Below are 41,243 nucleotides of genomic sequence, written 5' to 3' on the forward strand. Positions count from 1 at the left end.
ACGAAAATATAGCTATTGGCTCATTTCAAATTTGGAAGTATACGGCATTCAACAAGCAACGGTATCCAATTATGCGTTGCCTTCGGGAACCGTAACGCTTCAGCCAAAGGGATATTCACCACCCTCGGTTTCCGCCACGCATGACGCTTCGATCACGGCGCATATGACCGATCCGATCTATGCGGACGTGACGTTGCCCGGACAAACTGTATCCGGAGGTTCCAGCCGTCCAGCCATTCCGACTGAAGATTGGCAGAGCCAGGCGGAGAAAGCCGTCGGCAAGATCAAAGTCAAGAACGATTCGCTTGTCTTTAACGGCAGCACCATTATGGACAATCGGGTTGTGGAAGAGACGGCTTCCACCCCGACTGCCATTCCGACGCCAGCCCCAATCGGGCAAAACGTGCTGTACGGATCGGGGTATATGATCGATGCGTCCAAAACGAACAAAGTGAGTCAGCCGAGCTCGGGGACGATTTCCTACGGCTTGATTGAAGGCATCGGCGGCGGGAGCGAGTCAAAAAGCTTTCCGATCAACGGCATCAATCCGGTGACCGTTCATACGCCAGTCGTCAATTACGCGTCCATTTCGGATGACCGGGCACACAATCAAAAGACGGAGCCGACTGAAGGAAGGTCCGCACTCATTTTGGATCGACCGTTTACGGTTACCGTACCGACAAGCGGCCAGCATCGGGACATCAAGGGCTACGGAAACAGGGATTATGCCAAGTATATCAAGGACAAACAGGTCCGGTTCCCTTTTGACGTGTACAGCGCTGACAAATCGACGTTTATTCCGAAAAACACATGGACGTCCATTCCGGTTACGCAGACGACCATGACGTATTACCTCCCGGTATGGGTGGATGAAGGCAATTACGATGTGCAGTTTCGTTCATTTGCCGAGAACAGCCCGGAGATTGATTTCACAGGCCAAGTGAATGCCAATTTGGATTTGAACAACCATGTGGCAACCCGAGTCGTTACCGTAGAAGTGATCGGCCGATTGTACGATTTTAGGATCACGGATATTTCCGATTACAACTGGGAGACCGTGTTCCGGACGCAAAAGGGGAGCGCAACGCCAACCGGAAACGCCTACTGGGTTGGAACGAAGGCGATTGATGGCGCGGCTCGCGGTAACAAGGCGCCATATGTGTTGCCAGTGCGGCAGGGAAGCCATCCGGATCCGGGAAAGAAAAATGTAGCGGTCAAGACGGGCTATTCGTTTAAATTTGAAGTGATGACAAAGGGAAATATGTTCGGTTCAGGGGACGGCATCCGCATCACACCGACCTTCTACTTTGTGGATCGTTATGGGAAGAACCGTCAGGAAGTGGATCTGTACTATCATACCGACACGGAAAAGTTTGTTCGGATCGGGTCGAGCGAGGATGCGGAACGACGGAATGTGACGTTGGATACCCGGCTTCGCAACGTACCACAGCAGGAGATCACCAATACAGCCAGTTCATTGTGGGAGTTAAATGGAAGCCCCGGAGACAAGCAGTCTTACATCAATCAGTATCTGAAAAATGCCAAGAAACCAACTTACGTCGGCGGTTACAATGTGATGTTGCTGCCGCCCCAGCTTCGGACGTTTGTAGGCAGCATGAACGTGCCATCCAGCGTCGAAGCAGCACGAGCGAACGCTTCGGTTCAGCACTGGTTCGGGGAGTACAGTCTTCCCGCAGCGGTGTATGTGTTGCCGAAGGGATTTAATCTAGCTGACTACGGGCGAACGCATCAGCTAGATGACAACGCGTCGGTATTTCTGCGAGACGGCTTTATCATTGTCAACTTCAACATCGAGACGATTCGGAATCGAGACTTAGACCATCCGCATCTGCAGTATATCCATGGGCCGCTCGACAACCAGTGGCAGTTGGAAGGTTATCAGCGCAGCTTCACCGATCCGTACGGCGTGACGTTTCAACTGAAGGACGGGGACGTCGTCTTTTATCATGCCAATTTGTCGTCCTACGATGATTTTGGTACAGGCGGAACGCATTAAGGAAATTTCGCTGCCTTTGAACGTAATCAAAATTCCATTAAACGAGAAGGACTCCGCATGTTGGGGTCCTTCTCGTCTTTTCGGAGGCATGTCATGTTATACGCTCAACCGTCCGGTGGTTGTTTCTGTCCCATACAGCCACCGGCCGACTACGGAAACGAATGGACGGAGGAGGAAAAAGCCGTGTCCTCACTTACGTTGATTTCCAAAGGGAAAAACAGTTTCGGCGATACGTACTATTACATTCGGGATCAAAACGGGATCACCAATCAAGTTTATGAAGAGGAGCTTCAGGACTTTATGAAAAGGAAGGGTGTAACCGAGCTTAGGGAAGGCAATTCGTTCGTTTATCGTCCCCAAAAGGACCGTTGATTGTGAGGCAAAGACGCTGATTCAGCCGCAACCAAAGCTCGAAAGGTGATGCGGGCAATTGTTCAGAAGGGGAGGGGATCGCAGTGCAGGAGTGGGAAGTTACGATTTATTGGAAGGATGGAACAATCTCATCTTATATCTACGAAGGATCGAAGCAAGAAGCACGTCTCCATGCGTATCATAATTCACCTCAAAGAATGGTTCAGAACATAATTATAAAACCCTATTGCCCCAATTCATAAGGACGATTGATGGGAAGTAACCAATCGTTAACACGTAAGGAGGATGACAATGTTTCGGAAACAGGGGGGCCTTTGGGCTGGGGAACGTTATGTCGGTGAAGTGGACGGCTATTATGTTGAAGTGCAAGTGTTCGACGAACCTTCGTCATACGGGATTGCCGAGGGACGAATTAGCCGGCTGTACATTTACCCGGAACGATCGGCCGGTTTTCATCGCAGACTTATTTCATATGAACGGGGATGGGACGGTGGGCCACCGCGGGATCCACAAATGCGCCGGGTTGTGGAGAAGACGGTTGCGTATTTTGACCGCAAGCAGGTGGATTGGGTGTTCGAAGAACGGAGGTAGACGAGCATTATCTTGACAGACGAACAAAGTGACGATAATCTTCCCCCCAAATGAACCGGGGGAGCGGAGGGTGTGAATGTTGCTCGAACAGTTCTATTTGTTTCATTCGCAATAGCAGTGATGTTCCTAAAGGGGGGGAATGTCAGCTTGATTTATTCGGAGTTTAAACGCAGGGTCGCTAAGGTGTATCCGGATGTTCCCGTTACTTTTTCCTCGAACAGTGCGCAGCATATGGCAAAGATCGGGGATTCGCTTGTGTTGTACATGAATGCCGGAAGCGAAGCCATTTACGGGATGATGAACGGAGAATTCATCGGTCGGGCTCTTGATTGAGAACAGCTGCGGAACAGGACCGGAAGGAGGGTGATGAAATTGGGCGCATGGGGAACCGGTGTCTTTGACAATGACGAATCGCTGGATGTTCGTTATATCTTCCAGAAGTATTTGCGAAAAGGATGGACGATCGAACAGTGACCAACATTTGAATGGATCATTTTCCAGGTGCTTTGAATCTGGTTAATTTCGTTCTTGCGCCAGTATCGCTGCAAATGGAGCAAATACAACTTATGCCTGAGATACTTTAGCGTGCGCTTCAGGTTATAACTGTTTCGCTATTAGCCAAGTATTTGCGGGATAAAAAGCCGGCCGGTAAAACAATGGAAAGTCCTTGCTCGCTCGTTTGTGCAGAGTTAAGATACGACACAAACATGGGAGGGGGTTACGGGTATGCTGGGCTTTCCCGCTTGGTTAACGGCCGCTTTCAGCAAGCGAATCGATTCGATCGGACACGAAATGCATACCGATCCTCAAAACCAGCAAAGTTGGAAGCAGGCATCGGCGCTTCTTGAGAAATTTCAATCCATGCTGTCATCGGATCAGTTCCGGGCATTTGGTGAATGGGAAGACACAGTCGGGCTACTTGAAGCTCATCAAAAGGAAGAGATATACATTCGCGGTTTTGTCGACGGTTTTCATGTCCATGCTTGTCTTCGTGAGCACATGCAGAAAATGGTGGGAAAGGACGATTCGGAACGGGGAAAGGAAGGCTAAACAGCCACATGATCGAATCTCGCTGATGGCGGACTTCTTCGTTTAATGACCATTTGGAAGAGGGTGCATATTGGCCTTCTTTTTTTGTATTGTCTGATAGTGATTGCCTCGCATCATCTTACACTTTAGCCCTGAAAACCTGCAGATGGGCTGCGGCAAAAGGCTTGATCGAACAAACGGCGGAACAAGATCGTCACTGTCACGAGTTGGGCTGATTGACGAAACGGGGGGACTGACCTTGGCAAGAGTTCTCTTCATTTGTCACCGGTGTGAAAAATGTATTCAGGTCGAACAGTCGATTTATAACAAAGTTTATAAAGGGCAAGATCTTTGTTTGTCCTGCCGCGGCAAGTGTGGATGAAGGAGGTTACCACGTGATGAAAGGTTATGAATGCCAGCTGGAGACAGAAGGTTATTCCCTTCAAATCAGCATTTGGTCCGACAATCCATCCGAGATTGAGTCTTTGGCCAGACAAAAGGCCGCGCTACGGCTGAAGAAAATTTATGGTGTGGTAAAGACACAAGACCAAATTAAGGTTGTGTTGGTTAAGGAAAAACCATCAGTCCCGTAATTACGGACTATAGCAGAAACAAGAATTGTGAAATTGCAGGAACAGGGAAGGTCCTCAACGGACCTTCCCTGTTTGTGTTCAATGGTCTCCCAAAACGAGTATAATAAGGAGGAAGAGCGATTGTTTACGAATCGCGAGATACTCGTGTATTTGGAACGAATCAACGAGCATCTGAAAAGCAGGCAACTGTCGGGTGAGATCAGTCTATTTGGCGGAGCAGCCATGTGTCTCGTTTATGGAAGTCGCTCGTCGACAAAGGACATAGACGCGCTATACGCTCCGACACCCGAGATGTACCAGATTATTGATGCCGTTGCAAAGGAATACGGATTACCGTCAGATTGGCTGAACAACGGGGTAAAAGGTTTCGTTTCCGGAAATCATGATGTACGGATGTACCGCCGGTTATCCCATCTGACCATCACAGCTGCTTCCCCGGAATATCTGTTTGCGATGAAATGTCTTGCTTCCCGTTTGGGAACGAGCCGGGATGTAGAGGATATTCAATTCCTCATCCGACAGTTGAACATTCGTTCTGTTACGGAAGCATTCAAAATTTTGGAGCGTTTCTATCCGCCGCGGCAGATTTTGCCCAAAACACAATATTTGTTGGAGACGTTGTTGAAGCCCTAAGGAAGGAATGGTGTCCGATGTCCATATGGGATGTGTCGCATCTTTCTGCTCTGGACAAGCGGAATTTCGATCTACACGTGGGAAACTTTCTTGATACGTTTTATCGAAGCGGCCCCCAAGAAAAGAAGGCGTTGTTTGCTCAAGAGCCGGGGCCTTCCGAACGATTGGACGCATACATGTTGCCTTTCCTGGCCGCAATGACACATAAATTGTGCAACGATTACGAAATTCCCTGTCCCAGTTGGGTATATAAGCCGAAGTACAAGCTGCAGGTGCCTTACTTTCCGTTGGATGCGGAAGGACGGCTGCGAGATCTGTTGATGGAGGAAAGCCCGCCCGAATTTCGGGAACGAAATTTGTTTCCGTCGGCGAATTGTTTGAGTCGAGTTTAGAAAATAATATCGTAATCAAAAGCCACCCATTCATTTGGGTGGCTTTTGGTTGTAAAAGTCTAAAATAGACGAGGGAAAAATAGAGGTTGTTCCGGAAAGGGTTGATAATGTGGATAGTCCTCGTTCAGTACCAGAGCAATTTATTGTTAATGAATATGGTGAAATTGAAGGAGTAAAAAAATATAATTCGGAATTCGATCTTTGGATATACCTCTATTTTTCAAAAGAAATAAATAATGAAGTGGAGAATGAAATCCTTCAATCCCTAACACAGGTATATACCGATAAAATTCAGCAACTACTTGAACAGATCGAGTTGACTCTTGATTAGGTTGAGAGTTATGGTGCTGAGTGACCTAAAATCGCTAGGGAGGAGGAGGAATCATGCAAGTATTATCTGATTTGAACAAAAAGAGAGTGGCTGCATTTTACAGGGTTTCTACGAAGGGACAGCTTGATGGTGACGATATCCCGATGCAACGAAGAGCCTGCCAGGAGTTTATCGAAAAACAAGGCTGGGTGCTTGTGAAAGAGTATATTGAAAAGGGGATTTCTGGTTTTAAGGTATCGGCTAATAAAAGAGATGAGATCCAACGAGCTAAAATAGATGCAGAAGCACATGTTTACGATGTATTGCTGGTTTTTATGTTTGATCGACTAGGGCGGAGAGATGATGAAACGCCGTTTGTAATGAAGTGGTTTGCCAAAAAAGGAATCGAGTTATGGTCAACAAAAGAAGGCCAACAAAAATTTGAAGATCACAGTGATGAATTGATTAATTATATCCGATTTTGGCAGTCAAGTGGCGAAAGCAAAAAGACCTCAATGCGTGTAAATGAGAAGCATAGCCAGATGGTTGAAGATGGTTATTATCGAGGAGGCACTGCTCCTTTTGGTTACAAGTTAGTCGAATCTGGGGTGAAAAATAAAAAAGGCAAGGAGCTCTATAAGCTTGAAATAGATGATCATCGGGCAAGCGTTGTTCGAAAGATTTATAACATGGTTTATGAATTGGGGTACGGAAGTAATCGAATTGCAAAGTCACTAAACGAACAAGGGATTTTGACAGGAACGGGAAGCGGGTGGGTCACAGGTGCAATAAATTACATTTTACGCAATCCTATCTACAAAGGTTATATGGTATATGGGAAACGAAAAAGTGATGCGGGAATTTTCACATCACAGTCACGTGAAAACTGGATTCTATCAAAAGAGGCGAAACCGGAGCTTATTATTATTGAAGAGGAGGTTTGGGATAAGGTTCAAGACATTCGCACCAATCGTTCACCAGAAAAAGTGAAAGATCTTGAAGCTATACGGTATAATGTTTCAAAAAGTCCCCTTTTATTTGTTGGACTGGCCCGATGCGGCCATTGCTACGCCCCCCTAACCACAACATACAACACCAAAACCTACAAGCTTAAAAATGGAACGGTCAAAAAATGCACATTTGCTAAGTATAGATGCAGCGGAAAGGCTCTTGGAAAATCCTGTGGTGGTCAAACAGTTTATGCTCAACAAAAAATCGAGTCCGTTGTACAACATGAAATCTACAACTATTTGGAACAATTTAAGCACACGGACGTTTCAAAGGAAGTTGATGAAATCGTAAAAAACTCAATGAAGCAGGATGAACAGGCCCGGAAATTGTTGCAAAGAGAGAAGGAAACCATCTTGACTGAAATTAACACATTAAATGGAGAAGTAGCTAATTCTTTGATGGGGAAAAGCGCTTTTAAACCAGAATTACTTGGTAAATTGATTTCCCAAAAAGATGAGGCATTAAGAGAAATAGAAACCAAATTAAAGACACTTGAAAGTAAAATAGAGAACAGGCGAAATAATATTCACGATCTTGAGTTGCTAAAAAAACATGCTCCGGTCTGGAAGGAAATTTTTGATTCATCTCCATTTGAGAAAAAGAAAATGATGGTGCATGCCATTATTAAACAGATTACGGTTTATCGAGATAAAATTGAAATTTTAATACGATTGCATGTAAAGCAATTTATAAGTGGATTGAGTAAGAACGAAGTTTATCAATTACCAGCAATACACGAAGGAGATCTAGGCTTCAACAGAACATTTGAAAAAGAAATCGCCATTAGGAAATAAACTAAATGCAAAAAGTCTGAGGAATAACCTCAGACTTTGACCGATGCTCTCGTAAATACAGATAAACATAAAGGTCGAAACAAAAAACAATCCTGCCCTGCCAAAAAGCTGAGTGGGTTAGACTCTATGCTCGGAGCAATATTTCGTTTGATTTCTCAGGATATTCATCCCATGTTCTGCCGTCCAGCTCTCTTCCAGTACGATGCTTTTGAACGCCACCCCACTGTTTAAAGAAAAATGCTACATTTTCATTTATACATTGATCACGAATTGTTCTGACCCACTCGGGATCCATGGGGCGTGCATGAGGTCCACTTTCTCCGCCAACGATAACCCAATGAATGCCTCTAAGATCCATGTCCCCAATTGGACCGATCAATGGCTCAACAGATAAGAAACGAATTTGGGCAGGCACATGACGCAAATCGTCAATACGATTTACAACACGCGAATCCTCAACGCTGACACCTTGCCAAACATTCTCAGGCCACCTTAGTTGGTTTGATAGTTCAAGCAATCGATCAGAACGTTTTGTGAGTATTTGGAATGTATGCCAGTGCGCATTTTCCATTGTAGCAAAAACGGTCTGAATAAACTCGAGCGGTACATCTTTGTGAAACAGATCCGACATTGAATTTACAAAAATCCGCCTAGGTGTTTTCCACTTTAATGGAAGGTTGAGTAGATCATGATGAAGTGTTACATTAAAACCATTTTTGTATCGAATGTTTCCCATAGCGTGAAGTCGTTTAGCCATTGTCGCAGCATAGCAGTTTTTACAGCCTGCTGATATTTTAGTGCAGCCAGTAACGGGATTCCAAGTGGCTTCAGTCCATTCAATGCTTGACATCGTAGCCATGTTTGATCCCTCCTTATGGCTTATTATAACATACTTAACAATAAGAACAAACGTTCCTATATAAAATTGATGTAAACATCTTTAAAGGTCCCAGGCCTGCGGTTTGATCCATCCTTCTTCTTAACATCCATAATTAGTCTCCCGTTTTCGAGTTTCTTTAATGCAGCTGTAACTAATTTTCCTGTCGGGAAATTAGTTGATACGACTACAAAGTGTTCGATCATCTCTTTTGTTACTTTATCCCTTCCTGAAAATTCGTTATATATTTCTGCTGTCAGCTTCTCAACATTTTCCGCATGTCTTAAGTCAGAAAAGAAATCAAATTCTATCTGGTTACCTTGCCTTCTATCATCGTATAAATAAGAACCAGTATCATCTATACCCCACATTGCTTTTTTCATAACATCTAATCCAACATCGCTCTTTGTGGCAAAGAAAAGAACTAATTTTGTTCTACCATTCTTCATTATCTCGAAGCTTTGAACATGCTTAGCTCCTGCTTCAACACGGAGTTGGCTAGCATAGAAACTAACAATAATTTGCTTTCGCACTACAGGAGACTTATCAGCCAAAAAAGATTGCAAATCAGCTAGGTCGTCAACACCAAAATGCCTACTAATATGTAATTGTACTTTAGGATCTTTTGCTCGAATGAAGCGATTTGTCTCCTCATAGATAAAATTAAGCAATATTTCCGCTCGCTCATTTTTCATGAAAGCTTTGATCAGTTCAAATGGAGTTTGGCTAAATCCGAAAGGGTCAATAAAACAAAAACTCGGAATTAGACTAGATACAGATCCCAAAAGGGTCTGCAAAACATATTGAATCTCTTCGTTGAGACATGCCACATTAATAGTAGGGTACTTTTCTGAGGCAAAGAAGAATTTTTCTTTTAGATCACTTTCTACATCAATGCCGATTACTTTATTTATATTTGATTTTAACGATCTATAGTTAGCGTAATTACCTTCAATAAATATTAAGAAGATATTTGGCTCCGGCCAGCCATGCTGGCGAGCCTGTTCATAGAAGTCAACTGCATTCTTTAATAGAATCATTGGAGATCCATCGGATCCGTCATCATAAATCCCAGCCCCAGCAAAACCATCAATTACTAGACATTTCCCTCCAAAGAATTGGGTACCTAATACTATTTTTCTCATCCAAGGTATTACATAGTTGTTTAGTATTCGGAGTTTTGCATCGCTATGTTTTTGAAGTTCCTCAAAAAATTCTCCTGTCAATGTTACTCAACTCCTATTTGGAAATATATGACCATATTACTACGGATAAGTTATTTGAGTAACGGAACTTATGTTCTCTATCTCTAAAGAAATTGTTTTTCCCAGATACGTTATTCGCCTCTATATGCGTTAAAATAACGGTGTCAAAAGTTACCCCGAACCCTCATTGATTCAAGAATGGCTTATTTTCCTTTTTTTAGGAGGGGAATTTTGGCTACAGAAATATGCTAATGTTTCAATTACAGTAAAGGAAAATGTAATATTTTGTAGAATAGTAGAATAATTGAATGAAGAAGTGGAGGAATCTTATGAAGATATTCGAAAATCCTGCTATGATTGCAGCGTCAATTTCAAGTTGCATTGCATTTATAGGTATTGTTGCCCAAACTATTTTATCTGTCTCTAAGAATAAAAATGAAGTTCGTTCCAATTTTGAAAAATTACTTACCGAAAAACTTAGGGAAATGTATTCTCCACTGCAAATGCATTTTCAAAAGAATATTAATAAAGATAACCTAATCGATCTTGATACGGAAATTCTTTTAAATAGCCACAATCATCTGCTTTCAAATGAACTGCTTGAGGATATTCTTCAATTAATCCAAATAGAGAAGGGAACACTGGAAACGACAGAGTACAACGAAGAAGAGCATAATAGTCTTAAAGAAAAAGTGATAGAAATATGTAAAAAAGAGTTTTCTGAATTACAGCGCATTCAAAATAGGCACTTTTACCTGTATAAGAAGCGGTTTAATACGAAGTGGTGGGTGCGCTTAGGTTTTATTAGTTTTGTTTTTTCAGCATCGGTCGCAATTTTGTACTGGCTAATAATCTTGGCAGTGCCATCTGGAAATCTAAAAAGTGATCCGCATTATTGGTGGAATATACTTGGATATATTCTTGGGATTATGGTGCTCGGTGGGACGCTAATGCTCTACATTATTGGTGTAGTGTTGATTATTACATTGTTTGAGTATATTAAGTACAAATTCAGGAAAATGAAGACTTCTTTCACATCAAACGATTATGTGCCTAAAACGGGGATGTATCAATGCACGATATGTCATCACAAGGTAAGAAAGATAAGAAATAAACCATTTGGTGAATGTTTTCAAAAGCATGGCTGGATTCGGAGTTTAATTGCCTTTCCGACAATTTATACATGGAAGCTTGTTAAACAAAAGTAAGACAATTCTTGAAATGGTTTAAAGCCGATTCGGTAAACAATGCATTTAATGAAATGCATTTACCAACACGGTGATCGAGCTGTCCAAAAAGACAGTGATGTAGTTATCTCAGAACGTCAATGACGTCCATTATCTCGTGGTAGCGATCGAAGTCGTTTGTTGAATTGTTGTTGAGCGCACCGCTCAAGTGAGGCACACGGCCGTTTATCACTCGCTATACATTTATTGAGTGAAGCCTTCGATTCCAGATCAACGAAACCACGATGAATGGTTCTGTCGCACCATTTGAATCAAGGGCTTGCAGGTAAATAAACTTGTCCGTGGCTTCAATGTTCGTTAGACTGTTCATGGGTATGAGGTGCTTACAAAGCTCCTTATTCATTCGTTCGATCGGGTTCGTTTTGTATAGCGCATTCTAGGTCAGCTGCGGATGCTTGTAAAAGTCAGCTGTATCGGTTTTTTGTACAATTGTTCGTAATTTAGTCGGAAGTCGGGCAGGATCCCATAAAAATGAAAAGCTTTTCGATTAGTGATTATCAAATTTGAGGGGGAAATATAAGAAGAATGTTGTGTTTTATCAGTAGGGTTCATGAACATTATTTACATTAAAGTCACTAGGAACGAATTCAACTTGCTAGGTAAGTTTCTGACTTTTATGTCTTATATTTTGAGGTGTTTTAATTGAAAATATGCACGCTTTATAATCCAAAGGGCGGAGTTGCTAAGACGACAACTATTTTTAACTTGGGATATGCTTTGGCTGAAAAGGGTAAAAGAGTTTTGTTTGTTGATGCTGATCCACAATGCAATTTGACCGAATTGTTTTTACATAGTCAAACAGTAGAAAGTGTTTATAAATCGGGCCAGCTTCCAGGAACTAGCGTGTGGGAAGCTCTTGCTCCACGTATAAATGCGAAACGAACAAATATTGATGTAGATTCGATAGAACTGATTAACTCACCTCATTCTGATGATATTTTTCTCTTTAAAGGTGATGTTAATTTATATTCTGCTGAGGGTGAACTTCTACAAGCTTTTACACAGTCTTTTATAAACAATATACATTATAAATTAACGTATGTTTCATTCTATGATATGTTGAAACGTCTCGGAACAAGAATGAACGCAGATTATATCCTGATTGATTTGAGTCCAAGTGCAGGAGCCTTGACCAGAACATCCTTTCTTGCTAGCGATTGTTTTTTTATTCCGATTAAACCGGATATTTTTAGTTTACAGACGCTCAAAGTACTCGCTTCAATTTTTGATGGTTGGATACTAGATCATAGGAAATTTTATAATGATTTTTATAGTTTAGGACTTCCAATTGCTGATGGAAGGCCGTTTTTCTTGGGAACAATCGTGCAAACCTTTGATAATAAGGAGCGAAGGAATTCTCAATACATAAATTTGAGTAACGAAATTATAGATAATTTAAAAACCAATCTGGTACCTGTTCTCGAAAAGTACAGTACTAATGAAAGAGACCTTCTAGCCGTTTGTAAGAAATATGGAAATTATGCAGCTGCCTATATCCCTGATTTTGGGTCATTACGTTCAGTTATGCTAGAAAAATCAAAGCCTATTTTTAACATTACCCAGCCGGATACTGAAATTCTGTTAGATGACGGTGTTGGTTTTCGCGGTATAGTTTGGGAAAATACAAAAAGTATAATATCTTCTACAAAAGGTATTTTTTACGATCTGGCTGAAAGGCTAATGAGCATGGAAGAAATGCTAGGTGAAGAAAAATGACTCTTGCTCAGAATGTTGTCTGTTATTTAGACATTCTAGGATTTAAAAATATGGTACTTAGTGATAGAGGGCAGGATGAGCCTCGTTTTTTACCCATTATTGAAGAAGTTTATAAAATAATAAAAGATCGATTAATGAAATCAGGTCTAGAGATAAAACAATTTTCTGATTCAATTGTATTAGCAACAAGCTATTATTCAATTGCAAATACCATTAAGCTTTTACGTGCTGTGTGTGATGTACAGTACCATATGGTTGTTAGGGGGGTACTTGTAAGAGGCGGTGTATCTCTAGGAAAACACTTTTCCAGCGGTGATATACTTTATAGTGAGGGTCTGGTAAATGCTTATGTTTTAGAATCTTCACAAGCAAAATTTCCAAGAGTTTTAGTACATGATGGATTATTGGACATATTACTAAGTTCTCCAATGGGTAATAATGGAGAGGTAATTCGAGAATTTTGTGAGTTGTTTTTGGTTGATAAGGATTCATTAACCTTTCTCAATTATATTTTGGATAAAGATATTTGCATACACGAAGATGCAATAAAAAAGTTGATAAAGACTACAAATTTGTCGGAACCAGGACTATATGATAAATATCGTTGGCTCTCTGAATACCATAATTATTTAGTTTGCACGAAGGGAATGGATCCAATCGATTTCGAACTTCCGCAGTTCCAAGTCTGGCGTAAAGAGATTTATGAATCGATTTCAAAAAAAAGGCCCAAAAATATTAATATATAAGAATTACGAATTGTTTAGAATAAACTTTAAAATGCAATAGATAGCATTACGACCCATTTGCCTGTATATTAATCAGCTGATTCTAAAGGAAAATATTTGTAGACTAATCTCAAAAAGTTGTGCAACCAATACTTCCATTTAAGCTTTGGTTGCACTAATTTACTTTCCTCACTGTCCCCATTCTATGAGAGCCCCCAGCAGTTACAATGGAAACGGCAGCGATGCCGTTTTTTTTGTATACAAAAATCCTCAGTTAGACTGGGGCTGAGAAAGCCAATAGTGGGCAGAGAATAATTTTTGCTTTTGTGGTGAAGCCGTAGGAAACAGTGCATAGGAATTACAAACCAGCGTTCCATTAAGGAGAATTCCTGAGAACTCAACAGTAGATAAGTAAAATGATTCAATTTCAATAGAAGGCGATGCCAAGCCTATTGTTCCACCCATCTTTTGCGATTTTGATGAGGCGCTATTCCCATGTGTGATTTAAACAATTTACAGTAGTAAGAGTTCTTCTTCAAGCCGACCGCATCGGCGATCCAAGAGGCAGGCTTATCTGTCGACGTTAACAATCGCATCGCCTGATGAATTCGTCTAGTGTAGATATAATCCGAGATGCTGTCGCATCTTTGACCTTGCGATACACAGCCGGGCAATACGGGGCAACGAGCCACAATAAAACCAATCCTCGCCTTGTGAGAAAATCACGGGTATCTTTATTTCCAACACCTCAGTCATCATCCCCTCCTAGTATATGCGAATTGCAATATATCATACTTGGGCAACTAGAGGAAGATCATATGTTCGCTGACAGACAGTGGCACCTACATGTTGTAAAATAGATAGGAAATAGAATGTACGAGAGGTAGGCAACATACGAATGCTGACGGGTGAAATTCGCAATAAGGTGGATAAAATCTGGACGGATATTTGGGCGGGGGGCATTTCGAATCCGCTGACCGTTATCGAACAATTAACGTACTTAATGTTCATCCGCTCGCTCGATGAGAGGGAACTGGAGAACGAGAGCATGGAAGCGCTGGGCGGCGAAGTGGGCCCGAAGCTGTTCCCGCAGGATGAGCAGGGGCAGATGATGCGCTGGAGCAAGTTCAAGACGAAGGATCCGAGAGTAATTTTTGAGATTGTGGGAACGCAAGTTTTTCCATATATCAAGGCTATGAACGGAGCGAGCAACTCGGCCTTCGCCCGCTACATGCATGACGCCATGTTTCTGATTCCGACGCCGCAGGTGCTGCAGAAGATCATCACGGGGCTGGATGAGCTGTATGAGCATGATATTCAAAATCTGGACATGCAGGGCGATCTCTACGAGTATATGCTGGGCAAGCTGGCGAGCGCGGGGCAGAACGGCCAATTCCGCACGCCCAAGCACATCCGTGACATGATGGTGCGCTTGCTCGCCCCGACGCCGAACGATAAGATCTGCGACCCCGCCTGCGGCACGGCCGGTTTCCTCGTATCTTCCGCCGAATACATCCGCGAGAAGTATGAGGCGGAGATGACGAGCGAACAGTGGGATCACTTCGCGGGAGAGATGTTCTCCGGCTTTGATACGGACCGGACGATGCTTCGCCTGTCGGCGATGAACCTGATGCTTCACTCCATCACGCAGCCACACGTCGATTATGTGGACAGTGTCTCGAAGCAGAATGATATTTCTTCGAAGTATGACCTCATCCTGGCGAATCCGCCGTTCACCGGCACCGTCGACGCGGAAAGTATTCACGACAATCTGAAGACTGTCTGCGACACAAAGAAGACGGAGCTGCTGTTCGTCGCGCTGTTCCTGCGCATGCTGCGCAAGGGCGGGCGGTGCGCGTGCATCGTGCCGGACGGTGTCCTGTTCGGTTCGACGAAGGCTCACAAGTCATTGCGCAAGGAATTGGTGGAAAATCATCAGCTGCAAGCGGTGGTGTCCATGCCGAGCGGCGTTTTCAAACCGTATGCCGGGGTCAGCACAGCGATTCTGATCTTCACGAAGACGGGATCGGGTGGCACCGACAAAGTCTGGTTCTACGACATGAAGGCCGACGGCTTCTCGCTGGACGACAAGCGCTCGCCGATCGAGGCGAACGACATCCCCGATATCATCGTGCGCTATCACAATCTCGCCGGCGAAGCGGATCGCAAGCCGACGGAAAAGAGCTTCCTGGTGGATAAGTCTGCGATCGTAGCGAACGACTATGCGCTCTCAATCAACAAGTATAAGGAAACAGTTGTTCAAAAGGTGGAATACCCATCTACTAAAGAGATTATGGCGGAGTTGTTTGCAATTGAGGATCGCATCGCGGTGGGGCTGAAGGAACTGGAGGCGATGCTGAATGAAAAAGGATAAGTGGCGAGTCGTAAAACTCGAAGATATTCTTCGAATTGATAAAAAAGCAGTTACACCTGAGGAATCTCGAAATAGGCCGTATCTTGGTCTTGAACATATTCTCAAGAACACTGGCGAAATAGCAGGAGGGCGCCAAGACAGTAGTGCGGATGTTAAAAGTATTAAGTTTGCCTTTGATAAGCGTCACATTCTTTACGGGAAATTGCGACCGAATCTCAACAAAGTAGCTCTCCCTGATTTTTCTGGTGTTTGCAGCACTGATATATACCCGCTACTGATTGACGAAAGTTTGGTAGATAGAAGGTTCGTTGGTGCTATTTTACGTAGCAACAAGTTTGTTATGCATGCATCAAGTCAAGCGCGTGGGGTAAATTTGCCGAGAGTAGAGGAAAGTGTTATCTACAACTTTTTAGTTTCTTTGCCTCCGCTCAATGAACAGTTTAAAATAGCTGAAATACTTAGCAAGGTAACAGAGTTAATTCTTTTGCAAAAACAGCAAATAACGAAACTTGATTTGATGGTCAAATCCCGATTTATCGAGATGTTTGGGGATCCAATTTTTAATCCGTATAGATTACCAGTAGTGAAGTTGGGAGATATTACGACAACCGAACCGCAGAATGGCTTATATAAACCATTATCAGACTATGTTCAAGATGATACAGGTACTCCTATTTTAAGAATTGACGCTTTTTATAATGGAGTTGTTACAGACTTCAGGCAGCTGAAACGTTTGAGATGTAACGAGATTGAGAAGCAGCGTTATCTGCTATGCGAAAACGATATTGTAATTAACAGAGTAAATAGTCTTGAATATTTGGGGAAGTGCGCTCATATTCGAGGTTTACTTGAAGACACAGTATTCGAATCTAATATGATGCGGTTACATGTTGACGAAAATAAGTTTAATGCAAAATACGTTGCTTGTTTGTTATGTACAGATTATATCTATAATCAGATTTTAAGCCATGCGAAGAAATCGGTAAATCAAGCTAGTATTAACCAGAAAGATGTTCAGGATTTTGATATTTATATGCCACCGCTCGAGAGTCAAAATCAATTTGCAATGTTCGTCGCACAAGTCGACAAATCGAAATTTGAAGTTCAGCAAGGACTAAAACAGCTGGAGCTTCAGTACAACGCGCTTATGCAACAATATTTTGGTTAAATTGTGATTAATTCTCCAATAATGTGCAATAAGAAAAAATACGCACAGATTAGGAGAATGGAAAATATGAAAGAGACATTGATTGCGGATATCGAACAGAAAATGACGGATGTGTTGAATAACGCCCAAATGGAAAGGCTTCACAAGGTATTAAACCGATGCTTATACAACTTCACCGTGACTGAATGTGTCAATGGTTCGATAGATGACGAAGAAGAACCGACGAATGAAACGCTTTTAGAATCGTTTCTGGCTTCCAAGCGAGTTGAAGGGTGTTCTGAAAAGTCATTGAAATATTATTATTCAACTATCCGGAACACCCTTAACATTATGAAGAAAGCAGTCAAGCATATCACTACAGATGACCTGAGACAGTATCTTGCGGATTATCAACGCAACAGCAACTCGAGTAAGGTGACCATTGACAATATTCGCAGGATACTTTCTAGCTTCTTCTCATGGTTGGAGGACGAGAACCATATTCTCAAAAGTCCTGTAAGACGAATTCACAAGGTTAAAACAGGAAAGACAGTCAAGGAAACTTACACGGATGAAGCGTTAGAACTAATGCGCGATAACTGCGGCTCCATTCGAGATTTGGCGATTATTGATTTGCTTGCTTCTACAGGGATGCGTGTCGGTGAAATGGTGAAGTTAAACCGCGAAGAAATTGATTTTGATAGCCGTGAATGTATTGTTTTCGGAAAGGGAGAGAAAGAACGCCCAGTTTATTTTGATGCACGAACCAAGATACATCTGCAAAGTTATCTGGCTAGTCGAACAGACGATAATCCCGCGCTATTCGTTTCACTAACAAAACCGTTTAATCGTTTGGAGATCAGCGGTGTTGAGATTAGACTTCGGGAACTTGGTCGGAAACTGAATATCCCGAAAGTTCATCCCCATAAGTTCCGCAGAACATTGGCGACGAGAGCCATCGACAAAGGGATGCCGATTGAGCAGGTCCAGCAGTTATTGGGACATCAGAAAATTGACACTACTTTACAATACGCGATGGTAAGCCAAAATAATGTGAAAATATCGCACCGAAAGTATATTGGTTGATTTCAAATCCCGATTTATCGCCAAAAGTCTAAGGTTAGGGCTGGAGGTGGTGGTATGAAAACAGGAGCGCTAATGCAATTATCTAGCATTTGCAATCTGAATATGGGACAATCTCCTGATTCGTCAAGCTACAATCAAGACGGCGAAGGGCTTCCTTTCTTTCAGGGCAATGCTGACTTCGGCGATTTGCATCCAAAAGTGCGTTATTGGTGTAATCGCCCCACTAAAATTGCGAAAGCAGGCGACATCTTGCTTTCCGTCCGCGCTCCAATTGGTGCGTTGAATATAGCGACCGAGGAATGTTGTATTGGGCGAGGTCTTGCTGCGCTCTCAGTAAAGGAAAATGTCAGCGACACTCGGTATCTGCTCTACGCCTTGCGCAGTCGTGTGGATGAACTCGTCGCTAAAGGAACGGGAAGTACGTTTAAGGCGATAAGCAAAACCACTTTAGAGGATATTCGAATACCTCTTCCTGTCCTAGTTAAACAAAGAGAAATCGCTAAACAACTGGACAAATTAAGCGCACTGGTAGCTCTGCGCAAACAGCAGATTGAACAACTTGATCTGTTAATTAAGTCCCGATTTATCGAGATGTTCGGGGATCCTCAAGCACCATCACTACACCCTGTAGTATCCCTTGAAACGGTCGCTAACATTGTTTCAGGGATTACTAAAGGTAGAAAAGTGCCAATCGAACGGCTACATTCAGTTCCATATATGCGTGTTGCAAATGTAAAGGATGGCTATATTGACTTGTCTGAAATTAAGATGATTGAGGTAACCGACAGTGAAATAGAACGATACCGAATTATTCCTGGTGATATTTTAATGACGGAAGGTGGAGACCCAGATAAACTGGGACGCGGAGCAATCTGGATACATCAGATTGATAACTGCATTCACCAGAATCACATATTTCGTGTTCGCCTACAAAGGGAGAAAGTCAATCCACTATATTTTGTAGAATATTTGAAACAGCCAATGATAAAACAATATTTCTTTTCTTGCGCAAAACAGACTACTGGGATAGCAAGTATTAATATGTCACAGCTTAAAGCAGCACCTACAATTGTTCCACCGCTTGATCTTCAAAACGCCTTCGCCGCCTTCGTCGGTCAAGTCGACAAATCGAAATTTATCAGTTTGACTTCACAGCTCAACAGCATATTGCGAAGTATTTTGAACTTTGTCGTTATACACGAAGATAAATCCGAACAATCTACTAGATTATGGTACAATATAATGGAATTTAAAAAATTAAAATCAGGGTGAGCCCAATGCCCGCGAACTTTGACTTCCTGCAAGGCCAAACCGAATACGAGTTGTTCGCCTCAGCGGCGATCGAGGCGGAGCGGGTGCTGGCCACTTCGCCGGCAATGGCGGCGGTGGGAAGCCGCAAGGCGATGGAACTGGCAGTGAAGTGGGTGTACGCAGCCGATAACACCGTCAAGATGCCATACAAGGACAACTTGCAGTCGCTTCTTCATGAGCCGACGTTCCGGTTCGCGATGGAGAATGCGACGTGGTCCAAGCTGCTCTATATCGTGAAGCTGGGCAACTTGGCCGTCCACACGGAGAAGGACGTAGATCGCAGCGAAGCAGTGTTCTCCCTAGCCGCACTGCACGAATTCCTCCAGTGGCTGGACTACTGCTACGGCACCCGCTATGAGGAACGCGTCTTCGATGAACGGCTCATTCCGGAAGGTAAGGTGGTGCTCGACGAAGCGGCGATCAAGGCGAGCCAGAGTCTGATCGAGCAGCAGAACGCGGAGATCGAGAAGCTGCGCGCGCAGATCGAAGCGATGAGCGGCCAGCTCACCGAAGCGAAGCCGCAACATCAGGCGGAGCGCAGGTTCACGCCGATCGACCTGCCGGAGTACCTGACACGCAAGAAGTACATCGATGTCGATCTCAAACTACTCGGCTGGACGATCGGCGACGACGCACGTGAGGAAGTGCCGCTGACCGGCATGCCTAATGCGGCGGAGGAGGGCTTCGCCGACTACATCCTCTACGGTAAGGACGGGCTGCCGCTGGCGATCATCGAAGCGAAGCGCACGTCCAAGGATCCGAAGATCGGTACTCAGCAGGCGAAGCTATACGCGGACTGTCTGGAGCGCATGACGGGCCGACGCCCAATGATGTTCACGACGAACGGCTTCGAGACGTACTTGTGGGACGACAAGAGCTCTCCGCAGCGCCGGGTGAGCGGGATGTTCGCCAAGGCCGATCTGGAGAAGCTGATGCAGCGCCGCGAACAGCGCAAGCCGCTTGCCGACATCTCGATTGACGACAAGATCACCGATCGATACTATCAGAAGGAAGCGATCCGGGCGGTCTGCGAGAATATCGAAACCGGCCACCGGAAGTCGCTGCTCGTCATGGCGACCGGCACGGGCAAGACGAGAACGGCTTCGAGCCTTACCGATGTGCTGTCCCGCGGCGGCCATGTCACGAACATTCTTTTCCTAGCGGATCGTACCGCTCTGGTGAAGCAGGCCAAGGACGACTTCAAGAACTACCTGCCGGACATGTCGCTATGCAACCTGCTGAGCAACAAAGACGATAAATCGGCGCGGATCGTCTTCTCTACCTATCCGACGATGCTGAACGCGATCGATACTGCAAAGAACCCGGACGGCGAGCGTCTGTTCACCCCCGCGCACTTCGATCTCATCGTCATCGACGAGGCGCATCGCAGTATTTTCAAGAAATACCGAGCGATCTTCGAGTACTTCGACGCACTGCTGGTCGGCCTGACCGCGACGCCGAAGACGGAGGTCGACCGCAACACGTACGACTTCTTCGAGATGGAGAAGGGCGTGCCGACGTACGCCTACGATTACGAGACAGCGGTTGAGAAGGACCACGTGCTCGTCCCGTACTTCAACATCGAGGTCGTGACCAAATTTCTGGATCAAGGCATCTCTTATGATGATCTGTCGGATGAGGAGAAGGAGCGTTACGAGGAAGACTTCACGGATGAGGACGGCAATATGCCGGATGTGATTCCGGCGCCGGCGGTGAACCAGTTTATTTTCAACCAGGATACGGTCGATCGTGTGCTCCAGGATCTGATGACGAGAGGGATTAAGGTCGCTGGAGGGGATCGGATCGGGAAGACGATCATCTTCGCGCAGAACAAGAAGCACGCCGAGTACATTGTGGAGCGGTTCAACAAACTGTACCCGCAGCACAAGGGCGGCTTTGCCAAGCGGATCACGTATCAGGACAGCTACGCGCAATCGCTGATTGATGAGTTCAAGGTGCCGGGGAAGGAGCCGCACATCGCTGTGTCGGTGGACATGCTGGATACGGGCATCGACGTGCCGCAAATCGTGAACCTCGTGTTCTTTAAAAGAGTGCGTTCGAAGGCGAAGTTCTGGCAGATGATTGGACGGGGCACTCGGCTGTGCAAGGATCTGTTCGGGGCGGGCGAAGACAAGATGCGATTTGTGATTTTCGACTACTTGGGCAATTTCGAATTCTTCCGGCAAAATAAAGAGGGGCTGGAAGGCAACGAGACAATGAGCTTGTCCGAAGCGATCTTTGCCAAGCGGGTGCGGCTCATTCATCATTTGCAGCACGCCATGTTCGCCGACGATCCGCATCAGCAGCTGAGATCGGAGCTGGTTCAGGTTGTGCATCGCCAGGTGGAGCAGCTCAATCCGGAGCTGATAGCGGTGAAGTTGAGGCTGCAATATGTGGAGAAGTTCAAGTTGTCAGGCGCGTACGTTTGCCTGTCGGATGCGGACAAACATGAACTGATCGTGCACCTTGCTGCGCTGGTGTACACGGACGAGACGGATGAATATGCGAAGCGCTTCGACAATCTCATGTACGGCCTCATGCTGTCGGGGATTGAGGGAACGCCGCAGTTCAAGAAGAACCGGAAGCAGTTGACTGATATCTGCGAGGCGCTGTCGCGGCGGGCGACGATCCCGCAGGTGAAGGAGAAGCTTGCGCTCATTAAGACAGTTGTCAGCGAGGAGTTCTGGGATGAAGCGGGGCTGCTGGATTATGAGCGGGTTCGGGCGGAGTTGCGCGGACTGATCAAGTTCATCGTGGAAGAAGGCGAAAGCGGGTTCGTCTATACGAATCTGAAGGATGAGGTGCTGGGCACGAAGGAAGGCGAAGCGCTCTACCAGGCCTACGACTTCGAAGATTACAAGCTGAAGGTGAACCGCTACATCGAGAACAATCGCGATCACCTCGCGATCCACAAGCTGAGGAACAACATTCCTCTAACGGCATCCGATTACGAGAGTCTGAAGCGGATCTTCACCGGCGAGCTGGGAACGGCGGAGGATTACGAACGCGAGTTCAAGGACACGCCGTTCGGATTGCTGGTGCGGCGAGTGGCGAAGCTGGAGACGGAAGCGGCGATGGCCGTGTTCTCCTTGTTCATTGATGAGCAGTCGCTGAGCCAGTCGCAGATTGTGTTCGTGCGCAAGGTCATCGACTACATCGTGCAGAACGGTTACATCGAGAACGCCGGCGAGCTGATGAAGCCGCCGTTCGATAAGCCGCAGAGCTTCATCAAGCTGTTCGACGGAGCGAGGCAGAAGCAGCTCGTGGAGCTGGTGACGCAGATCAAGGAGAACGCGGTGAAGATTGTGGGGTGACAGGATCGTCGAGGCGCATGGCGACGCGCTGTCGTTCAAGAGCAAGGCAGGCGAAGGGGACGATGGTGGAGATATATTTTCCCGCTCAGCGGGCGGTGGAATATTAAATAAGAGGAGGGCGTGCATAGATGCGCCTTCTCTTATTCATTGCTACAGGCTGGCATACACGATATTGCGCAGCCGCGGCAGGACGTGGGGCTCCTGACCGTTCAACGGATGCTGGGTGTACATAACCGTCATCTGATTCTCTGGATCGATGATCGCCTGGCAGCCAGCCGCGTCGCTCCAGCCGAACTCACCGATCGGGCTCAGCGAACCCTGCGCACCTTCGAGATGTGCGTTCGGATCCCAGTCCGTAGCCGGCGAGATGCAGCCAATTGAAGTCGCTGCGCATCTGCTCGTTCAGGTGATCCGTCCGAATCAGGTCCACCGACGTAGGCGCCAGAATGCGCACGCTCTGCGGGCTCGTCCCGCGGTTGGTCAGCGCGTTCAGGAACTTGATATCGTCGTTCGTGTTCGACAGCAGGCCGGCTCAGCCCCTCTCGTGCTCCGTGCCGAGCCGGAAGCGTTTGCCGTCCCGGCGCACGGTCATGCTCCAGTTGATCTATACTCCAAGTTCTATTTATTCGATACGAATTCCACGATCATCGGTTTAGCCAACTTTCGATGTCGAAAAGACGTTGGCGGTTAATCCCGATTGGACCCAAACTCTTTGGTAGTAAAATCGCCTCATGCGGGAGAGCGCATCGCTGGCAGCGATGAGGTCAGGGGTTCGATCCCCCTAATCTCCACCAAAATTTAAGTGACAGCCCTCCATTAAATTGGGGGGCTTTTGTATGTGATTTGATAATTTTGAGTAATAGTTGAGTATGTTTTTGAGGCGAAATTTTCGATGATTAATTCAGTTTCAAGTGCTATCGGCGGAGCCAAGCCGCGGCAAACGGGAGATAGCAAAAAAGAGAGCCGTAATCGGCCCTCCCCTTTGAAAGCAAGTGCAGTATAAAGATAGCATGTTATTGAATATTCGTGTAAGGAGTAGCTCTGCGGCTCTCTTGATCGGCCTCCGGGCTTGTCGCCTTGCTCCTTAACCTCCGGCCCTTCTCCAGCAAGATCGAGAGGGCCGAAGCGCACCATTTGCCCTCCGCTTTGCTTCGTTCAAATCATGCGCTTTGCAGAAGGGCCGCAGATTACCTCCGCTCTGCTCCGGTACACTGCATAACCATCGTTTCCGTTAATTCAACGCCATTAATAGCGAGTGGCGATTTTTCCGGCAAATTGACCATGAAGGGCTTGTTTAAGCGTATCCCCTCCCAGAAAATCATGGGGAAATCCCAGAGGAATACTGCTGGCTTTGGTTAACAAATCCAGTTGTTCAGGTGTCAGCTCGAAGGTTAGGCAGTTTAAATTATCTTTGATCTGCTTTTCCGTTCTTGCTCCGATAATCGGGATCGTCGTCCCTTCCTGCTGCCTGATCCAGTTGAGGGCTACTTGTGCAGGAGTTCTGCCGATGTCTTGAGCAATGCTTTCAACCGTTTCAAGTATGGAACGGTCTCTTTCCGAAAGACTTTCCCCAATAAAATCAACCCGTTTCGAGTCCTCTGGCCGGCCTCCTTTGTATTTACCGGACAACACGCCACCACCCAACGGACCCCAGGCGGTTACCCCAATGTCCAACGCTTTTGCCATTGGGATTAAGTCGCGTTCCGCCTCCCTTTGGACCAAGCTGTACTGCACCTGCAGACCGGTAAATGGAGTCCATCCCCGCAACTCTGCCATTGTATTGGCTTTTGCGACAATCCACGCTGGTGTGTCGGAGATGCCGATGTACAGAATTTTTCCAGCGCGGACCTGGTCGTCCAAAGCTCGCATTACCTCTTCGACCGGCGTCATAAAATCCCATGCATGCAGCCAATACATATCGATATAATCGGTTTTCAATCTTTTCAAGCTTGCATCCAGGGACTGAACCAGGTTTTTGCGGTGATTCCCCCCGGCGTTCGGGTCATTTGGATTCATGGTCAATGAATATTTCGTGGCAATGACAAATTTCTCCCGTTCCGATGCGATAAATTCCCCAAGGTATTCTTCGCTCTCTCCTCCCATGTATTGGTCGGCTGTATCAATCAGATTTCCTCCTACATCAACATAAGAGTCAAAAATTTTGCGACTTTCCGTTTTATCCGCCCCCCATCCAAAGCGTTCCCCGAATGTCATCGTACCCAAAGCGATGTCCGATACTCTCAATCCACTTTTTCCAAGTAATTTGTATTTCAATTGAATTCACGCTCCCTTTAAATTGTAAAACCAAGTTTTCGTTTCGGGCGGTAATTTACCGATTGATTTAGGATTGCAAGAAATGCATCCAAAATCATACTGAACAAGTTCGATCCCCCTTCATAAAACCGCAAGTATTGCCATGCGGTGTATGTTGTTTAGTACAATTCAAATCCTACAATCTAGAGTTCACTCTAGATCAAGTGGTTATTTTTTGCTTCCGTTTCTATGTCCCTGTGAAGGACACTCTATATCTTGGTTAAACTTTTCAAATCGAGTATATTCTAAAACATAAAGAACAACATGGTTCAATTAAATGATTAGCGAAGGTGGGTCATTATCAAAATGAACGAGGAATTTACAATCGGCCAGGTGGCAGAAAAGACGGGGTTGTCCATCCATACCATAAGATATTATGAAAAAGAAGGTATTCTGCCGATCATCAAAAGAAACAAAAGCGGAACACGTATTTTTGAATATGAGGATATCCAGTGGATCAATCTTCTTAACTGTCTTCGCAATACCGGTATGCCAATTGCTCAACTTAAAGAATATGCCGATCTCACATTAGAAGGCGATCAAACCGGTGAAAAACGATTGGAAATACTTAAAAAACAAAAGGAAAAGATAGAAGAACAAGTAAATACATTGAAGTCTCACATCGACCTGCTCAATCTTCAAATGGAGTGGTACCCCAGATTAAAAAAAGTAAATATTCAATTTGATCATGTGATGAAAACGTGGTTGAAGGATGGTAAATTACCTCCTGAACTATAATAACTCTAAGTTGTTCGAAACTATCGTAAGGGAATTTCTTCCCGAATTCCGGAAATTGACGAGTGAATTCGCTGCCGTGTCGGGTGAACAGGCGGTTTCCGCTGGCTTTTTGATAGGTGTAAATGGATCTGAACCGTCCATTTTGACCTGAAAATGCCATTCTTCGAGGCTTGGGATTTGTTCGGTTTCGCTTAAAAGCATGGGTTTAATGGGGGTATACAGCTTCATGATGGCGATCATCATCTTAGACATAGCACTTTCAAGGACTCGGAGCTTCATGCAAGTTCTGGAACGATTTAATGTGGTTGGCATCCAATCTCGGGATAACGTTTAAACGATCGAGAAAAACCAAACAATGTGGATAAAGGTAGTTCATGCAAGAAAATCAACATTTAAAGGTAGGAGCAGTAATTTATGGCGGAAGCCCGGTCAATTACGACGATTCAAGCCGCTGCGATTCTGATCAGTACTATTATCGGTGTCGGGGTGCTTCCGCTACCGCTCTTCGCCGTGCATGCGGCGGAATCGGGTGCCCCGCTCATTACTTTCATCAGTGCGCTAGTCGCGATGGTAAGTCTCGTCCTCGTGTCTGTGCTCGGCATGCGCTTTCCGAGTCAGACGATCTCCCAGTACAGCGAGACGATCATCGGCAAGTGGCCGGGGCGTGTCGGCAGCATCATGGTCATCGCCTCCTTTGCCATCTTGACGTCGATGGCCGCCCGGGAGTTCGGCGAAGTCGTCATTACGGCGGTATTGCCGCGAACCCCTCTCGAAGTGACGGTTATGGTCATGCTGCTGCTGGCGGCAATCGCCACACGCAACAACATCACCACATTCGCATATATTCATTTTTTCTATTTCCCGTTTATCCTTGTCCCGGCTCTGCTCATCACGGTGCTCGCCCTCAAGAACGCCGATACCATCAATCTGCTGCCGATCTGGGGCAACGGCAATATCGGGATCAAAGGCACGGTGTACGGCATTCTCACGATCGCCTCCCTGTTCCAGAGCGCATTCGTCTTGACGATCGTCATCCCGGCGATGCGGCGTCCCAATCGGGCGCTGCAGGCAAGTATCTGGAGCATGGTCATCTCCGGGGGACTTTACGTGACGATTGTGCTGGCGACCGTCAGCGTTTTCGGCTCGGAAGAGATCAAAAACCTGCTCTGGCCGACGCTGGAACTGGCCAAAGCGACTTCGCTGCCCGCGAACGTCCTCGAGCGGTTGGACGCCGCCTTCTTGGCCGTATGGGTAACCGCCGTATTCACGACGCTGTTCTCGACGTATTTCCTGACGGTCACGGAGCTCGGCAACCTGTTTCATTTCAAGGATCACCGGATGCTGTCTTTTTTCCTGCTGCCCATCTTATTCCTTATGGCCATGCTGCCGCAAAATATATTGCAAATGTACACAGTGTCCCGGTTCTCCGGCTTGACCAGGCACTGCATCACGATCGGGTACCCGGCCTTCCTGCTGATCATTGCATGGGTGCGAGGGAAGCGAGGGGATCGGACCTGAATGTGCGCGAAGTGCAAATCCGCGTGGGCGTTGATTGCGCTTCTCTCGTCGGTGTTCTTGTTTCTGCTAAACCAAATCGTAGTAGCATTTCTCCTCCGTTGGTACATGGGGGAGTTTTTTGCTGTTTATGGGACCTCTAACCTTCAGATCTGCCCTAAGATGCTGGGACATGCCTTTGAGGGAGGCATAATTTGGCCGTTCCCCGTAAATCAACGCTGTGATCGACATCACGACCTACTGCTAATCGGGGATCTCATGAAAAGCATCCGGCTACAGTTTCCGTAAGTGGACCAGGATGCATATACTTGCTGTTGGATCAAAAATGTAACAATCGTTGCATATTTTAATTCGGAGGATAGTCTGAAGTCATCTGGAACTAGGAGGCAAATTTTATTTTGGACGCTGTCGTGCTTGCCTACGAGGAAAAAAACCTATGCTGGCGATGGCCCCCGGCTGGGCCTTCTATCGGCCTTCACAGGACATGACCGGGTCAACGGCAGGGCGAAGCTTAACAGCATTATTTATGGACAGGTCTTTATAAGGAATGGTTCCGTCGAAACTCGCCAGGCGTAGTTCCCTCTATCTCCATGAATATCTTATTGAAGTAACTTGCACTAGGATAACCCGATGTAATCGCAACTTTATAGATTGGCATTTGCATGTCGCTCAGCAGTAATTTTTTGCTCGTTTGAATTCTGCATTTTGTGATATAGGCGAGCGGAGTCATTTTAGTCACCTTTTTAAACAAGCTTCCGAAATAATTAGGGGAAAGATCTGCTTTATGCGCCCATTCTTCCATAGTAAATGGAAGGTGGGCGTTTTGTTGCATATCGGGAAGAAGCTCGAAAATTCGGTCGATTTTCGCTTTTCCTCTTCGGCTCGATAGTGGAATTGCGTTGCTTGTAAAATGAGTTAGGATGGAATACGTCAATGTTGAAATGTAGGCTAGACGTGCAATGTTGTTATGTTCAATTTCATCCATTAAATCGACAAAGGCTCGCTCTAACGGTTCTAGATCGTTCATATACCAAATTGTTGACTCAAAGAAACCACTCTCCAACAAAAAATTCGCCAGTTGGCTCCCATTGAATTGAAGCCAGTAGATGACCCAGGGATCGTCCTTCGAACTGTAGTAACGCATCTTTTGAAACGGTACATGAAAAAACGCTTCACCTGGCATCAATGCAGTAACCATTTCATTTATTTCGATATATCCCCTTCCGCTAACAATGAAATGCAGAGAGAAATATTTTAGTCCCGTTTCGCGATAGACGTTGTGATCATCGGGATGCGTATATTTCCCAACGCCGTTCGGAAAACAAAAAAAGTTAAGCTCGTCGAAAGAAGGTAAAAAATACTGGCGATACATCATACAAGCACACCTCAAAACGTTGTATTGTTATATCCATACTAGATAAATGCTATTTTTATCGTAAAATCAACACGTTATAATTTCAATATGTAATTGGTATCGTTATGTAATGTGAAATTGAGGAATTAAAGAAAGGAGACAACGCGTGTCTATCAAACAATTAAAAGATGCAGAGCTTGCTTCAATGCTGAAAAGCAGCATTCAGCTAAAAAGCCTAGACGGTGTCGAAGCGCCATGGCTGAACCTGAGCGATGAGGATATGCAATGGTGGCGAGATGCCAAACTCGGATTGTTTTTTCATTGGGGCCTTTACTCGATTCCCGGACGCGGTGAGTGGGTCATGTTCAATGAGAATATCCCCGTGGACGAATATGCGAAGCTCGCCGATCAGTTTAACCCACATCAATGGAATCCAGAGCAGATGGCCAACTTGGCCAAGGAGGCAGGCATGCGCTATTCGGTGATGGTCACTCGTCACCACGATGGATTTGCGCTATGGGACAGCCCGGGGAGCTATCGACGATTCGACAGCATGCATACGGCAGCGAAACGAGACTTCGTAAAGGAATATACCGATGCCTTTCGAGAAGCAGGTTTAAAGGTAGGCTTGTATTATTCCCCTATGGATTGGCGGTTTCCCGGCTACTTCAACCCAAAGGAGTTGCCAGAAAGTGCATCATTAATGAAAAAGCAAGGCTATGACCAAATTGAAGAGCTAACCACCCGATACGGAACGATCGACATTCTTTGGTATGACGGTGGCTGGCTCGCTCATACCGGTACGGATGCAGACGCGGCTTGGTTCTGGGAGCCCATCTGCTTAAACGAAAAGGTCAGACAGAACCAGCCGAAATGCGTAATCAATCCGCGATCCGGATGGTTAGGAGATTTTCAATGCGACGAAGGAACGCACGAAGTGAAAGGAAGCATTCTTCCGATTGATTGGGAGAAATGTTTTTCGATGGCTTACCACTGGTCCTATGACCCGTTAGAAAGGGTAATGCCATTGGAGGAAATCATCAAAATCATGGTAGACTGCTTCGTCCGCGGAGGGAATGTACTGCTGAACATTGCACCTCATCCAGATGGAGGAATTCCGGTAAATCAAGTCGAGCAGTTAAAGCAAATCGGCGCGTTTATGAGGAAAAACGGTGAAGCTATATATGGAACATCAGCGGGACCGCTTCAACCAGTTGATCATGTTTATGGCATGACCAGCAAGGGAAATCACTTATATTTGCATGTGCAAGATACGCTTGCTTTTGAAAAAATGAATTTACCTCCGCTCGAGAAAAAAATTGTGCGCTGCGAATTACTTGACGGCAGCGAGGTTCCGTTCGTACAGAACGAGAACGGGATATCCGTTCAAATACCTAAGGAAAAATGGGCGCCGCTGGATACCGTTGTTAAGATGGTCGTTGATGAAAAGGGTGCGTAATGACAAAATCGTTGAAAGCAGACACAATCCAGCTTGGAGCTTGCTACTATCCGGAGCATTGGGACGAGACGTTGTGGGATGATGATTATCGCCGCATGCGAGAGCTCGGCTTCTCCGTCATACGGGTTGCCGAATTTGCTTGGTCGATCATGGAGCCGGAGGAAAATGTCTTTCGGTTTGATCTGTTCGACCGGGCTTTGGACGCCGCTCACCACCATGGCCTTCAGGTTATATTGGGTACACCGACAGCTGCACCTCCGGCTTGGCTGACGCATCGTTATCCGGAAGTACTCCGACAAACATGTCATGCTTCGTCTGAAGCGAAAGGCATACGATTTGCTTGATGACAAAGCCTTGGAGGGAGACATCGAGCTCGAGCCATACGGTGTGATGGTGTTCGGAGAAGGGCCGATTCCCGAACAAGACGCATAAAAAAGAATCAATAAGTCTGCCATTTGGCTTTGATGCCGAACGGCAGACTTCTTTTCCATAACAAAGTCGGAAAGGATGAGCGGAATGAACCGCCTCCTGCGTTTTTATCATCATTGGAGCGTAACCTCGAAATTTGTCATTATCTATGTGTCTATTTTATTGATATCGCTTATCGCGACCGGGTTTACGCTTTATAGACAAGCATCTGAATCCGCTGTTTTGCAGGCCCAAACCGTTATGGAACAGAACCTGCTGCAGACAAAAGCAAGCATCGAAGAGAAAGTGAATATGACTGAAAACATATCGCAGATTATCGCGTTCGATTCAAGAATTCGGACATTTCTCGATAGCGACTTTATAAATGATAGCTTTCAACTACAGGATTACCGAGATAATATCGTGCCGATCGTGGACAATATCATGAGGCAGTACAGCTATGTTCACGCTATCCACGTGTATATGAGCAATCAGACGATTCCGGAACTTTACGGTGGATATGACGGTTTCTATAGCCTGCACCGCCTCCAAGGCGATCCGGAAATCCATTCATATTTGGATAAAAGCAATGAGCAGACCGAATGGAGGGATATGCATAAGGAAAGGCTGCTGCTAAACTTACCAGACAGGTCTGCCGGGACTGATGTGTTCTCCTACCAGCGTAAAATCTACTCCGCTAGAAATTACGGCGTCTCTGGACTGGTGGAAATAGAGATCACGGAAAATGAGCTGCTCAAGTCTTTGAAGGATTCGATTTCGGGCCAAATAGGAAGCGTATTCATGGTCGATGACGGTGGGCGTGTGGTTTCCAGCAATATTCCTGAAAAGTTCGGGATAGAGATCAATCGTATTGGTCTTGCTGAACTGCCGAAAAGTGTAAAGACTAACCAAATCATGAACGTTCAAGGCGTAAAGTCCATTGTCATTTCAATCCCTCTCGAAGGACCTGCGCTACGAGTTGTCGGCATCTTTCCAATCAGTCATGTTGTCGAGAAGGTGACGCATTCCATCCGTTCGATTTTGATTGTGTTGACAATTGCGCTCCTCTTGTTAAGCGTACTCGTCTATTTCGTAACGGTGAAGCTGCTATCTCGTATGAAGCAGTTGCTTAAAGCAATGAAACAGGTGAAAGAAGGATCGCTGGACGTATCGGTACCGGTTTTTTGGAACGATGAATTTTCGCAGATGGCGATCAGCTTCAACCATATGACCAGGAGAATTCACGACCTGGTAGAGACGGTCTACAAAGCGGAACTTCTGGAGAAGGAAGCGGAATTCAAGGCGCTCGAATCGCAGATCAATCCACACTTTCTTTACAACACGCTAGCAACCATATCTTGGGTAGCCCGCAAATCGGAGGCTAAGGATGTCGTGCATCTTTCGGATTCACTGGCCCGGTTTTACAGGCTGGTGCTCAATAAGGGCAGCTCGGAAACATGGATAGGGAATGAACTGGACATGGTCCAGGCCTATCTGGCGATTCAGAAATTTCGATTCGAGGAACGGTTTGACTCGATCTTCGAGGTGGATGATCAAATCCGGGATTACGCAACAATCAAAAACATATTGCAGCCGTTGGTAGAAAACGCGCTGGTGCACGGCATAGAGCCGAAACGGTCACACGGTACAATTATCATCAAAGCTTATCTCCAAGATAATCATGTCGTTTTTCAAATCTTGGACGATGGCGTCGGTATGTCATGGAATCGAATTCAAGAAGTACGAGAGGGCGTGCCGGTTAATTCGAACAGCAGCGGATATGCGCTTTCCAACATCATCAAGCGCCTGCGCGCCTACTATGGGGCGGACCATAACCTTGAACTGTTCAGTAAGCCCGGCGTCGGCACCGTTGTCACTCTCTCATTCCCAGCAAGGAGGAGAACAATAAATGTTGAAGCTGCTGATCGTCGAGGATGAACGATGGGAGCGCGAGGGACTGGCCGAATTTATGGACTGGTCCGCGATGGGAATTGGAACAGTAGAGACTGCCTGCGATGGCATTGAGGGTCTGGAGAAAGCGCTGGAGCTGAAGTCAGACATTATCATTACCGATATACAAATGCCCGGTATGAACGGCATCGAAATGGTGAAGAGGATTCGAGAGAGTCTTGATGATGTGCACGTCGTCGTATTGACCGGATATGACGACTTCGAATTCGCTCGCGAAGCGATTCGCTTCCAGGCCGTAGACTATATCCTTAAGCCTGTAGAGGAAGAGAGTATGAGGGACACGCTGCGAAAGGTGGTCCAGTCCTGCGAAGAAGCCCGAATGCGGCGTGAGCAAGAGGCAACCAGGCAGCACGAATACGAAGTGGGCCGAAGGGCTGCGGTCCGGCAGGCCTTCTCAAATTTGCTGACAATGCGCACGGACGTGTTAGCGTCTGCGGAGACCGTTAAATCCGTATTGGACGGTCAAGAGAGGACCGGGATCGGCGGCTATGCCATATGGTCCATCCGTTCACCGCAAACAAGTTGTATGCCTGAAACCGACCAAATCTGGAAGCAAGCGGAGGAACTTCTGCAAAGACAAGTCTTGGCGACGGAAGGCAGGAACGAAGCGGAGTTTGCTCTTCTGACTGCGCTAGATAGGCAAGAAGTCGATCGGCATATAGAACTGGCCTCAATATTAGTGAATCGGCTCGAATCTCCGGGTTGGACAATCGGCATAGGACCAATCGCAAAGACACTTATTCATGTGGGAGAATCGTACAGGCAAGCCCTACAGGCATTACAGTATGCGGTATGGGTCGGCAAGAATGATGTGGTGACATCAGAAGAAGCGGATGCGGCTACGCTTCATTTTACCCAAAATTCAGAAGCATTCGCCCGGCGATTCCGTGAGCGTGCCAAGCAATTCAGGGCGAAGGTTGGAAGCGGAACAGAGCAGGAAAGGGAGTCAGCACTGAACGAGCTATTTCTTTTGATTGCAGAGTATCCTGGCGCCAGTCGGGCTTATGTGGGTAGCTTGATCGGCGGCTTGATCGATGGTTTGCTGGGCATCGCGGGCAACACAGCCGAAGTCAGTAATCTGGAAAAGATCCTTTCTTGCGAGCGGTTGGATGAGATGCAGCAATGCGCAGGCACCCTCATTCAAAGAGCGTTAGCTCATTTACACGAAAAGCGCGATCATAAGGACGACTATATCGTGCAGCGCGTCATTCGTCTGGTTGAAGAGCGATATGGAAGCCAAGAGCTTAACCTGACTCGATTGGCTTCCGAAGTGTTTATATCACCCAATCATCTGGGCATGACCTTCAAGAAGAAGACGGGAATGACGATTGCCGAATACATTCAGGAATATCGTCTCTCGATAGCAGAAGAACTGCTCCGTACCACCCGGCTAAAAGTGTCCGTTATTGCGGAAAGGGTGGGGATTCCAAATACATCTTACTTCGGGAGTTTGTTTAAGCAGGCTCATGGTATAACGCCCGGCGAATATCAGGAAACTACACAAAGATAACGATTCGGAATAACGAAATTAAAACTTCATTGATTTCTGATAGAGGCGTTCGTTTTTTGTATATACGCTAATTCGGATCGTTTCTATAATTAACCTTGCCAATGACATAAAGAAAGGAAGTAGACCATTTTGCCTGCCAAACGCAGTTTGACAAAGCAAATCTGGCTTCAACGCTATCTAATGATTTTGACGTTGCCAGCCGTGATTTGGATTCTCTTGTTCAGTTATGTTCCGATGTACGGTCTCATCATCGTTTTTCAGGATTACACGCCATTCCAGGGATTTATCCACAGTCCATGGGTGGGCTTTGACAATTTCAGAGAACTGTTCGCCGATCCCACTTTTCGTGAATCACTGAGCAACACTTTCAAAATGAGCATAGCGAAGCTGGTATTCGGCTTTCCCGCGCCCATTATCCTCGCGCTGCTGCTAAATGAACTCGTTTTCAAGCGTTTTAAGCGAATCGTGCAATCGCTTACGTACTTGCCCTATTTTGTATCTTGGGTGCTTGTCGTCGGATTTATGTATACGCTTCTTGATCCTGATACTGGCGTCATAACCAAGCTGCTTGTCCGATTAGGATTGATCGAAAATGGCACCATGCTCATGGGAGACGCACACGCCTTTCTAGCGCTTGCAGTTATTACCGAAGTATGGAAAAACATAGGGTGGAATTCGATCATCTATCTGGCAGCTATTGCAGGTATCGACCCGCAATTATACGAGGCGGCAGTCGTGGACGGCGCAAATCGTTTCCAAAGAGTGTGGCATATTACGCTACCCTCGCTTAAGCCTACAATTATCATTTTATTGATTCTATCCATCGGCGGCCTTGTAAGCGCAAACTTCGATCAGCTGTTCCTAATGCAGAATTCAATGACGCAGGATGCCGCCAACGTGCTGGCTGTTTATTCGTATAAAATGGGCCTGGTTTCCGGTCGATTCTCATACGGGACAGCCGTAGGATTGTTTCAGTCGCTGGTAGCGTTCATTCTCATGTATGTTGCTAACTACACGTCGCGGAAAATTTCAAAAGAAAGCCTTTTCTAGGAGGAGGGTCGCATGAACATCACATCACGAAGCTGGAGCAGTAGAGGATTCGATCTGCTCAACGTTATCCTATTGACGGCCTTATGCATCGTAACGCTCTACCCGTTCTACAATATCGTCATTACATCGCTCAATGATCCGACGGATGCTGCTCGAGGCGGAATTACGCTCTGGCCACGCGTGTTTTCGATCGATAATTACCGAATCGTGTTCAAAGACAATCAAATTGTGCATGCCTTCTTCATCACGGTTGCCAGGACGATCGTTGGAACCGCGACGGCTGTCTTGTTCACTGGCGCTTTCGCCTATGGTATTTCCAAGTCGGAGCTCGTAGGTCGCCGTATCTTCCTCATGCTCGCGATCGTAACGATGTATTTCGGTGGCGGCATCATCCCTTACTACTTGTTGATAGCCAAGTACCTGCACCTAAAGGGAGATTTCCTAGTTTATATCATTCCAAATCTTTTTAATGTGTTTAACGCAATCATCATGCTGACGTTCTTCCGAACGCTCCCGAAGGACACTGAGGAATCGGCGAAGATTGACGGTGCCAACGACCTGAGGATATTCTTCCGGCTTGTACTTCCCGTCTCGAAGCCGGTGCTCGCAACGATTGCGCTGTATAATGCCGTGTCCCATTGGAACGCATGGTATGACGCGATGCTGTTCGGCAACGACAACCTGCTGACATTGCAGCAGATCCTCATGCAGATCATTAGCTCGAACAGCAACGTCAGCCAATTGGCTAGCCAACTTGGCTACGGAGCGGTTAATTCCACTTCGCTTAAGCTGGCGACGATGGTCATTACAACGCTTCCCATCGTCTTTACTTACCCTTTCATTCAAAAATATTTCGTTCAAGGCGTCATGATCGGTTCGGTCAAGGGATAGCTTCAGTCGGCTTTGTCGGCTAAGGCCGTTAAAGTATAGAGCACAAGTTAAGAACATACTTAAGGAGGGTATACCATGCAAGGAAAGGAATTAAAGACTTTGGCTGCAGCCATGATTGCGGTCGCGCTGCTCGCAGGCTGCAGCTCGAACAAATCGAACGAAGAAGCAAGTTCAGGCGGACCAAGTCCAAGTTCGTCCGCATCCGCCGCTTCTGGAGACGCACCACAGGCCAACGAACTGTCCTGGAAGAAGGATACGTCGCCGTTTAAGTTCACTCAGTATTTTTACGGCAACTGGGGGTCAGCTTATATCTGGAAAGATCAATATGCTATGAAACTCGCGACGGAAAAGACCGGTGTCACAGTTGACCGCAAGCTTGCAACCGGCAGCGATGACGACTACCTGAACACGATGATTGCATCTGGAGATCTTCCCGATTCCATCATGCTCGACTGGAATAATCCGGCTGTAACGAAACTGATCAAAAATGGCATGGTTTATTCAATGGACGAACTTATTGACAAATACGCGCCTGAATTTAAATCAATGCTTGATCCGGATATGGTGAAATATCACAGTATAGATGGAAAACTCTGGTATCTTCCGAACGAGTATGAGACGCAGGATCGTCTCACCAGCGGAGTCCCGATTGTGCCTGTGCGGCCGTGGTTTATTCGTTCCGATATTTATAAGGCGATCGGAAGCCCGAAGATTGAGACGACCGATGACCTGATGAACGCACTGAAGGCGGCAAAGGCCAAGTTTCCGGATATAAGCCCAGTGGGTCTTGAGTTCTTCGACGTATCCAAGAACGGGTTCGGTGGAAGCCTCTCCATGGATTACTTGATCGATTCCTTTTCCCCGCATTTACTGGAAGAGCGCGTGAAGGATGACCAGCAGATCGTTGAGTACCCAATGCGCAACAAAGGCTTTATCGATGCGTTCCGTTATTTGAACCAGCTATACCGCAACGGACTATTTGATCCACAGCTTCTCATTTACAAACAGGAGCAGTACGAGGAAAAGTTGTATGGGGCAAAGTATGCGGTAGCTTCCCAGTATATGAACAATATGTACACGACATATAATCCGAAGATAGAGAGCACAATCGGCAAAGACCAGACCTATACGGTTCTTGACGGCTTGAAGGCAAACGGGCAAGACCCTCGTTATCCGGCCTCCCGTCTGATGGGATGGCAGGGGTTTTTCATAACCAAGCAGGCGAAGGATCCAGGGCGGATCATTCGCTTCGCCGAATATGCGTGGTCGGACGAAGGCCAGATGGATATGCGGTACGGCAAGGAAGGCGAGACATACGACATGGTCGACGGACTGCCGAAGTACAAGCCGGATATTCTTCAAACGGCACTGAAAGATCATGCGACGTTTGATGCGAAGTATGGGTTCCAAGATTCGACACTGCTTTGGAGGGCAGGTAAGCTTTGGGATGACGCCGCCGCACGCGATCTGAAGGAAAGCCAGCCGGAACAATACGATGCATCGCAGCTGCTGTCGAAATATGATTATGATTCCTATTCGCTCGGCATGGAGAACCTGACACCAGACGGTTCCACTCCGGAAGCCGTGATCAATGAAAAGGTGATAGATTTATGGAACAAAACGATTCCGAAACTTGTGCTGTCCAAATCGGATGATGAATTCAACAATGTTTATAACAACTTCATCAAACAAATGGACCAGGTTGGGGCAGAAAAGGTTGAAAAAGTTATGTACCAACTTCATTTAAATGATCTGCAGAAAAAAGGATTGAAATAAAAGTATTAACTTCGCAAGCCGCCGGGTCCCGGCGGCTTGTTTGCTTGTTACGAATCTCGACAGAGCCAAAGCTTGAACTTCTCCTCTGTATGCTATGGTGTAATAACTAAACGACCCGCATGTCTAAAAATTTATTTTTCAGTCTGAAATTTCATTTTCTCAAGACACTACATCCCTTGCCACGAGCGCGAGGGACGGCAGAATGTTGCAAGTATGTTTTTTCAGAGAATGTTAAGAGGCATGGATGTATACTAATATTTAACATCATAAAACAACTGAAGAGACGGTGAGGGGTAACCGACTGAACAAGACCGATAACTGAAGGACTCTTTCTTTATGGGCTTATGAAAACAAAAAGTTCGAATTTGCAAGTTGTTTGGACCGCGCCAATTGGAATCTGGGAGGAAATATTTTGAAATCAAAAATTATGATTTACGTAGGTGCCCTAGTTATCGTGATGAGTCCGAGCAATGTCTTTGCTTTTTCCGACCCTCTATCCGGTTCGGGCCGCGAACTTTCTGCCGTAAACGTGACTGCAGCCGGCTTCAGCGATGATGCGCAAGTTGACGTTTGGGCGAAAGAGGCAATCGAGAAGGTCAAACAACTAAATTTGATGGTCGGATACGAAAACGGCGATTTTCGTCCGCTCACAAACGTCACTCGCCAGGAAGCGGCGAAAGTATTGGCTGGTATACTGAATTTGAGCGTTGCTCCGGTCAAAACCTCCAGCTTCTCGGATGTGTCCGTTACGGGTTGGAGCCATCCCTATATTGAAGCGGTCAAAGAAGCCGGCATTTTACATGGAGACCCAGACGGTAAATTCAGACCGAATGACCCAATAACGCGCGAGGAATTGGCGATTATCCTCGTTAACGCTGTGAATGCCGATATAGAGGGTAAAAGAGAGACGCTTACTGTTGCGGATAAAGATGTCATCTCGGAGTGGGCGAAGGATTATGTTGGCGCGTCAATGGATTTGGGCTTGTTAAAGGGAGACGGCACCAAATTTAACCCAAAGAACACAGCGACCCGGGAAGAATTTGCCGTTACGATCCAAAATCTGCTCGATTATGCAGCGAAACCGCCCGTTACCGATCTACCCGTGATTAATGAGGTTGCGGATGACAAGGTGACCATAGACGGGATAGAGTATCAGGTTCCCGATAACTTAAAAGGACTTTTTAACTCGGCGAACGAGCCCGTTTTAAAAAATGCTCGCATCCGCATGGAAGCCGCTGATTCCTCCATTAATAAGGTTACTTATCTGGAAATCGTGAACAACGGACAACCCGAAGGAAAAGACAACGCAGAATTCAGCAAGGATATGGTGCTTGAAGGGAATGCTGCCTCGATTGAGGGAGATGTTAAAGTTAGCGCCGACTACATAACTGTAAAAAATCTAGTTGTCGATGGGAAGTTTGAAATCAGCCCCCTACTGCTTCATGATTTTTACGGGTATCATGTCAAAGTTTCAGGCGATATTTTGATTAACGGGGGCTCTCCGGATACGGTCGTCTTCGAGGATGGAGACCTTCAACATTTATCGGTTAATCAATCCGGGGTACATGTAGAACTACGAGGAAAATCGTCGCTTTCCGATATGACGTTGACTGCTGACGCTCATATTGAAGCCGACCCGGATGTTTCCATCCCTCAAGCTACCATTGCCGATGGGGCGAACCATGTCCAATTGGATGCCGATGTCGACTTATTAACGGTTTCCAATAAAAACAGTGTGGATATATCAGGAACTTCCGATATCCGCAGCTTGAAATTGAATGAGGGGTCATCGGTTTCTCTAAATACGGAAGGAACCATTTCTAACCTTCAAATCGTGGACCCCAAAACAAAGCTGACCCTTTCGGACCAGACGAAGGTTGCTGTCATACACCTGCCGAATGGTGCCAATGTTGAAGATCTAATTTCAAACTACGACCAAGTGAAGGGTCAAATCAATCAAGTCGTATATGATCCTCTTGTCTCATCCGGCGGAGGGAGCACACCCATAGATACTCAAGCGCCGATCGTTCAAAATGTCAGAAGCGCGAATGTATCTACCGCTACAGCCGATGTGTACTTGACGTCTAACGAAATTGGGACAGGTTATTACGTTGTTTTGCCCGAATCTGCGCAAGCTCCCAGTGTTACGCAAATTCGGAACGGCAAAGATAATACCAATTCGCCAGCGTTGTCAAGCGGCAGCCAATCCTTAGATGCGAATGCGGAAGCCGTTTTTCATCTTGCAGGGTTAACAGCTTCGACTGGCTATAAGGTGTTTGTGGTAGCTGCCGACCGGTCAGGAAATCTATCGTCCGTTGAAAGTGTTGACGTTCATACCATTGCGAACATCAGCGCTCCAACAATTGAGAGTATCAGTCCCACATCGGGCACAGTTGCCGGGGGCACGACTGTTACTCTGACGGGCACGGACTTTACGGACGCGACAGCGGTAACGTTTGGCGGCATGCCAGCAGCTTCGTTCCAGGTAGATTCGGCCACGCAAATCACGGCTGTTGCGCCGGCAGGCACAGCAGGAGCGGTCGATATTGTCGTAACGACGCCGGGCGGCAGCGCGACGGAAACGGGAGGCTTCACGTATGTAGCAGCACCGACGATTACGCAGCTTAACCCGACTTCCGGTTCGGATGCCGGCGGCACGTCGGTGACGATCACGGGCACGGGACTGGGCTCGGCGACGAGCGTAACGTTTGACGGCACGCCAGCAGCTTCGTTTCAGGTAGATTCGGCCACGCAAATCACGGCTGTTGCGCCGGCAGGCACAGCAGGAGCGGTCGATGTCGTCGTAACGACTCCGGGCGGCAGCGCCATGGCAGCAGAAGGCTTTACGTACTTCGCGTCGCCGACGATCACGTCGCTTAGCCCAACCACCGGTTCGAATGCCGGCGGCACGTCGGTTACCATCACGGGCACGGACTTTACGGGAGCAACAGCGGTAACGTTTGGCGGCACGCCGGCCGCTTCGTTCCAAGTAGATTCGGCCACGCAAATCACGGCCGTAGCGCCGGCGGGTTCGGCGGGGCCGGTCGACGTTGTGGTAACGACACCGGGCGGCAGCGCGACGGCAGCTGGAGGCTTCACGTACTTCGCATCGCCGACGATTACGCAGCTTAGCCCAACCACCGGTTCAAATGCCGGCGGCACGTCGGTGACGATCACGGGCACGGACTTTACAGGAGCAACAGCGGTAACGTTTGGCGGCACGCCGGCCGATGCGTTCCAAGTAGATTCGGCCACGCAAATCACGGCCGTAGCGCCGGCGGGTTCGGCGGGGCCGGTCGACGTTGTGGTAACGACGGCGGGCGGCAGCGCCATGGCAGCAGGAGGCTTCACGTACTTCGCGTCGCCGACGATCACGTCGCTTAGCCCAAGCTCCGGTTCGAATGCCGGCGGCACGTCGGTTACCGTGACAGGTACGGACTTTACAGGAGCAACAGCGGTAACGTTTGGCGGCACGCCAGCCGATGCGTTCCAAGTAGATTCGGCCACGCAAATC

The 41,243-nt window shown here is 46.6% G+C and carries 32 protein-coding genes and 1 pseudogene (1 of these 33 only partly in view); 27 read left to right on the forward strand and 6 right to left on the reverse strand.

The features are described from left to right. The 8 genes from H7C18_RS17950 to H7C18_RS17985 form a co-directional block, all read left to right on the forward strand. Positions 1-2,017 carry the 3' portion of a DUF5704 domain-containing protein gene (locus H7C18_RS17950; RefSeq protein WP_238357770.1) on the forward strand. 1,223 nt of this gene lie to the left of the window's left edge, so the window shows 2,017 of its 3,240 coding nt (coding positions 1,224-3,240); its start codon lies beyond the left edge, outside the window; the stop codon is at positions 2,015-2,017. Between the two features lie 183 nt (positions 2,018-2,200). Then, positions 2,201-2,389, forward strand: coding sequence for a hypothetical protein (locus tag H7C18_RS17955; RefSeq protein ID WP_238357771.1), 189 nt, complete (start codon positions 2,201-2,203; stop codon positions 2,387-2,389). Between the two features lie 291 nt (positions 2,390-2,680). Next, positions 2,681-2,980: a DUF7678 domain-containing protein gene (locus H7C18_RS17960; RefSeq protein WP_185130454.1), complete on the forward strand. Its 300-nt coding sequence runs from the start codon at positions 2,681-2,683 to the stop codon at positions 2,978-2,980. Positions 2,981-3,352: 372 nt separating this feature from the next. Beyond that, complete coding sequence (locus H7C18_RS17965; protein WP_185130455.1) at positions 3,353-3,454, forward strand: DUF4259 domain-containing protein; 102 nt, start codon at positions 3,353-3,355, stop codon at positions 3,452-3,454. Positions 3,455-3,706: 252 nt separating this feature from the next. Further along, positions 3,707-4,030, forward strand: coding sequence for a hypothetical protein (locus H7C18_RS17970; protein WP_185130456.1), 324 nt, complete (start codon positions 3,707-3,709; stop codon positions 4,028-4,030). A 374-nt stretch (positions 4,031-4,404) separates the two neighbouring features. Continuing rightward, the gene (locus H7C18_RS17975; protein ID WP_185130457.1) at positions 4,405-4,602 is read left to right on the forward strand and encodes a hypothetical protein; all 198 of its coding nucleotides are present in this window, start codon (positions 4,405-4,407) and stop codon (positions 4,600-4,602) included. Positions 4,603-4,722: 120 nt separating this feature from the next. Then, positions 4,723-5,235, forward strand: coding sequence for a DUF6036 family nucleotidyltransferase (locus tag H7C18_RS17980; protein ID WP_238357772.1), 513 nt, complete (start codon positions 4,723-4,725; stop codon positions 5,233-5,235). Between the two features lie 776 nt (positions 5,236-6,011). Beyond that, positions 6,012-7,742, forward strand: coding sequence for a recombinase family protein (locus H7C18_RS17985; protein ID WP_185130458.1), 1,731 nt, complete (start codon positions 6,012-6,014; stop codon positions 7,740-7,742). A 124-nt stretch (positions 7,743-7,866) separates the two neighbouring features. On the opposite strand, the gene H7C18_RS17990 is transcribed toward H7C18_RS17985, so the two are convergent. Then, on the reverse strand, positions 7,867-8,601 hold the full coding sequence (locus H7C18_RS17990; RefSeq protein WP_185130459.1) for a DUF5131 family protein: 735 nt from the start codon (positions 8,599-8,601) through the stop codon (positions 7,867-7,869). Positions 8,602-8,657: 56 nt separating this feature from the next. Further along, entirely contained in the window at positions 8,658-9,845 is a 1,188-nt protein-coding gene (tcmP, locus tag H7C18_RS17995; RefSeq protein ID WP_185130460.1) for a three-Cys-motif partner protein TcmP, read from the reverse strand. A gap of 308 nt (positions 9,846-10,153) precedes the next feature. On the opposite strand from tcmP, the gene H7C18_RS18000 reads away from it, so the two are divergent. Next, positions 10,154-11,032 (forward strand): hypothetical protein, encoded by an 879-nt coding sequence (locus H7C18_RS18000; protein ID WP_185130461.1) that lies wholly within the window; start codon positions 10,154-10,156, stop codon positions 11,030-11,032. A gap of 116 nt (positions 11,033-11,148) precedes the next feature. Here H7C18_RS18000 and H7C18_RS36065 read toward each other — a convergent pair. After that, positions 11,149-11,474 (reverse strand): annotated as a pseudogene (locus tag H7C18_RS36065) (hypothetical protein); the annotation flags it as partial. Positions 11,475-11,713: 239 nt separating this feature from the next. Here H7C18_RS36065 and H7C18_RS18005 point away from each other — a divergent pair. Together H7C18_RS18005 and H7C18_RS18010 are read left to right on the forward strand one after the other, a co-directional pair. Further along, the gene (locus H7C18_RS18005; RefSeq protein WP_185130462.1) at positions 11,714-12,787 is read left to right on the forward strand and encodes a ParA family protein; all 1,074 of its coding nucleotides are present in this window, start codon (positions 11,714-11,716) and stop codon (positions 12,785-12,787) included. Continuing rightward, on the forward strand, positions 12,784-13,533 hold the full coding sequence (locus H7C18_RS18010; protein ID WP_185130463.1) for a hypothetical protein: 750 nt from the start codon (positions 12,784-12,786) through the stop codon (positions 13,531-13,533). Before H7C18_RS18005 ends, H7C18_RS18010 begins: the two co-directional genes overlap by 4 nt. Before the next feature lie 428 nt (positions 13,534-13,961). On the opposite strand, the gene H7C18_RS18015 is transcribed toward H7C18_RS18010, so the two are convergent. After that, on the reverse strand, positions 13,962-14,204 hold the full coding sequence (locus tag H7C18_RS18015) for a helix-turn-helix domain-containing protein (RefSeq protein WP_337913705.1): 243 nt from the start codon (positions 14,202-14,204) through the stop codon (positions 13,962-13,964). Positions 14,205-14,410: 206 nt separating this feature from the next. On the opposite strand from H7C18_RS18015, the gene H7C18_RS18020 reads away from it, so the two are divergent. The 5 genes from H7C18_RS18020 to H7C18_RS18040 all read left to right on the forward strand — a co-directional run bounded on the left by H7C18_RS18020 (position 14,411) and on the right by H7C18_RS18040 (position 22,744). Continuing rightward, positions 14,411-15,886 (forward strand): type I restriction-modification system subunit M, encoded by a 1,476-nt coding sequence (locus H7C18_RS18020; protein WP_185130465.1) that lies wholly within the window; start codon positions 14,411-14,413, stop codon positions 15,884-15,886. Further along, positions 15,873-17,054, forward strand: coding sequence for a restriction endonuclease subunit S (locus tag H7C18_RS18025; RefSeq protein WP_185130466.1), 1,182 nt, complete (start codon positions 15,873-15,875; stop codon positions 17,052-17,054). Before H7C18_RS18020 ends, H7C18_RS18025 begins: the two co-directional genes overlap by 14 nt. A gap of 66 nt (positions 17,055-17,120) precedes the next feature. Beyond that, entirely contained in the window at positions 17,121-18,119 is a 999-nt protein-coding gene (gene xerA / locus H7C18_RS18030) for a site-specific tyrosine recombinase/integron integrase (protein WP_185130467.1), read from the forward strand. Between the two features lie 54 nt (positions 18,120-18,173). After that, positions 18,174-19,391, forward strand: a complete 1,218-nt coding sequence (locus H7C18_RS18035) for a restriction endonuclease subunit S (protein WP_185130468.1) — start codon at positions 18,174-18,176, stop codon at positions 19,389-19,391. A 5-nt stretch (positions 19,392-19,396) separates the two neighbouring features. After that, the gene (locus H7C18_RS18040; RefSeq protein ID WP_185130469.1) at positions 19,397-22,744 is read left to right on the forward strand and encodes a DEAD/DEAH box helicase family protein; all 3,348 of its coding nucleotides are present in this window, start codon (positions 19,397-19,399) and stop codon (positions 22,742-22,744) included. Between the two features lie 1,245 nt (positions 22,745-23,989). Here H7C18_RS18040 and H7C18_RS18045 read toward each other — a convergent pair. Then, positions 23,990-25,018 (reverse strand): aldo/keto reductase, encoded by a 1,029-nt coding sequence (locus H7C18_RS18045; RefSeq protein WP_185130470.1) that lies wholly within the window; start codon positions 25,016-25,018, stop codon positions 23,990-23,992. 345 nt (positions 25,019-25,363) lie between these two features. On the opposite strand from H7C18_RS18045, the gene H7C18_RS18050 reads away from it, so the two are divergent. Together H7C18_RS18050 and H7C18_RS18055 are read left to right on the forward strand one after the other, a co-directional pair. Next, positions 25,364-25,795 carry a MerR family transcriptional regulator gene (locus tag H7C18_RS18050; RefSeq protein ID WP_185130471.1) on the forward strand — a complete coding sequence of 144 codons (432 nt, stop codon included), beginning with the start codon at positions 25,364-25,366 and terminating at the stop codon, positions 25,793-25,795. Between the two features lie 414 nt (positions 25,796-26,209). Next, entirely contained in the window at positions 26,210-27,313 is a 1,104-nt protein-coding gene (locus tag H7C18_RS18055) for a GerAB/ArcD/ProY family transporter (RefSeq protein ID WP_185130472.1), read from the forward strand. Between the two features lie 535 nt (positions 27,314-27,848). On the opposite strand, the gene H7C18_RS18060 is transcribed toward H7C18_RS18055, so the two are convergent. After that, a complete protein-coding gene (locus H7C18_RS18060; protein ID WP_185130473.1) occupies positions 27,849-28,685 on the reverse strand; it encodes a helix-turn-helix transcriptional regulator in 837 nt (278 codons plus the stop codon). Between the two features lie 145 nt (positions 28,686-28,830). Between H7C18_RS18060 and H7C18_RS18065 the strand changes: the two genes are divergently transcribed. The 9 genes from H7C18_RS18065 to H7C18_RS18105 form a co-directional block, all read left to right on the forward strand. Further along, entirely contained in the window at positions 28,831-30,123 is a 1,293-nt protein-coding gene (locus tag H7C18_RS18065) for an alpha-L-fucosidase (RefSeq protein WP_185130474.1), read from the forward strand. Next, positions 30,123-30,467: a beta-galactosidase gene (locus H7C18_RS18070; protein WP_185130475.1), complete on the forward strand. Its 345-nt coding sequence runs from the start codon at positions 30,123-30,125 to the stop codon at positions 30,465-30,467. The genes H7C18_RS18065 and H7C18_RS18070 overlap by 1 nt, the downstream gene beginning before the upstream one ends. Beyond that, positions 30,430-30,555, forward strand: coding sequence for a hypothetical protein (locus H7C18_RS36070; RefSeq protein WP_185130476.1), 126 nt, complete (start codon positions 30,430-30,432; stop codon positions 30,553-30,555). The genes H7C18_RS18070 and H7C18_RS36070 overlap by 38 nt, the downstream gene beginning before the upstream one ends. 84 nt (positions 30,556-30,639) lie before the next feature. Continuing rightward, complete coding sequence (locus H7C18_RS18080) at positions 30,640-32,469, forward strand: cache domain-containing sensor histidine kinase (RefSeq protein ID WP_185130477.1); 1,830 nt, start codon at positions 30,640-30,642, stop codon at positions 32,467-32,469. After that, positions 32,441-34,012: a response regulator transcription factor gene (locus tag H7C18_RS18085; protein ID WP_185130478.1), complete on the forward strand. Its 1,572-nt coding sequence runs from the start codon at positions 32,441-32,443 to the stop codon at positions 34,010-34,012. Before H7C18_RS18080 ends, H7C18_RS18085 begins: the two co-directional genes overlap by 29 nt. A 129-nt stretch (positions 34,013-34,141) precedes the next feature. Further along, positions 34,142-35,062, forward strand: a complete 921-nt coding sequence (locus H7C18_RS18090; protein ID WP_185130479.1) for an ABC transporter permease — start codon at positions 34,142-34,144, stop codon at positions 35,060-35,062. Positions 35,063-35,074: 12 nt separating this feature from the next. Next, complete coding sequence (locus tag H7C18_RS18095; RefSeq protein ID WP_185130480.1) at positions 35,075-35,953, forward strand: carbohydrate ABC transporter permease; 879 nt, start codon at positions 35,075-35,077, stop codon at positions 35,951-35,953. Positions 35,954-36,028: 75 nt separating this feature from the next. Beyond that, a complete protein-coding gene (locus H7C18_RS18100; protein WP_185130481.1) occupies positions 36,029-37,729 on the forward strand; it encodes an extracellular solute-binding protein in 1,701 nt (566 codons plus the stop codon). A gap of 412 nt (positions 37,730-38,141) precedes the next feature. Next, a partial coding sequence (locus tag H7C18_RS18105; protein ID WP_185130482.1) for an IPT/TIG domain-containing protein occupies positions 38,142-41,243 on the forward strand: 3,102 nt, incomplete at its 3' end.

The sequence above is a fragment of the Cohnella zeiphila genome, assembly GCF_014212055.1.
Taxonomy (GTDB): Bacteria; Bacillota; Bacilli; order Paenibacillales; family Paenibacillaceae; genus Cohnella; species Cohnella zeiphila.

Excerpts from the sequence above, each read along its gene's own strand:
- H7C18_RS17960 (WP_185130454.1), top strand. The coding sequence starts at position 2,681 with ATGTTTCGGAAACAGGGGGGCCTTTGGGCTGGGGAACGTTATGTCGGT.
- H7C18_RS17970 (WP_185130456.1), top strand. The coding sequence starts at position 3,707 with ATGCTGGGCTTTCCCGCTTGGTTAACGGCCGCTTTCAGCAAGCGAATC.
- H7C18_RS17985 (WP_185130458.1), top strand. The coding sequence starts at position 6,012 with ATGCAAGTATTATCTGATTTGAACAAAAAGAGAGTGGCTGCATTTTAC.
- H7C18_RS17990 (WP_185130459.1), bottom strand. The coding sequence starts at position 8,601 with ATGGCTACGATGTCAAGCATTGAATGGACTGAAGCCACTTGGAATCCC.
- H7C18_RS18000 (WP_185130461.1), top strand. The coding sequence starts at position 10,154 with ATGAAGATATTCGAAAATCCTGCTATGATTGCAGCGTCAATTTCAAGT.
- H7C18_RS18010 (WP_185130463.1), top strand. The coding sequence starts at position 12,784 with ATGACTCTTGCTCAGAATGTTGTCTGTTATTTAGACATTCTAGGATTT.
- H7C18_RS18020 (WP_185130465.1), top strand. The coding sequence starts at position 14,411 with ATGCTGACGGGTGAAATTCGCAATAAGGTGGATAAAATCTGGACGGAT.
- H7C18_RS18025 (WP_185130466.1), top strand. The coding sequence starts at position 15,873 with ATGAAAAAGGATAAGTGGCGAGTCGTAAAACTCGAAGATATTCTTCGA.
- xerA (WP_185130467.1), top strand. The coding sequence starts at position 17,121 with ATGAAAGAGACATTGATTGCGGATATCGAACAGAAAATGACGGATGTG.
- H7C18_RS18035 (WP_185130468.1), top strand. The coding sequence starts at position 18,174 with ATGAAAACAGGAGCGCTAATGCAATTATCTAGCATTTGCAATCTGAAT.
- H7C18_RS18040 (WP_185130469.1), top strand. The coding sequence starts at position 19,397 with ATGCCCGCGAACTTTGACTTCCTGCAAGGCCAAACCGAATACGAGTTG.
- H7C18_RS18050 (WP_185130471.1), top strand. The coding sequence starts at position 25,364 with ATGAACGAGGAATTTACAATCGGCCAGGTGGCAGAAAAGACGGGGTTG.
- H7C18_RS18055 (WP_185130472.1), top strand. The coding sequence starts at position 26,210 with ATGGCGGAAGCCCGGTCAATTACGACGATTCAAGCCGCTGCGATTCTG.
- H7C18_RS18060 (WP_185130473.1), bottom strand. The coding sequence starts at position 28,685 with ATGATGTATCGCCAGTATTTTTTACCTTCTTTCGACGAGCTTAACTTT.
- H7C18_RS18070 (WP_185130475.1), top strand. The coding sequence starts at position 30,123 with ATGACAAAATCGTTGAAAGCAGACACAATCCAGCTTGGAGCTTGCTAC.
- H7C18_RS36070 (WP_185130476.1), top strand. The coding sequence starts at position 30,430 with ATGCTTCGTCTGAAGCGAAAGGCATACGATTTGCTTGATGACAAAGCC.
- H7C18_RS18080 (WP_185130477.1), top strand. The coding sequence starts at position 30,640 with ATGAACCGCCTCCTGCGTTTTTATCATCATTGGAGCGTAACCTCGAAA.
- H7C18_RS18085 (WP_185130478.1), top strand. The coding sequence starts at position 32,441 with ATGTTGAAGCTGCTGATCGTCGAGGATGAACGATGGGAGCGCGAGGGA.
- H7C18_RS18095 (WP_185130480.1), top strand. The coding sequence starts at position 35,075 with ATGAACATCACATCACGAAGCTGGAGCAGTAGAGGATTCGATCTGCTC.
- H7C18_RS18100 (WP_185130481.1), top strand. The coding sequence starts at position 36,029 with ATGCAAGGAAAGGAATTAAAGACTTTGGCTGCAGCCATGATTGCGGTC.